General features: G+C 64.2%; 50 protein-coding genes and 1 tRNA gene (2 of these 51 only partly in view). 21 read left to right on the top strand and 30 right to left on the bottom strand.

Annotated features, from left to right (window positions below; genetic code table 11):
* Positions 1-380 carry the 3' portion of a phasin family protein gene (locus tag AC0KWY_RS05760; protein ID WP_474028686.1) on the top strand. 172 nt of this gene lie to the left of the window's left edge, so 380 of the gene's 552 nt are visible here — the last part of the coding sequence; its start codon lies off the left edge, out of view; its stop codon occupies positions 378-380.
* Positions 381-600: 220 nt separating this feature from the next.
* Positions 601-1,977: a GGDEF domain-containing protein gene (locus tag AC0KWY_RS05755; protein WP_474028685.1), complete on the top strand. Its 1,377-nt coding sequence runs from the start codon at positions 601-603 to the stop codon at positions 1,975-1,977.
* Between the two features lie 8 nt (positions 1,978-1,985).
* On the opposite strand, the gene AC0KWY_RS05750 is transcribed toward AC0KWY_RS05755, so the two are convergent.
* Complete coding sequence (locus AC0KWY_RS05750; RefSeq protein ID WP_474028684.1) at positions 1,986-2,918, bottom strand: LysR family transcriptional regulator; 933 nt, start codon at positions 2,916-2,918, stop codon at positions 1,986-1,988.
* Positions 2,919-3,005: 87 nt separating this feature from the next.
* Between AC0KWY_RS05750 and AC0KWY_RS05745 the strand changes: the two genes are divergently transcribed.
* From AC0KWY_RS05745 to AC0KWY_RS05720, 6 genes are all read left to right on the top strand, one after another.
* Complete coding sequence (locus AC0KWY_RS05745; RefSeq protein WP_474028683.1) at positions 3,006-3,896, top strand: DMT family transporter; 891 nt, start codon at positions 3,006-3,008, stop codon at positions 3,894-3,896.
* A 152-nt stretch (positions 3,897-4,048) separates the two neighbouring features.
* The gene (locus tag AC0KWY_RS05740; RefSeq protein WP_474028682.1) at positions 4,049-5,236 is read left to right on the top strand and encodes an AAA family ATPase; all 1,188 of its coding nucleotides are present in this window, start codon (positions 4,049-4,051) and stop codon (positions 5,234-5,236) included.
* Positions 5,233-5,820, top strand: a complete 588-nt coding sequence (locus tag AC0KWY_RS05735) for a DUF4276 family protein (protein WP_474028681.1) — start codon at positions 5,233-5,235, stop codon at positions 5,818-5,820. Before AC0KWY_RS05740 ends, AC0KWY_RS05735 begins: the two co-directional genes overlap by 4 nt.
* Before the next feature lie 219 nt (positions 5,821-6,039).
* Positions 6,040-6,594, top strand: coding sequence for a DUF2975 domain-containing protein (locus AC0KWY_RS05730; RefSeq protein ID WP_474028680.1), 555 nt, complete (start codon positions 6,040-6,042; stop codon positions 6,592-6,594).
* Positions 6,595-6,610: 16 nt separating this feature from the next.
* On the top strand, positions 6,611-6,853 hold the full coding sequence (locus tag AC0KWY_RS05725; protein WP_474028679.1) for a helix-turn-helix domain-containing protein: 243 nt from the start codon (positions 6,611-6,613) through the stop codon (positions 6,851-6,853).
* Between the two features lie 11 nt (positions 6,854-6,864).
* Positions 6,865-7,422, top strand: a complete 558-nt coding sequence (locus tag AC0KWY_RS05720) for a hypothetical protein (RefSeq protein ID WP_474028678.1) — start codon at positions 6,865-6,867, stop codon at positions 7,420-7,422.
* A 181-nt stretch (positions 7,423-7,603) separates the two neighbouring features.
* On the opposite strand, the gene AC0KWY_RS05715 is transcribed toward AC0KWY_RS05720, so the two are convergent.
* The 3 genes from AC0KWY_RS05715 to AC0KWY_RS05705 are packed head-to-tail and all read right to left on the bottom strand — an operon-like array spanning position 7,604 to position 11,770.
* Positions 7,604-9,151, bottom strand: coding sequence for a DHA2 family efflux MFS transporter permease subunit (locus AC0KWY_RS05715; RefSeq protein ID WP_474028677.1), 1,548 nt, complete (start codon positions 9,149-9,151; stop codon positions 7,604-7,606).
* Between the two features lie 9 nt (positions 9,152-9,160).
* The gene (locus AC0KWY_RS05710) at positions 9,161-10,297 is read right to left on the bottom strand and encodes an EmrA/EmrK family multidrug efflux transporter periplasmic adaptor subunit (RefSeq protein ID WP_474028676.1); all 1,137 of its coding nucleotides are present in this window, start codon (positions 10,295-10,297) and stop codon (positions 9,161-9,163) included.
* A 21-nt stretch (positions 10,298-10,318) separates the two neighbouring features.
* Positions 10,319-11,770: an efflux transporter outer membrane subunit gene (locus AC0KWY_RS05705; protein ID WP_474028675.1), complete on the bottom strand. Its 1,452-nt coding sequence runs from the start codon at positions 11,768-11,770 to the stop codon at positions 10,319-10,321.
* Positions 11,771-11,866: 96 nt separating this feature from the next.
* Between AC0KWY_RS05705 and AC0KWY_RS05700 the strand changes: the two genes are divergently transcribed.
* The gene (locus tag AC0KWY_RS05700; RefSeq protein ID WP_474028674.1) at positions 11,867-12,475 is read left to right on the top strand and encodes a TetR/AcrR family transcriptional regulator C-terminal domain-containing protein; all 609 of its coding nucleotides are present in this window, start codon (positions 11,867-11,869) and stop codon (positions 12,473-12,475) included.
* Here AC0KWY_RS05700 and AC0KWY_RS05695 read toward each other — a convergent pair.
* The 3 genes from AC0KWY_RS05695 to AC0KWY_RS05685 all read right to left on the bottom strand — a co-directional run bounded on the left by AC0KWY_RS05695 (position 12,472) and on the right by AC0KWY_RS05685 (position 17,330).
* Complete coding sequence (locus AC0KWY_RS05695) at positions 12,472-15,972, bottom strand: AAA family ATPase (RefSeq protein WP_474028673.1); 3,501 nt, start codon at positions 15,970-15,972, stop codon at positions 12,472-12,474. The genes AC0KWY_RS05700 and AC0KWY_RS05695 overlap by 4 nt on opposite strands.
* A gap of 97 nt (positions 15,973-16,069) precedes the next feature.
* Positions 16,070-16,924, bottom strand: coding sequence for a DMT family transporter (locus AC0KWY_RS05690; RefSeq protein WP_474028672.1), 855 nt, complete (start codon positions 16,922-16,924; stop codon positions 16,070-16,072).
* 10 nt (positions 16,925-16,934) lie between these two features.
* Positions 16,935-17,330, bottom strand: a complete 396-nt coding sequence (locus AC0KWY_RS05685; RefSeq protein WP_474028671.1) for a tautomerase family protein — start codon at positions 17,328-17,330, stop codon at positions 16,935-16,937.
* A 104-nt stretch (positions 17,331-17,434) separates the two neighbouring features.
* Between AC0KWY_RS05685 and AC0KWY_RS05680 the strand changes: the two genes are divergently transcribed.
* Positions 17,435-18,325 (top strand): LysR substrate-binding domain-containing protein, encoded by an 891-nt coding sequence (locus tag AC0KWY_RS05680; RefSeq protein WP_474028670.1) that lies wholly within the window; start codon positions 17,435-17,437, stop codon positions 18,323-18,325.
* A 4-nt stretch (positions 18,326-18,329) separates the two neighbouring features.
* On the opposite strand, the gene sbcD is transcribed toward AC0KWY_RS05680, so the two are convergent.
* The 5 genes from sbcD to AC0KWY_RS05655 form a co-directional block, all read right to left on the bottom strand.
* Positions 18,330-19,547, bottom strand: a complete 1,218-nt coding sequence (sbcD, locus tag AC0KWY_RS05675; protein ID WP_474028669.1) for an exonuclease subunit SbcD — start codon at positions 19,545-19,547, stop codon at positions 18,330-18,332.
* 73 nt (positions 19,548-19,620) lie between these two features.
* On the bottom strand, positions 19,621-21,645 hold the full coding sequence (locus AC0KWY_RS05670; RefSeq protein ID WP_474028668.1) for a response regulator: 2,025 nt from the start codon (positions 21,643-21,645) through the stop codon (positions 19,621-19,623).
* Between the two features lies 1 nt (position 21,646).
* A complete protein-coding gene (gene ercA, locus AC0KWY_RS05665; RefSeq protein WP_474028667.1) occupies positions 21,647-22,804 on the bottom strand; it encodes an alcohol dehydrogenase-like regulatory protein ErcA in 1,158 nt (385 codons plus the stop codon).
* Complete coding sequence (locus tag AC0KWY_RS05660) at positions 22,791-23,144, bottom strand: hypothetical protein (RefSeq protein ID WP_474028666.1); 354 nt, start codon at positions 23,142-23,144, stop codon at positions 22,791-22,793. The genes ercA and AC0KWY_RS05660 overlap by 14 nt, the downstream gene beginning before the upstream one ends.
* Before the next feature lie 48 nt (positions 23,145-23,192).
* Entirely contained in the window at positions 23,193-24,803 is a 1,611-nt protein-coding gene (locus AC0KWY_RS05655; protein WP_474028665.1) for a methyl-accepting chemotaxis protein, read from the bottom strand.
* A 224-nt stretch (positions 24,804-25,027) separates the two neighbouring features.
* On the opposite strand from AC0KWY_RS05655, the gene AC0KWY_RS05650 reads away from it, so the two are divergent.
* The 5 genes from AC0KWY_RS05650 to AC0KWY_RS05630 all read left to right on the top strand — a co-directional run bounded on the left by AC0KWY_RS05650 (position 25,028) and on the right by AC0KWY_RS05630 (position 31,444).
* Complete coding sequence (locus tag AC0KWY_RS05650; protein WP_474028664.1) at positions 25,028-25,375, top strand: hypothetical protein; 348 nt, start codon at positions 25,028-25,030, stop codon at positions 25,373-25,375.
* Positions 25,376-25,438: 63 nt separating this feature from the next.
* Entirely contained in the window at positions 25,439-25,621 is a 183-nt protein-coding gene (locus tag AC0KWY_RS05645) for a hypothetical protein (protein ID WP_416692276.1), read from the top strand.
* A 166-nt stretch (positions 25,622-25,787) separates the two neighbouring features.
* On the top strand, positions 25,788-27,236 hold the full coding sequence (locus tag AC0KWY_RS05640) for a TPM domain-containing protein (protein ID WP_474028663.1): 1,449 nt from the start codon (positions 25,788-25,790) through the stop codon (positions 27,234-27,236).
* A gap of 91 nt (positions 27,237-27,327) precedes the next feature.
* On the top strand, positions 27,328-31,290 hold the full coding sequence (gene purL / locus AC0KWY_RS05635) for a phosphoribosylformylglycinamidine synthase (RefSeq protein WP_474028662.1): 3,963 nt from the start codon (positions 27,328-27,330) through the stop codon (positions 31,288-31,290).
* A gap of 63 nt (positions 31,291-31,353) precedes the next feature.
* Positions 31,354-31,444, top strand: a tRNA-Ser gene (locus tag AC0KWY_RS05630).
* Positions 31,445-31,627: 183 nt separating this feature from the next.
* Here AC0KWY_RS05630 and AC0KWY_RS05625 read toward each other — a convergent pair.
* From AC0KWY_RS05625 to AC0KWY_RS05570, 12 genes are all read right to left on the bottom strand, one after another.
* Positions 31,628-31,960, bottom strand: coding sequence for a terminase small subunit (locus tag AC0KWY_RS05625; protein ID WP_474028661.1), 333 nt, complete (start codon positions 31,958-31,960; stop codon positions 31,628-31,630).
* Between the two features lie 138 nt (positions 31,961-32,098).
* Positions 32,099-32,287, bottom strand: coding sequence for a hypothetical protein (locus tag AC0KWY_RS05620; protein WP_474028660.1), 189 nt, complete (start codon positions 32,285-32,287; stop codon positions 32,099-32,101).
* Positions 32,287-32,610, bottom strand: coding sequence for a hypothetical protein (locus tag AC0KWY_RS05615; RefSeq protein ID WP_474028659.1), 324 nt, complete (start codon positions 32,608-32,610; stop codon positions 32,287-32,289). Before AC0KWY_RS05615 ends, AC0KWY_RS05620 begins: the two co-directional genes overlap by 1 nt.
* 108 nt (positions 32,611-32,718) lie before the next feature.
* The gene (locus AC0KWY_RS05610; RefSeq protein ID WP_474028658.1) at positions 32,719-33,093 is read right to left on the bottom strand and encodes a hypothetical protein; all 375 of its coding nucleotides are present in this window, start codon (positions 33,091-33,093) and stop codon (positions 32,719-32,721) included.
* Positions 33,080-33,292: a hypothetical protein gene (locus AC0KWY_RS05605; RefSeq protein WP_474028657.1), complete on the bottom strand. Its 213-nt coding sequence runs from the start codon at positions 33,290-33,292 to the stop codon at positions 33,080-33,082. Before AC0KWY_RS05605 ends, AC0KWY_RS05610 begins: the two co-directional genes overlap by 14 nt.
* Complete coding sequence (locus tag AC0KWY_RS05600; protein WP_474028656.1) at positions 33,292-34,311, bottom strand: hypothetical protein; 1,020 nt, start codon at positions 34,309-34,311, stop codon at positions 33,292-33,294. Before AC0KWY_RS05600 ends, AC0KWY_RS05605 begins: the two co-directional genes overlap by 1 nt.
* 53 nt (positions 34,312-34,364) lie before the next feature.
* Complete coding sequence (locus AC0KWY_RS05595) at positions 34,365-34,871, bottom strand: hypothetical protein (RefSeq protein WP_474028655.1); 507 nt, start codon at positions 34,869-34,871, stop codon at positions 34,365-34,367.
* A 233-nt stretch (positions 34,872-35,104) separates the two neighbouring features.
* Complete coding sequence (locus tag AC0KWY_RS05590) at positions 35,105-37,528, bottom strand: phage NrS-1 polymerase family protein (protein WP_474028654.1); 2,424 nt, start codon at positions 37,526-37,528, stop codon at positions 35,105-35,107.
* 116 nt (positions 37,529-37,644) lie between these two features.
* Positions 37,645-37,833 (bottom strand): helix-turn-helix transcriptional regulator, encoded by a 189-nt coding sequence (locus AC0KWY_RS05585; RefSeq protein ID WP_474028653.1) that lies wholly within the window; start codon positions 37,831-37,833, stop codon positions 37,645-37,647.
* 95 nt (positions 37,834-37,928) lie between these two features.
* Complete coding sequence (locus AC0KWY_RS05580; protein ID WP_474028652.1) at positions 37,929-38,564, bottom strand: hypothetical protein; 636 nt, start codon at positions 38,562-38,564, stop codon at positions 37,929-37,931.
* Positions 38,565-39,180: 616 nt separating this feature from the next.
* The gene (locus AC0KWY_RS05575; protein ID WP_474028651.1) at positions 39,181-40,395 is read right to left on the bottom strand and encodes a tyrosine-type recombinase/integrase; all 1,215 of its coding nucleotides are present in this window, start codon (positions 40,393-40,395) and stop codon (positions 39,181-39,183) included.
* 492 nt (positions 40,396-40,887) lie between these two features.
* On the bottom strand, positions 40,888-41,796 hold the full coding sequence (locus AC0KWY_RS05570) for a ParB/RepB/Spo0J family partition protein (RefSeq protein ID WP_474028650.1): 909 nt from the start codon (positions 41,794-41,796) through the stop codon (positions 40,888-40,890).
* A gap of 169 nt (positions 41,797-41,965) precedes the next feature.
* Here AC0KWY_RS05570 and AC0KWY_RS05565 point away from each other — a divergent pair, with 169 nt between their 5' ends.
* Complete coding sequence (locus AC0KWY_RS05565) at positions 41,966-42,442, top strand: VF530 family protein (protein ID WP_474028649.1); 477 nt, start codon at positions 41,966-41,968, stop codon at positions 42,440-42,442.
* 50 nt (positions 42,443-42,492) lie between these two features.
* The gene (locus AC0KWY_RS05560) at positions 42,493-43,086 is read left to right on the top strand and encodes an HD domain-containing protein (protein ID WP_474028648.1); all 594 of its coding nucleotides are present in this window, start codon (positions 42,493-42,495) and stop codon (positions 43,084-43,086) included.
* 183 nt (positions 43,087-43,269) lie between these two features.
* Here the strand turns inward: AC0KWY_RS05560 and AC0KWY_RS05555 are convergent, their stop codons facing one another.
* The gene (locus AC0KWY_RS05555; protein WP_474028647.1) at positions 43,270-44,166 is read right to left on the bottom strand and encodes a LysR family transcriptional regulator; all 897 of its coding nucleotides are present in this window, start codon (positions 44,164-44,166) and stop codon (positions 43,270-43,272) included.
* Between the two features lie 683 nt (positions 44,167-44,849).
* On the opposite strand from AC0KWY_RS05555, the gene AC0KWY_RS05550 reads away from it, so the two are divergent.
* Complete coding sequence (locus AC0KWY_RS05550) at positions 44,850-46,283, top strand: MFS transporter (RefSeq protein ID WP_474028646.1); 1,434 nt, start codon at positions 44,850-44,852, stop codon at positions 46,281-46,283.
* A gap of 128 nt (positions 46,284-46,411) precedes the next feature.
* Here the strand turns inward: AC0KWY_RS05550 and AC0KWY_RS05545 are convergent, their stop codons facing one another.
* From AC0KWY_RS05545 to AC0KWY_RS05525, 5 genes are all read right to left on the bottom strand, one after another.
* On the bottom strand, positions 46,412-50,254 hold the full coding sequence (locus AC0KWY_RS05545; protein ID WP_474028645.1) for a PAS domain S-box protein: 3,843 nt from the start codon (positions 50,252-50,254) through the stop codon (positions 46,412-46,414).
* Positions 50,251-51,438, bottom strand: a complete 1,188-nt coding sequence (locus AC0KWY_RS05540; protein ID WP_474028644.1) for a PAS domain-containing protein — start codon at positions 51,436-51,438, stop codon at positions 50,251-50,253. The genes AC0KWY_RS05545 and AC0KWY_RS05540 overlap by 4 nt, the downstream gene beginning before the upstream one ends.
* Positions 51,439-51,615: 177 nt before the next feature.
* The gene (locus AC0KWY_RS05535) at positions 51,616-53,145 is read right to left on the bottom strand and encodes a cryptochrome/photolyase family protein (protein WP_474028643.1); all 1,530 of its coding nucleotides are present in this window, start codon (positions 53,143-53,145) and stop codon (positions 51,616-51,618) included.
* Entirely contained in the window at positions 53,142-53,291 is a 150-nt protein-coding gene (locus tag AC0KWY_RS05530) for a DUF2256 domain-containing protein (protein WP_474028642.1), read from the bottom strand. The genes AC0KWY_RS05535 and AC0KWY_RS05530 overlap by 4 nt, the downstream gene beginning before the upstream one ends.
* A gap of 6 nt (positions 53,292-53,297) precedes the next feature.
* The gene (locus tag AC0KWY_RS05525; RefSeq protein ID WP_474028641.1) at positions 53,298-53,843 is read right to left on the bottom strand and encodes a lipocalin family protein; all 546 of its coding nucleotides are present in this window, start codon (positions 53,841-53,843) and stop codon (positions 53,298-53,300) included.
* A gap of 164 nt (positions 53,844-54,007) precedes the next feature.
* Here AC0KWY_RS05525 and AC0KWY_RS05520 point away from each other — a divergent pair, with 164 nt between their 5' ends.
* The 3 genes from AC0KWY_RS05520 to AC0KWY_RS05510 form a co-directional block, all read left to right on the top strand.
* The gene (locus tag AC0KWY_RS05520; protein WP_474028640.1) at positions 54,008-54,466 is read left to right on the top strand and encodes a DUF3429 domain-containing protein; all 459 of its coding nucleotides are present in this window, start codon (positions 54,008-54,010) and stop codon (positions 54,464-54,466) included.
* 27 nt (positions 54,467-54,493) lie between these two features.
* On the top strand, positions 54,494-54,841 hold the full coding sequence (locus AC0KWY_RS05515; protein WP_474028639.1) for a hypothetical protein: 348 nt from the start codon (positions 54,494-54,496) through the stop codon (positions 54,839-54,841).
* A 152-nt stretch (positions 54,842-54,993) separates the two neighbouring features.
* Positions 54,994-56,141, top strand: partial view of a methyl-accepting chemotaxis protein gene (locus AC0KWY_RS05510; protein WP_474028638.1) — the 5' portion only. It continues 481 nt past the right edge of the window; 1,148 of the gene's 1,629 nt are visible here — the first part of the coding sequence; its start codon is at positions 54,994-54,996; its stop codon lies off the right edge, out of view.

Below are 56,141 nucleotides of genomic sequence, written 5' to 3'. Positions count from 1 at the left end.
AGTCCTTCGTCGAAGTCCAGAAGGATCTGGCCGCGCCGACGCTGGAAAAGGGTATCGAGTACTCGCGTAACGTGATCGCCATCGCCACCGATGCCAAGGAAAAGATCGCCAAGCAGGTCGAAACCCACGTCGCCGATACCAGCGCCAAGGTCTCCGGCATCGTCGAAAAGGCCCTGGAATCCGCTCCGGCCGGTTCCGAAGTTGCCGTCGCCGCGGTCAAGACCGCGATGAAGTCGGCCAACGAAGCGATGGACGGCCTGAACAAGGTTGCCAAGCAGGCTGCCGAAGTCGCCGAAGCCTCCGTCGCCGCCGCCACCGAAGCGACCATCAAGGCCGCCAACGTCGCCGCCCCGAAGGCCGCCGCCAAGAAGGTTGCCTGATCGGTAACCCCCAGCGGCGCGCCGGACATCGTCCGGCAGCGTTCGGCAAACCCCTGCGGGAAACCGCGGGGGTTTTTTTTATCTCACGAATACCCCTTCGCGCAGTGTGGTTTGATGTAGGTCAAATCAAGGGCATGTTTTTCGCTTATGGCATAGTCGGACTATTACCTTGGTGATAACCTCTGCCGCGCCATTCTTCCTGCATTTTTCCGGGGTATCGATGCGTTTTCCGCAAATCATCCGGGCGCTCAGTCTGGTGCGGCCCCTGGGGCTTGCCGGCGCGCTTTTTTCGCTGCTCATCCTGGCCGGTTACCTGCTCGGCCTCGAGGTGTTTTTCCGCCCCATGCACGGCGGCCCGGCGACCCATCCGCTGAGCGCCGTCGCGCTGCTCGCGCTCGGTCTCGGGGCTTTCTCCTGGCATCCGCGACAGGACAACCGGGCCGTGATGCTCGCCGGGGCGTTCGTCGTGGCGCTGATGTCCCTGCGCCTGCTCGAACTGGCGAGCGGCGCGACGCTGCTCGACTGGCTGACGCCGTTCGGCCGCCAACTGGCCGAACAGGCCGCCGCCGGCCATCCGATATCGACCGGCTTCAACACGGCACTGATGTGCCTGTGTTTCGGTCTTGCGCTGATCGCCATTGGCTGCAAGCGCTATGCCCTGGCCCAGCAGATGGCTTTTGTCGGTCTCGGTCTGCCGATGATTTCCTTCACCGGCTACGCTTACGGGATCGACAGATTCTATGGCCAGATGGCGATGACGACGGCGCTGGGCGGCAGCATGGTCGGTACCGCCATCCTCCTGTGCGGCGCCCATCGCAGTTTCCTGCGCTCGATCCTGAGTCCGTGGATCGGCGGCAAGGTGGCCCGCGTGCAGATCGTCCTCGGCTACATCGTTCCCTTCCTGATCGGCTACTGCCTGGCGTTGACCATCGCCAACAATCCGCTGCAGCAGTTCGGCCTGTTCTGCGTCCTGATCAGCGCTTTCATCTCCATCCTGGTCGCATTCACGGCGGTGATCCAGGAATCGATCGACCGCTCACGGCGCAGCGCCGAACGTCGGCTGGTCCTCGTCGCCACCCTGGATTCGCTGACCGGTCTGCCCAACCGCCGGCGTTTCTACGACCACGGCCAATGGCTGCTCGAACGCGTGCGCCGTACCGGCGAGAGCCTGTCGGCCCTGATCTTCGACATCGATTTCTTCAAGCAGATCAACGACACCTATGGCCATCCGACCGGCGATGCCGTGCTCGAGCGATTGGCCGTGGAAGCGCGCAGCATCCTCCGGCGACAGGATTTTCTGGCGCGCTACGGCGGCGAGGAGTTCGTCATCCTGCTGCCGGGAACCCAGCTCGCCGGCGCCGTCCAGTTGGGCGAGAAGCTGCGTGCCCACATCGCGGCGACCGAATTTCCCGGTGCCGACCGGGTCACGATTTCGCTCGGCTGCGCCGAATACCTCGCCGACGAATCCCTGCATGAGTTGGTGGCACGGGTCGATGTGGCGCTTTACCAGGCCAAGCGCAGCGGACGCAACCGGGTGGTGGCGGTCAGCGAAGCGCCGCCGGCGATGAATCCCGTCGAAAGCTGCCAGGCCGCCTGAGCGCGGCGTCAGTTGACCGGCTGGCCGCGGCCGAGCCGGTCGGCGATGTGCAGCAGGAAATCGACCACCACGCGCACCCGCGGCGCCCGGTAGCGGTCGGCGGTGTACACCAGCCAACTGCTGCCCTGGTAGCGGCCGAGCAATTGCCACTCGGGCAGCACGCGCAGCAGCGTGCCGTCGGCGACCTGGCGGCGGACGCTGAAGTCGGGCAGGCAGGCGATGCCCAGCCCGGCCTCGGCGGCTTCGCGGCGCATCTCGCTGTGGTTGCTGGCGTAGCGGCCGCGCACGTTGACCACCTGACGCTCGTTGCCGCTGACCAGGCACCATTCGTCGTCGCCCGGCAATTCGGCCAGGTGCAGGCAACTGTGCTGCGCCAGGTCGGCCGGCTGCTGCGGCGTGCCGGCGGCGGCCAGGTAGGCCGGCGTCGCGTAGAGCAGGGTGCGCACTTCCATGAACGGTCGCGCGACGTAGCCCGGCGGCGGATCGCCCAGGCGTAGGGCGATATCCACGCCTTCGGCAATCAGGTCGACGACCTGGTCGGTGACCTGCAGTTCGAGCGCCAGTTGCGGATGCGCCGCCAGCAGTTCCGGCAGGCGCGGATGGATCAGCTGGCGTAGCGCCGCCTTCGGCGCCGCCAGGCGGACCCGCCCCTCGACCCGGCTGGCGTGACCGGCCGCTCCGTCGCAGGCGGCGCGGGCGGCGTCGAGCATGACCCGGGCGTGGCGCACGACCTCCTGGCCGCCGGCGCTCAGGCGCAGCCGGCGCGTGCTGCGCTCCAATAGCGTCAGGCCGAGCGCCGCCTCGAGCCGGGCAATCTGCCGGCTGACCGCCGACGGTGTCGCGCCCTGCAGGCGGGCGGCGGCACTGAACGAACCGGTTTCGACGACATTGACCAGCACGGCGAGGTCGGGCAACAGCGGCAGGAGTTCATTTGTTCTCATGGAGCACAGATCATTTGCTTTGGCGATGGATTATCGCCGAAATCACCCCCTTTCATACTGGCGGCCAGACCTGATGAGGAGCGCACCATGTTTTTCCGCCGCCTGCCCCCCGAACCGCTCCTGCTGCTCATCGCCGCCATCTGGGGCAGCAGCTACAGCGTCGTCAAGACGGCGCTGCTGCACTACCCGGTGGCCGGCGTGATCGCCATCCGCTTCCTGCTCACCGCGCTGCTGCTCGGCCGTTACTGGCTGGCGCTGCCGGCGGCGCAACGGCGCGACACTTTCCTCGTCGCGCTGCCGACCAGCCTCGGCCTGCTCGCCATCTTCCTCGCCGAAACCGCCGGCGTCGCGCAGACCAGCGCCGGCAACGCGGCCTTCCTGGTCAGCCTTTGCCTGCTGCTGACGCCGCCGGTCGAGTGGGCGTGGTTCGGCAAGCGCCCCGGCGCCCGCCTGTGGCTGGCCGGCGCGCTGTCGCTGCTCGGCACCGCGCTGCTCACCGGCATCGGCCGCGGCAGCCTCAACCCGGGCGACCTGCTGATGCTGCTGGCGGCGCTGATCCGCGCTTTCCAGACCTGCCTGACGACGCGCCTGACCGCCGGCCGCGCCATCGACAGCATGGGCCTGACCGCGGCCCAGGGCCTGCTTGTCGGCGGCGGCGCGCTGGCCGTCGCCCCGTGCTTCGCCGGCGGCCTGCCGGCGCTGCCGACGAACCTGGAATTCTGGGGCGCCATCGCCTGGCTGACGCTGGCCTGCACGCTGTTCGCCTTCTGGGCGATGAACCGCGCCCTCGCCGCCGGCAGCCCGAGCAAGGTCGCCCTGCTGCTCGGCAGCGAACCGCTGTGGGGCGCGCTCTTCGCCGTCCTCTGGCTGGGCGAATCGCTGGCCGGCGAAGCCTGGCTCGGCGGCCTGATGATCGCCGGCGCGGCGCTGTGGCTGGTGTGGCCGACAGCGCAGCGGACGGCAGCGGCGGCGGGGTGAGCGGGACGGCTACCGCGGAGGTTCCGGGTGATCTGGCATAGGCGTTGTTAGGGAAATGCCTGACAAATTGGATTGCTCTCTTGGTTTGCTTGTTCTTGCCGGGAAAACGAATACAGTACGGGCTTTGGATTGACGCAGTACAGGACAAAGCCATGAGAATCGAATCCATACGCCTGAAGAACTACAAGGTGTTTCGCGATGTTCACCTTAAGGACATTCCGCCTTTCTTCGTGGTAGTCGGTGCCAATGGCTCGGGTAAGACAACGCTATTCGATGTGTTTGGCTTCCTGCACGATTGCCTGAAAGGTACCGTGCGCCAGGCCTTGGACAAGCGCGGCCGGTTCCGCGAGGTGCTGAGCCGTGACGCCGATGGCGACACCATCCTGATCGAAATCCAGTACCGCATGATGATTACCGGGGTGGAGCGCCTGGTTACGTATTCCATCGAGATTGGCGAGCAGGCGGGTTCGCCGGTCGTCAAGCGTGAGCTGTTGCGTTACAAGCGGGGGCGGTATGGGAGTCCATTCCATTTTCTCGATTTCTCGAACGGTGAGGGCTACGCCATCACCAACGAAGAGGATTTCAACCGGGCGGACGAAGAGCTTGAGCGGGAGATGCAGAAGGTTGCTGGCGATACGCTGGCTATCAAGGGCTTGGGTCAGTTCGAACGTTTCAAGGCGGCCAACGCTTTCCGTCAGTTGATTGAATCGTGGCATGTTTCGGACTTCCACATCAGCGCGGCGCGCGGCCGCAAGGAGGCGGCCGGGGATTCGGAGCACCTGTCGGAGACCGGCGACAACCTGCCGCGGGTGGCGCAGTACCTGTTTGAACAGCATCCGGAAACCTTTCAACGCATTCTGGATACGATGGCCCGCCGGGTGCCCGGCGTGGCCTCGGTGGAACCGCGCTTGATGGATGACGGCTACCTGACCCTGCGTTTCCAGGATGGCTCGTTCAAGACCCCTTTCCTGGATCGTTACGTGTCGGATGGCACGATCAAGATGTTTGCCTATCTGGTGCTGTTGCACGATCCCAGGCCGCATCCCTTGCTCTGTGTTGAGGAGCCGGAGAATCAACTTTACCCGCGCCTGATGGGCGAGCTGGCGGAAGAGTTCCGGCTCTACGCCAATCGGGGCGGGCAGGTGCTGGTGTCCACCCATTCGCCCGATTTCCTGAATGCGACGCGGCTTGACGAGGTGTGCTGGCTGGTTAAGCGCGGCGGTTGCACCGAAATCCGCCGGGCGCGTGACGATGCGCAGATTGCGGCCTACATGGCCGAGGGTGACCAGATGGGATTCCTCTGGAAGCAGGGCTTTTTTGAAGGGGCCGATCCGGAATGAAGGAGCTGGTCTTTCTCCTCGAAGAGGCGTCGGCCAAAGCCATGCTGGAGAGCCTGCTGCCGCGCATTTTGCACCCCGACATCCGGTATCGCTGTATCCCGTTTGAAGGCAAACAGGACCTTGAACGGCAAATGGGCAAGCGTTTGCGGGCTTATATCAATCCGCTATCGCGTTTCATCGTATTGCGCGATCAGGATAGTGCGCCGGATTGCAAGGATGTCAAAGCAAGGCTTGTCGAGCGCTGTCAACAGGCCGGGCAGGCCGGGAAAACCTTGGTGCGTATCGCTTGCAGGGAACTGGAATCCTTTTATCTGGCGGATTTGAACGCGGTGGAGCAGGCCTTGGACGTCAAGAATCTGTCCCGGCAGCAGGGCTCAGCCAAGTTTCGCTGCCCTGATCGGCTCGGCAGTCCGAGCAAGGTACTGGATGAGCTGACCGGTGGGCGATACCAGAAAGTCAGTGGTTCCGAGTCGATCGGGAAATTCCTGGCACCGGACAATGAGCGGTCTTCCAGCTTCAAGAACCTGATCAAGGGCATTCGGCGCATGGAGCGCGAACTGCTTGCTTTACCGGATATCGAGTAAAGCGATTTCGGCCGTGAGGCGTGGAAATGTTGGCGTGGGCAAGGTCGTCCTTGTTGCTCGGGATGTGAGCGGCATCGAATCCCTTTTGTCGCATTCGGCAAGCACAAAGAACAGTAACCGTCATTGATGCGACATGATTTGTGTCTTTAAAAATTATTGTTTTACAGAAAAATATTATTGCATTACGATGCTTCCAGAAGCTACCTTCAGGAGCATTCGATGACACAAGCGACCCTTTCCCCGGCCCCGTCCAATCTCCCTAAACTCGCTCGCCGTCTGGCTTCGGGATGTCTGCTGGCGATTGTCCTGTTGCCCTTGTCGGTCGTCTTCTACTGGATGTTGAGCGACGCCGGGACGCTGGCGGTGCGGGCCAATCTGGCGCCCGGTGCCGTGCAGGGAGAACTGCAGAGCTGGCAGCGCCTGCTCGGTTGCCTGTTGATGGAGGTGCCGCTGTGCTTGTTGCTGGTTGGCGTCTGGCAGGCGCGCAAGTGTTTCCTGCTGCTCGGCAGCGGCCGGGTATTCACCGCTGAGTCGATCGGCTATCTGCGCAGTTTTGCCGCCTGGTCGGTGGCTTCGGCGATTGCCAGGATTTTCTGCGATGCGGCGGCCTCGGTGGTGGTGACGCTGGCGAACCTGCCCGGGCAGCGCATGCTGGCGCTCGGGCTGGGCTCGGATCAGTTCTTCCTGTTGTTCTTCGCTGCGCTGGTATGGCTGATGGCCGGCGTCATCGGCGAGGGCCTGGCGCTGGCCGACGAAAACGCGTCATTCGTCTGACTGGCCGGGAACGCTCATGCCCATCGTTGTCCGCATCGACGTCATGCTCGCCAAACGCAAGGCAAGATCGAAGGATCTTGCCGAGTACGTGGGCATCACCGAAGCCAACATTTCCTTGCTCAAGCAGGGAAAGGTCAAGGGGGTGCGTTTCGAGACCCTGGAAAGGATTTGCGAATTCCTCGCCTGCCAGCCCGGCGACTTGCTCGTCCATGTTCCGGCGGGAACGGGGATTGACGAAGCGATGGAGTCTGGCGGCTGACGGGATTCGTCGTGAGGTCCCGGCTGTTTCCGGCCCTGGCGCTTTCGCTGTTGCTGCATCTGGCGCTGGCGATCGCTGTTCGTCCCCCACCAGCGCCCCGGGCGGCGCCGGTCGTGGTGTTGGCGGCGCGCTTGTCGCCGGCAGCACCGGTCGTCCGGGCCGATCCGCCGCCGGCGCCGGGCGAGTCGAAACGCGCAAGTCGGCAGCCTGCCGCCAGGCGCGCCCCGAGCGAAGCTGCGGCCGAACCCGAGAACCGCGTCGCGGTGACTCCGCCCAGCCCGGTTTCCCGCGATGCCATTCTCGCCGCAGCGCGGGAAATCGCCCGGAGCGAAGCGCAGGTCGATGGCCACGGCACGCCGCGACAGGCGGCGGCAATCGCCGATCGCGCCTTGTTGCCCGGCTTGGCAAAGGCGCTTGAGAACAAGGGCGCGGGAACGCGCGTTTCCCGCTACAGCAATGGCATGATCAAGGTCGAGAGCGCGGCCGGAAGCACCTACTGCCTGCAGCCTCCGCCGGCGATCCCGCAGGTCGGCGTGCCGCAGGCCAGCGTCGCGGTCACCTGTCCGTGAAGGTTGCGGCGGGGGGGACGAATGTCCCGGTGCCGGATTGTCGCATCGGCGATGCGACAATCTTCACCAGGCAGGATCAAGCGGCCAGGCAGAGCCGCGAATAGCCGACCCCGCCGCCCTTCTCGACGCGGATCTGCGCCGGAATCCTTTCCTTCATGCGCGGCCCGGCTGCAATGGCCAGTCAGTGCCCTCCGGACGCGGCAGGATCGATAACGCGCTGCGGCTTGGGCGCCAGCCAGATGGCGAAGGCGGCGACGATGAAGCTGAAGGCAACGATGGTCATCACCTGATTGGTGGCCAGCATCACCGCTTGCGCGTTGATCAGCCGGTCGATGTTCTGCAGCGTGGTTTCGCCAGCATTGCCCATGCCTGCGAAAAACCTTTGCAGCATCTGGTCGGAATCGCTGACGGCGACCAGCTCGGCGTGGTTGATCGTCGTCTGGTCGTCCCACAGGGTGGTGATCAACGAGGTGGCGAAAGCGCCCGCGAGGGTGCGCAGGAAGTTCATCAGTCCGGCGGCCGAAGCCATTTCCGGTTCGTCCACGCTGGCCATGGCCAACCCGGTCAGTGGAACGAAGAAGAAGGGTAGGCCCAGACCCATTGCCATCAGTGGCAGCGCGACTTCCCAGTAACCCATGTCCGTCGTTGCGACGGTCCGCCAGAGACAGACGATGCCCAGCCAGAGAACGCCCCAGAATACCAGTTTGCGTGGATCGACCCTGGCCGAGAGTCCCGCTGCGAGCGGCGCGACGAAGACCGCAAAAATCCCGGTCCAGGCTGTCGCCATCCCCGCCGTGGTCGAGGTGTAGCCCATGTAGGTCTGCAACCACTGCGGCGTCAGTACGTTGGCGCCAAAAAAGGCGGCGAAAGCCAGACTGATCGTCAGCACGCTCGCCGAGAAGCCGCGGTGACGGAAGACTCGCAGATCGACCACCGGGTGTTCTTCATGCAGCTCCCAGATCAGGAAAGTGACGAAGCCGATGGCGGCGACGATGCCGAGGACGACGATTTCCGTGGAGGCGAACCAGTCCAGGTTTTTTCCTTCGTCGAGCAGCAATTGCAGCGAACCGACCCAGACGATCAACAGGGCAAGCCCGATCCGGTCGATCGGATTGCGGACCAGGGGTTCTTCATGGCGCTTGAGCAACTTCCAGGCAATGAAGGCGCAGGCAAAGGCGATCGGTAGATTGATGTAGAAAATCCACGGCCAGGAATACTCGTCGCAGATGTAACCGCCAAGCATCGGGCCGAGTACGGGCGCGATCAGGGTCGTCATCGACCAGATGCCGACGGCTGCCGTGGCTTTTTCCTTCGGGAAAATCCGCAACAGCAGCGTCTGCGAGAGTGGCATCAGCGGGCCGCCGGCAAAGCCCTGGCAAATCCGGGCAAAGACCAGCATGCCGAGCGAGTTGGCCAGGCCGCAGAGGGCGGAAAAACCGCCGAACAAGGCCATGGCGATGGTAAAGACGCGAACCGCGCCGAAGCGGGCAGCAAGCCAGCCGGTCAGCGGTACGGTAATCGCCTCGGCGACGGCGTAGGAAGTAATCACCCAGGTACCCTGGCTGGTCGTGGCGCCCAGACCGCCGGCTATGGTCGGCACGGAAACGTTGGCGATGGTCATGTCGAGCACGGCAACAAAATTGGCCGCCGCCAGGATGATGGCCGCAAACCAGAGCATGCCGCCGCTCAGCGGCTGCTCGGTCGAAGGCGATGTGGTCGTCCGACTCATTTTGTTTCCTCAGTTGGCCAACTTGCTGGTGTCGATCCTGACCGCCATCGACAGACCTGCCTTCAAGGGATTATTTTGCAATTCGTCGGCGTTCAAGCGAATGCGGACGGGCAGGCGCTGCACCACCTTGATCCAGTTGCCGGTGGCGTTCTGCGCCGGAATCGCGGCAAAGGCGGCGCCGGATCCGGCAGAAAACCCTTCGACCACGCCGTGATAAGTCATCGCGCTGCCATAAATATCGGCTGTAACCGTGGCGATCTGTCCGATGCGGACATTTTCCAGTTGCCCTTCCTTGAAATTCGCATCGACGTGCATTTCCTGGATCGGTACCACCGAAAGCAGCGTCGTACCTGCCTGGACGCGTTGGCCCAGTTGCACCTGGCGCTTGGCGACGATGCCGTCGACCGGTGAGCGAATGACCGTGCGCTCCAGATCAATGGCGGCCTGATCGCGTTTGGCGCGGGCCAGGGCGATTTCCGGATTGGTTTCTTCATCGGCGCCGGCAATCAGAACGGCATTGGCCTCCTTCGAGCCGAGCGTCGCCGAACGATTGGCCTGGGCCTGGCTGGCACTCGCCTTGGCGGCGGCAAGATTGGCCTTGGCCGTGGCATAGGTGCTTTGCGCACGGGTCAGTTCGTCACCGGAAACCGAACCGGAGGCGATCAAGGCTTCGCGTCGCTTGAGGTCGATACTGGCGCGTTCAAAATCGGCTGCGGCAGACTCAAGCTGCGCGGCAGCGCGCTTTTCCTCGGCGTCGCGGGCGGCAACCTGGGCGCCCAGACCGAGGTCGTTGGCGACATAGCCTTTGACCCGGCGGATGGCGCGTCCCAGTTCGGCTTCGGCCTGGGCGAGGCTCAGCTTGGCGTCGGTCGGGTCAATGACCACGAGGATGTCGCCTTTCTTGACCGCCTGCGTATCCTTGACCCGCACTTCGGCGATGGTTCCGGAAACCGAAGGCGTGACCTGGGCGATTTCGACGGCGGCATAGGCGTTGTCCGTGGAGACAAAACGCGATCCATAGAAAATCCAGTACGCGGCGATCAGGGCGGCAATGATGGCGAGCGCGCCGCCGAAGCCGATCAGCAACTTGTTCCGGCGTTGGGTGATGGCGCTTCGGTCTTGAGTTTGTGCAGTGAGTTCTGACATGTCGGTAATCTCCGGGAGAAATCAGTTGTTCGTCTGGTAGCCGCCGCCGAGCGCGCGCGTCAGCGCGATATCGAGGCTGGCCGAGCGCGCTCTCAGGTCGGTCAGGGCGCGCAGATTGGTTAACAGGCTGTCTTCGGCGGAAAGCACTTCCAGGTAGCTGGAAAGTCCGCCTTCGTAACGATTGCGCGCCACCTGGTAGGCTTCGCCGGCGGCAGCGACGGCTAGCTCGCTCTTGTTCAGGCGGGCGCCCAGTGCTTTCTGGCTGACCGCTGAATCGGCGACGTTCTGCAGCGCTTGCGTCACCGTCTTGTTGTAGCTGGCGACTGCTTCTTCATAGCGTGCCCGCGCACCGCGCAGCTCGCCTTGCAGACGGCCGGCGTTGAAAATGGGCAGGGAAATCGCCGGGCCAACGCTGCCGATATTCGAACCGCCCTTGCTGAGCAGGTCGAGCCCCAGGGATTGCACGCCGATGAAGGCCGCCAGGTTGATGTTCGGATAGAAGCCGGCCTTCTTTTCGTCGATGCGCTTGGCACTGGCTTCGACCTGCAGGCGCGCGGCGACGATGTCCGGCCGCCGGCCGAGCAGATTGACCGCGAGTTCGGCCGGCAGGGCGAAGTGGTGAGCGAATTCGAATTGCGGCCGCGCGATCTCGAGACCGCGGTCGGGTCCGGCACCGAGCAAGGCAGCGAGACGATTCCGCTGCAAACCGATCTGCTCGTCAACCTGCAGCAAATCGCCCTCGGCGGCGGCCTGTCTGGCCTCGGCTTCGCGCAGGCTGCCGCGTGTTTCGAGACCGTTGGCGAAACGCTGGGCGAACAGTTCCGCCGTTCTGGTGCGAACTTTGAGCGCCTCGGCCAGCGTATCGCGCGTCGCGAAAAGATGGGCCAGTTCGGCATAGTCGCTGGCGATGCTGCTTGCCAGCGTCAGCCGAGCCTGGGCCAATTCCGCCTGGCTGGCCTGCAGTTCCGATGTCGCTGCGGCAAGCGCAGCGCGATTCTTGCCCCAGAAGTCGATTTCCCAGCTGAAATCGATCGTTGCCCGGCCGTAATCCTGCCAGCCATCCGGCGTCATGCTGCGCGGCGTCAGGTAGTTGTAGCTCTGCTTCTGTTCGGTAACCGAGCCGTTGGCCGAAACCTGCGGGTAGAGGGCTGCGTTGGAAACCTGCCGGCTGGACTCGGCGGCATGCAGGCGGGCAGCGGCCACCGCCATGTCCGGCGAGTTGGCGAGCCCCTCCTGGATCAACCTGTCCAGTTGCGAATCACCATAGCGTTGCCACCATTGCTCATCGGGCCAGGCGACCACGGGCGCCGACAAGGAAGACGCACTCTGGTACTGATCGACCGCTTTGATTGACTGGAGCGTCTGCCCCGAAGGGAGGGCGGCACAACCGGACAACGCTGCCGAAATGGCCACGGCGATCCATGTGCTTGATGAAAAGGCGCGGCGCGGCGGCGTAATTGCTTGAGAAGACATAAAGCACCTCGTAACTAAACTGTACGGTGCAGTCTAGTTATGGCTTGTCGCCAAGTCAAGCTATACTAGACAAACGAGTCTAGTTAAAGGATGGTCATGAGAACGAAAAGCGAAGCGAAGCGCCAAGGCATCCTTGATGCCGCTTCCGAGGTGTTTCGGGTGACCGGCTTCGAAGGCGCATCGATGTCGGATATTTGCGCCAAGGCCGGTTATTCCCGGGCGACGCTGTACAGCTATTTCCCTTCGAAGGAAGCCTTGTTTCTCGAAGTCATGCTTGCCGGAAGTCATGCCCAGGTCGAAGCGATTACCCGGGCGTTGGACCCGGGAACATCCAGTATCGAGGAAGCGCTTGTCCATTTTGGCAAGGACTTGCTGGCTTTCATCTACTCACCGGAAATTCTGGCTTTGCGTCGCCTGGCGATTGCGGAGGCGACGCGCTCGGATTTCGGGGAAATGTTCTATGCGCGTAGCCGCAAACAAGGTGAAGTCATCATTTCCGCTTTTCTGAAACAGGCGATGGACGCTGGAAAATTACGCCAGGCCGATCCTTCGATTGCCATGGCCCACCTGAGTGGCTTGCTGGAATCGGAACTGGAGGAAATGTTCTACCGCACCGAGATGAAACCCCTGGATCCACTGCGTCTCGACCGAATCGCCAGAAGCGCAGTCAGTGTCTTTATGGCGGCTTACGGCCCAATACCCTAGATCCGCAAGCGCGAATAGCCGACCCCGCCGCCCTTCTCGACGCGGATCTGCGCCGGAATCCGCTCTTTCATCCCGTCGACGTGGCTGATCACGCCGATCATTTTGCCGCTGGCGTTGAGTGTGTCGAGGGCGTTGAGGGCGATTTCCAGGGTGTCGGCATCTAGCGTGCCGAAGCCTTCGTCGAGGAACAGCGAGTCGATGCTGGTCTTGTGGCTGACCAGGTCGGAGAGGGCGAGCGCCAGCGCCAGGCTGACCAGGAAGCTTTCACCGCCGGACAGGGTGCGGGTGTCGCGGGCGACTTCGCCCTGCCAGCTGTCGACGATGTCGAGTTCGAGTTCGCCGCTGCTCTTGCGGCGCAGCAGGTAGCGGCCGTGCAGGCGGGCCAGGTGGCCGTTGGCGAGATGCAGCAGGTGGTCGAGGGTAAGGCCCTGGGCGAACTTGCGGAACTTGTCGCCCCTGGCCGAGCCGATCAGGCCGTCGAGGCGCTGCCAGAGGTCGGCGTCGGCGGTCTGCGCGGCGATTTCCTGGAACAGCGCCTGCTGGCTCTGCCGCGCCTCCTGGTCGCGGGCGAGCAGGGCGCGCCGGGCGCCGAGCTGTTCGCTGAGTTCGCGGCGCTGCAGGTCGAGTTGGGCGAGAGCGGTGTCGAGGTCGGCGAGCGGCGGTACTTCGGTTTGGCCGCTGGCGTTAGGCGTGTCGTCGCTGGCCGTCGCGACGGCGGGCGCGGCGTGCAGGCGGGCGAGCTTTTCGCGGGCGGCCTGGAGTAGCGCGTCAGCCTGCTGCTTGGTGGCTTGCCGGGTTTCCCGGGCTTGCTGCAGGCGCTGGCGCTCTTCCGGCTGCAACAGCGCAGCGGCGTAGGCGTCGAGGTCTTTGAACGGGCTGGCGGCGAGCGCCGTTTGCCAGGCGCGGGCGGCGTCGGCGAGGGTTTGCTGCTGCCGGGCGAGGTTGGCGTCGAGTTGTGCCTGCCGGCCCTGCAGCGCGGCGAGTTGCTGGCCGAGTTCGGCCAGGCGGGCGGCGCAGCGGGCGAGGGCGGCGGCGGGGTCGGCTTCGGTGGCAATGAATTCGGCGGCTGTTGCCGCAGGCGATGCCGTTTCAGCGGTCTTTTCCCCAAACTCGGCGCGCCGCTGTGCCGCTTGTTCGGCCCAGGTCGTGGCCTGGGTTTGCGCCGCGTCGGCGCGCTCCTGCTGCTGGACAAGCTGGGTGGCGAGTTCCTGGCGGTGGCGCTGGGTCTGTTGCCAGTGCTGCCATTCGGTCTCACGCTCGGCGAGCCAGGCGGCGGGGTCGGCGGGAATGTCGGCCAGGGTTTCCTTGAGCCGGGCGTCGAGTTCGGCCTGTTCGGCGACGATGCCCTGGCCGGCTTTGGCGATTTCCGCCTGGCGCAGCGCTGCGGTTTGCCCAGCCTGGATCAGCAGTTGCAGTTGGTTGCCGGCGGCGAGCAGGGCCTGGGCGGCGTCGGCGGCGGTTTTGGCGGCGGCGTTGACCGCCTGTTCGCCGCGTTCGGCGGCTTGCAGGCGGGCGGCGAGGGCGTTGAGCGACTGCTCGGCCTGGCTGCGGGCGGCGGCGAGGCTTGGTTCGTCCTGCCAGGCGTCGACCGGCAGCGTGCCGGCCGGTAGCGCGGCGAGCTGGGTCTGCCAGTCGTCGGCGAGGCGGGCGAGGTCGCGGGCGGTCTTCGTCTGTTGTTCCTGCAGCGCGGCGTGCGCGGTCTTCGCCTTGGTCTGCTCGTCGCGCAGTTGCTGGCCTTTTTCGACCAGCTCGGCGAGCGACTTCTGCGCCGCCAGCAACGCGGCCTCGGTGGCCGAGACGTCGAGCGCGGCGTAGTCGGCGATCGCCGGGTGCTCGTGCGCGCCGCACAGCGGGCAGGGCTGGCCCGGCTGCAACTGGCGGCGGTGGTCGGCGAGGCTGCGGATCAGGCGTTCCTGTTCGAGCAGCTTCTGCTTGTCGGCGACCTGGGCGCTCAGCACCTTGTGCTGCTCGCGCAGCGCGACCAGCCTGCTTTCCCGGGCGGCGATCTGCTGTTCGCCCTGCTGCAGTTGTTGCGCCTGCGCGCCTTGCTGGGCGGCGAGTTCGCGGCGCTGGCGGGCGAGCGCGTCGAGCTGCTGCCAGCGGTTGCCGGCGGCCTGCTCGCGCTGCCAGTGGGCGCGCAGCTCGGCCAGTGTCTGGCCAGCGAGGCGCTGGTTCTGTTCGGCGCGGCTGGTGTCGAGCGCGGCGTCGGCGGCGGTTTTTGCCTTCTGCGCGGCGTCGACCGTCAACTGCTGGGCGGCGCGTTGCCGTTCGTTGGTGCTCTGTTCCGCGGCGAGTTTCTGTTGCGCCTGCTGCTGGGCGGCGAGTTCGCGGGCCAGTCGGGCGCGCTGCTCGAACTGCTGGCGCCAGGCGCCGAGGCGTTCGCCAAGCTGGGCGCGCTGTGGGTGGGCGGCGCAGAAGTCGTCGATCTCCTTGGCGTCGCGCCGGCTTTGTTGCAGAGCCTGTTGCGCCTGCGCGGCGACGGCGGTGGCGTGGCTCGCGGCGGCGTCGTGGCCGGCCAGTTGTTCGGCCAGCAGGCGGCTACGTTCGCCGTGCAGCGCCTGACGTTCGGCGGCGGTCTGGCGGACGGTGGCCTCGGCCTGCTGCCATTGCTGATGCAGCGGGTGCAGCGCTGCGGCCGGTTCGCTGTCGGCCAGGCGCTTGAGTTCGGGCGCGGCGTCGGCCAGTGCGGCGTCGGCAGCCTGCTGGCGGGCGAGCGCGGCGGCGATTTCCTGTTCGGCCTGGGCCAGGTCGAGGCGCCACTGGCGCTGCGCCTGCGTGTGCGCGTGCTGGCGCTGGAGGTCGGCGAGTTGCGTTTCCAGCCCGGTGCTTTCCTGCTGCATCGCCGCGCGCTGCTCGTCGCTCATCAGTTCCATGCCGTCGGCGCGGGCCTTGAGCTGGGCCAGTTTGTCCCTGGCCTCGCGCGCCTGCTCGAAGACCTTGCGCGAAATCTCGCCGTAGATTTCGCTGCCGGTCAGTTCTTCGAGCAGTTCGGCGCGTTCGTTGGCGCTGGCGTTCAAAAAGGCCGCGAAGCCGCCCTGGGCGAGCAGCATCGACTTGGTGAAGCGCGGGAAATCGAGGCCGGTGATTTCGGCGATGCGCTTCAGCTTGTCGTTGGTCTGGGTGCTGAGGATGGTGCCGTCGCCGGCCGCGAGTTCGACTTTCGGCGCCTGCAGTGCGCCGTCGGCCTTGTCGCGGGCGCGGCGCTGGCTCCAGAAGGCGCGGTACACGGCGCCCTTGACCTCGAATTCGACCTCGGCCAGGCAGTCGGCGGTATGCCGCGTCATGATGTCGTTGTCGGCGGCCGAGATCGTCTTCAGGCGCGGCGTCTGGTGATAGAGGGCGAGGCAGATGGCGTCGAGCAGCGTCAACTTGCCGGCGCCGGTCGGCCCGGTGATCGCGAATAGCGCGTTGTCGGCGAACGGCGGCCGGGTGAAGTCGATGGTCCATTCGCCTTTCAGCGAATTGAGGTTCTTCAGGCGCAGGGAGAGGATCTTCATGGGGATTGGCTTCGCGCCTGGCTACGGGCTCCATCAAAGCGCCGATTTTACTGTTGGCGCCAGGGCGCCGGGGGGATTCGGCGAAAATTGAAGGGATTCAACGGCGGTTGACCAGTGCCACACCGCAAGCGGCAATTCCTATTCCCAGCCATTGGGCTGGACCGATTGCCTGGTCGAACAGCAACCAGGCACAAATGGCGGCCGAGACTGGAACGAGGTAGAAGAGGCCGGCGACGCGGCTGACTTCGCCATCACGGATCAAGATGACCAGCAGGCTCACTGCGCCAACCGAGACGACAACAGCCATCCAAAGCAGGGCAACAACGAATTCGCCAGTCCAGGCAATCGGCATGTCTTCGAGCGACAGCGAAGCGATCAGGCAGGCCGCGGCACAAACCGCGCACTGAATGGCGCCGCCCGAGAATGGATGCATCGTCTTGCAGCGGGATTTTTGATACAGGTTGCCTGCGCTTAACCCGAGTAGCCCCACGACCGACAGGATCACCGGCAGCATTGCTGTGGCTGGCTCGCCGATGCCTTCACGGAGCACCAGGAAGACGCCGCCCAGCCCCAACAAAAGGCCGGTCCAGCGGTGTTGGCCGATGCGTTCGCCGAGCAAGGCGGGCGCGGCGATGGCAATCAGGATGGGTTGCAGGGCAATGATCAGCGCCGAAGCTGCCGGCGCCAGCCCCAGTGCGATGCTGTAGAAGACGCCGGCCGAAAATACACCCACGGTCAGGAAACCGGCGCTGGCGATATCCCGGTATTCCCGAATCTGGCGCGGCCAAGGCGCAGCAAACATCTGGGCCAGGATTGCCAGCAGGCTTGCCGCGATGGCAAAGCGGAGTGCGAGAAAGGCGAAGGGTGGGGCGTGCGCCAGCCCGAGTCTGGCACCGACGAAGCCGGCGCCATACAGGGCAACAAAGGCCAGAGCGATTGGCTGGAAAGGCATGGCGGACCGATCAAGTGGATTGGCGTGCCGCCAGCCGGCAGGCCTGGGTTTTCCCGTCGTAGCCCCAGTTGCCGGCGGCGATTTCGCGGATGACCAGATAGCTGGCTTCGGGCAAAAGACCGCAGATTTCGCCCAGTAGCGCATGCAGGGCGGCAAGGAAGGCGGCCTTTTCTTCGGCGCTGTTGCTGCCGGCAGTGATGCAGACTTCGCCATGACAGGGCAGCAACGCCGCAGCGGGTTTGTCGCCGTTGATGAACCAGGCGTCCGCCGTACACTCGATGCGGACGGCGGTGACTTCGGCGCGTTTGTGCAGCAGTTGCTGCAGCAATGCGGTGCTGCGGCTGGCGAGTTGATGTTGGGTTTCGGCGGTGATCGTCCGGCCGAGGGTGAGGTGCAGGTAGGGCATTGCGTTCTCCTTGGGATGGGGTGCAGTGACTGTACGTTGGCTATCATTATTTTGAAAATTGATTAATATTGCTTATTAATGCGAATTCAAAATAGGATTGTGCGATGTCGCTTCGCCATCTCGACCTTGATGCCTTGCGCGCTTTTGTCGCGATTGTTGAACAGGGCGGTTTTTCCATCGCGGCGGAACAGCTTGGCCGGACACAATCCGCCGTCAGCCTGCAGATCAAGCGGCTCGAACAGACGCTGGGGCAGACCTTGTTGCAGCGAGTGCAAGGGCGCGTGGACGGTCCGACCGCCGAAGGCAACGCCTTGTTGGCTTATGCGCGGCAGATGCTGCGGCTCAATGACGAAGCCTGTGCGATCCTGGCCCGCAATGCCGCGACCGGCAGCCTGCGTATCGGTTTGCCCGAAGAATTGATGGAGCAGGTTTTTCCTGCCGCAATGCCGCTGTTCCGGGCGCGTTATCCAGGCTTGCGTTTATCCGTGCAGGCGGAAGCGTCGATAGTGCTCCGTGCCGCGCTGGCTGAAGGCAGGCTTGACGTGGCGATCTTCAAGGATTGCAGCAATGTCGCAGGCGGTGAGTTTGCGGTGCTGCGCGACGAGCCATTGTGCTGGGTGGCCGGCGAAGCCTACCGCGATACCTTGCACGCCGATGCCGGGGTTTTGCCTTTGGCGCTATTCGGTGAAAACTGCGTGTTTCGCATGGCGGCGACGGCTGCGCTGGCGCGCGCCGGCATCGCCTGGCAGGTGCATTATGCCGGCAGCAGCACGACCGGGTTGCGACATGCGTTACGCCACGGCCTGGGGCTGGGTGTCCTGCCCGAAAGCCTGCTGGGCGACGGGCTGCTGGCCGTTGATTCCTGTGCCGGTATCGCCTTGCCGGCTCTTCCGCGCTCCCGCTTGGTGGCGGCTTATGCTGGCGATAGCGTTGCGCCGGCCGCACATTGCCTGATTGGTGCGTTTGCCGAAAGTCTGCATCGACCGATGCGATGAGCTTTCATTCGCTGTCGCTCAGGGTGGCGACGATACTGCGGTAGCGCTCGCTCAGCGCCTGCCGCAGTTCGGCGTCGAGTTCCTCCTGCTGCAGGCGGCGGGCGAAGACTTCGTGCGGGTCGAGTTCGTCCAGCGTCTCGCTTGCTTCGGCGGCCAGCCGGGCGGCGGCGTTGCCGCGCTGGCGGCGGATGCGCAGGACTTCGACCGGCCAGCCTTCGGTCATCTGCTCGATGCGCGCCGGCAGGTCGGCGAGGTAGTCGTCCTCGGCGACGGTGACTTCCAGCCAGGTCGGCCGTTCCGGCGTGCCTTGCGCAGCGGCGGCGCCGATCTGCGCCGGCAGGTCGGCGAGCTTGCCGGCAATCGAAACCAGCCCCTGGAAGCGCGGCACCGGCAGCGGGGTCACCGCCTGCAGGCCGTCGGCGTTGAGGTCGACGAGCAGCATTTCCTTCTGCTGCTTCGCCTCGTCGAAGCCGAGCGCCAGCGGCGAGCCGCAGTAGCGGATGTGCTCCAGCCCGCCGACTTTCTGCGGTCGGTGGATGTGGCCGAGCGCGATGTAGTCGGCGGGCGGGAAGGCGGCGGTGGGGAAGGCTTCGAGCGCGCCGACGTAGATCTCGCGCACCGATTCGCTGGCGCTGGCGCCGACCGTGGTCAGGTGGCCGGTGGCGACGATGGGCAGGGTGACGCCGAGTTCGGCCATTGTTGCCCGGGCGGCGGCGTCGACCGCGCCGTAGTGCTGCTGGATCGCCTGCTGCAGCGACAACTGCTTGTCCTCGGCGCTCTGCCCGGCCTGGCTGTGCAGCACGTCGCGCGGGCGGACGAAGGGGACGGCGCTGACGATGCAGCCGGGCGCGCCGTCGCGCTGCGCCAGGACGATCACCTGGCTGCGCACGTCGTCGTGGGTGGCGGCGATCACCGTCGTCCCCAGGCGCGCCAGCAGCTCGCGGCTCTCGCCCAGCATTGCCGGCGAATCGTGGTTGCCGCCGAGCAGCAGCAGCGCGACGCCCGCCTCGTGCAAACGCACGACCAACTGGCTGTACAGCTCGCGGGCGTAGCTCGGCGGCGTGCCGGTGTCGAAGATGTCGCCGGCGATCAGCACCGCGTCGACGCCGTGTTCCGCCACCTGTTCGAGCAGCCAGCCGATCAGCGCCAGGTGCTCGGCCTGCCGGCTCTTGCCCATGAAATGCTGGCCGAGGTGCCAGTCGGAGGTGTGGAGGAGGCGCATGCGGGCTGGCGGGAGAAAAAGGAAGGCATTTTAAGCCCTGCCGCCCGCCGGGCGGACGCCAATGCCGCGGGCGCTAGCCGCGCCTGGTGCCACGCGGCAGCCAGGTGAGCAGTTTGTAATAGAGCTCGTCGGGATCGACCGGCTTGGCCAGGAAATCGTCCATGCCGGCGTCGAGGCAGTGCTGCCGGTCCTCGGCAAAGACATTGGCGGTCATGGCGATGATCGGCACGCCCTGCAGACGCGGATCCTGGCGGAGTTGGCGCGTTGCCGTCAGGCCGTCCACGTTGGGCATCTGCATGTCCATCAGGATCAGCGCGTAGTCGTTCTTTGCCGCCAGCAGCAGGGCTTCGGCGCCATCCTCGGCAGGGTCGATCTGCAGGCCGACATCGTCCAGCATGATCTGGGCGACTTCCCGGTTGATCGGATCGTCCTCGACGAGAAGGATGCGGCAGCCGGCGTAAGTTGCGCGCAGGAGGGCTTCGCTGTCGATGCCGGCGTGCTGTTCGGTGGCTGGCGTCTGGCGCTTGTCCTTGTGCAGGCAGGCGGTGAACCAGAAAGTGCTGCCCTTCTCCGGTTCGCTGCTGACGCCGACCTCGCCGCCCATCAGTGCGGCGATGCTTTTGGTGATCGAGAGGCCGAGCCCGGTGCCGCCATATTTGCGGGTGATGCTGTTGTCCACCTGTTCGAAGCTGGAAAACAGGCGGGGCAGGGCGGACGGCGGGATGCCGTGGCCGGTGTCGCTGACTTCGAAGCGCACCAGGACGTGGTCGTCGGTATTTTCGAGGAGGATGGCGCGCAGGGTGACACTGCCGTGGTCGGTGAATTTGACCGCGTTGTTGGCGTAGTTGAGCAGGGCCTGGCGCAAACGGGTCGGATCGCCAAGCAGGTTGTCGGGCACGGGATGGATCTCGGTGATCAGGCTCAGCCCCTTGAGATGGGCGCGATCGGCCATCATGGTGGCGACGCTGCTGAAGATTTCGTTGAGCTTGATCGGTGCCGTTTCCAGCGTGAACTTGCCGGCTTCGATCTTCGACAGATCGAGGATGGCGTTGATGATTTCCAGCAGGTGTTTGCTGGCGGCATCGATTTTTTCCAGGCGTTCCTTCTGCTCCGGCGTGACGCCCGAGCGCATCACCAGATGCACCATGCCGGTGATGGCGTTGAGCGGCGTGCGGATTTCATGGCTCATGCTGGCCAGGAAGGCGCTTTTCGCCTGGTTGGCGGCTTCGGCGGCTTCCTTGGCAACGCTCAGTTCGTGCGCCCGTTTCTTCTCGGTGATGTCGTTGACGATCCAGATGCTGCTTTCCTGCGGCGCGGCCGGATTCAGCGAATGGCCGGTGATTTCGGCCCAGAAACTGCTGCCGTCGGCCTTGACCAGGTTCAGCGTGTGGCTGAAATTCTCTCCGCACGCCAGTTGCCGGTAGGCCTCTTCGCCCAGCGCCAGGAAGGCGGCTTCCGCGGGGTAGAGTTGGCGGGTGCACAGGCCGAGCATGCTCCCCGGCGGATAGCCGAATATATCTTCGAAGCGCCGGTTGCAACTGACGATCCGGCGGTTCTGCAGGAGCACGATGCCGACCATCGCGTTATCGAGCAGCGCGGCCTTTTCTGCCAGCACTTCGGTCAGCATCTGCTCGTTGCGTCGGCGTTCGGTGATGTCGCGGCCGACCAGGACGCCGTAGTTGCGTTCGCCGACCAGCGCCAGCCGATACGAGATTTCCAGCCAGACGGCGCCCTGGGTCGAGGTGAAGGCGACGATTTGGGAATAGGCCGGCGATTCGCCGCCGCCAGCGCGTTCCATTTCGCGGTGCAGCACGGCCAGGACGTTTTCGGCATCGGTCAGGCCCAGCGACAGGAAGGGCTGGCCGACCAGGGTGTCGACCGGCCGGCCGAGCAACAGGCCGAGCGCGGCATTGGCATCGGTGACGCTGTCCTCGGGCAGGGCAATCAGGATGACGAAATCCGAGGTGTGGTCGAGCAGCGTCCGGAAGCGCTCCAGATGCTCGAGATTCTGCCGCAGTTGCGGATAGTAGCTCTTGCGGAACGAACGCCCGCTCAAGCCGACGATCATGTCCTTGAGCCTGGCTTCGTCATCGTTCATGTCAGAGAGCTTCGCCATAAATCGCCTTGATGTCGTCGACCGTCGCCCGCCGCGGGTTGGTCACCAGGCAGGCGTCCCTGACGGCATGGCTGGCCAGTTCGGGAATGTCGGCAGCGCGCACGCCGCGCCCCCCGAGACTGCCGAGAACGCCCAGCCGGGTACGCCTGGCGAGGATGGCGTCGGTGATGCGGCCGACCACCTCGCGCGGGCTCAGGCCACGGGAGTCGATGTCCATCGCGTCGGCGATCTGCCGGTAGCGTTCCGGCGCCGCTGCCGCATTGAAACGGATCACGTGTTCCAGCAGCAGCGCGTTGCATTCGCCGTGCGGCAGATCGAGATAACCACCGAGCGGATGGGCGAGGGCATGTACGGCGCCGAGGCTGGCATTGGAAAAGGCGATGCCGGCCTGCAGGCTGCCCAGCACCATGTTTTCCCGCGCCAGCATCAGCGTTGGCTGGCTGACGGCGGTTTCGATGTTGTGCCAGAGGAGCTTGATGGCGGCCAGCGCGTGCAGGTCGACAATCGGCGAACTGGCCGTCGATACATAGGCCTCGATGGCATGGGTCAGGGCGTCCAGACCGGTGCAGGCGGTCAGGTAGGGGTCCATGGTCAGCGTGGTCTCGGGATCGACCAGCGAAACGTCGGGCACCATGCTCTTGCTGATGATGGCCATCTTGTAGCGGCCCGGCGTGTTGACGATGATGCAGAACTGCGAGACGTCGGCAGCGGCACCGGCCGTGGTCGGAATGCAGATCAGCGGCGGGCCGGGGATGTTCACCCGGTTGACGCCTTCGAAGGCGGTGACGTTGCACAGGTTCGAATGGACGATGCCGATTCCCTTGGCGCAATCGATGACGCTGCCACCGCCGACGGCGACGATGACGTCGCAATGTTCCCGGCCATAGACGAGGGCGCCGGCCATGACTTCATGATCCTTGGGGTTGGGCGTCAGCGCCTGGAAGACCACCCAGGGAATGCCGGCCTTTTCCAGGTCGTCCTGTACCTCCTTCAGCCAGCCGGCGGCGATCACGCCGGGGTCGCTGACGATCAGTACCCGACGCGCACTGAAGTGCCGGGCATAGTCGCCGACCCGATGGCGGGCGCCGGCGCCGAAGATGAATTCGGGGACGACGAACTTGCGCATTTCATAATTTGCCATGGCCTTCGCATCTCCTCTCTACGGGATTGCCCGGCTTGAATCGCTGCGCTTGGGAGCGAATCGTTCGTTTCATTATGGCGCAGGTGGGCGCCGCCGGCGTTGCTTCTTTGCCCGATTGCAGCGCTCGCGCGCGGGGTGTTGCTTTCCTGAGCCCCTGGCGAGTGCGATGGATAAAAACACTCGCCGCGATCGGGCTGGCGGTCAGGTGGTCGGCGGCGAAGATTGGCAGGGTGACGCCAATCTCAAGCATTTTTGCCGTGGCGGCGGTGTCGACCTCATGTTCGTCTTCGGACCCCGATCCGGTCAGCGCCCGGTGCTCGGCCTGCCGGCGCTTGCCCATGAAAAAAGGCCGGCGCAGGGCCGGCCCGGTCTGGCGCGGGAGAATCGTTCAGACCTTGTACTGGGCGACGATCTGGCGCATCTGGTCGGCCAGTTGCAGCATCTCGTCGGAAGTGCTCGCCGTCGAGTGCGCGGCGGCGCTGTTTTCCTCGGTCATCTGGGCAATCTTTTCGACCTGCTGGGCGATGTCGGTGCTCGCCTGACCCTGTTCGCGGATCGCGCTGGTGATGTCGCTGATCATGCCGATCGTTTCTTGCGAACCGTCGCCGATCTTCTGCATGGCACCGTTCGCCTGCTGGGCGTAGCTGACGCCGGTCGCCACGGCGCCCTCGACGCTGTGGATGCTGGCCACCGCGGCCTGGGCGCCGGAGACCATCTGTTCGATCGTCGCGGCGATTTCCTGGGTGGATTGGCCGGTACGTTCGGCCAGCTTGCGCACTTCGTCGGCAACCACGGCAAAGCCGCGTCCCTGTTCGCCGGCACGCGCCGCCTCGATCGCCGCGTTGAGCGCGAGCAGGTTGGTCTGGTCGGCAATTTCCTTGATCACCGAGACGATGTTGCTGATCTTGCTGCTCTGCCGCTCAAGATCGGTAAGCTGCACGGAGGCACCTTGCACCGTGCTGGCGATGCCGTTGATCGAGGCCACCGTCTGGTCGATGATGCCTTCGCCTTCGCGGGCAAACTTGCCGGCGTTGCTGGCGAGCTGGCGGGTGTCTTCGGCGCGGTCGGCAACGTGGTTGACGCTGACCGTCATTTCCTCGACCGCGGCGGCCATGCCGGAAGCGGCCTCGCTCTGGTACTGGGAGGCCGAGGACATCTGGCGAGCGGCGGCCGATACCCGCTGGGCGGCACCGTTGACGCTGTCGGCCTGGCTCGAAATCTGGCGGAAGCTGTCGCGCAGCTTGCCGAGCAAAGCGTTGAACGCATGGCCGACCCGGGCCAGTTCGTCCTTGCCATCGACGTCGAGCTGGCGGGTGAAATCGCGTTCCTTCTCGATCTGGTCGAAGACCGCCACCAAGCGGCCGAGGCCGCCGGCAACGTGGCGATAGATCAGGTAGCCGATGCCGGCAACCAGCAGGCTGATGCCGACGATGGCGACGATCAGGTTGCGCAGCGCCGCGGCGTGGATGTCGTAGGCCTCCTTGGCGTTGGCGCTGGCCAGTTCCTGGCTGTACCTGGCGTGCTCGGTGAGCGCGTTCGACAGGCCGTTGACGGTTTCCGCCGCGTTGCGGGAAATCTCCGCCGCTTCCTCGCGCTTGCCCTGCAGTGCGGCGTTCATGTAGTTGCGGGCGAAGATTGCATAGGCCTCGGCAGTCTTCACGTCACGCGCCAGCAGTTCGCGGTCGCGGTCGGTCGAGGCCAGCTTTTCGTAATCGGCGAAGGCGGTATTCATCTCGCCAATCAGCGCGTTGAATTTCTGCACCGAGTTTTCCCGGCGGGCCGGGTCGACTTCGAGCAGGACATTGAGCAGGTAGGGACGCGCGCGCAGGAAGGCCACCTGCGCTTCTTCGAGTTTGAGGATGCTGGGCAGCAGAACCTCGTTGGTGTGCCGGATGCCGCCGTTGATGCTAGACATCTGGTACAGGCTGAATCCACCGAGGCCGATCAGGCCGGTAATGGACAGGGCGATCAGCAATACGATGCGAATGGCGATACTCATGTGTTCTCCGTTGCTAAGTTCAAGTGCTTGTTTTTGTCTATTGGGGATTTTACTTATTTTTACTTTCTTGATTAAATTTTCCACAATTACGATATGTGATATTTGTTTACTGCAATTGTCGATTTCTCCAGCGCCGCCGGCCGTCGTGTTCGCAGGCGGATTTCCCGGCATCGGCAAGCTGGTCTATGCTCTGCCTGGTGACTATCCCGATCCTGGAGAATGCGATGGGTAACAAGCTTGCGGCCGGGCTGCTGGTGCTCGCCGCCATGGGGGCAGTGCCGGCGCTGGCGGCCGATCTGAAGATTCTTGCTTTCGACGACAATTCCTGCCGTGCCTGGAAGCAGGCGGCCGACGATCCCGACCGGCGCGCCGCGCAGGTCGCCTGGGCACGCGGTTTCCTCAGCGGCCACAACTACGCCAACCAGAAGCAGCAGGTTACCGACGTCTCGGCCGGCACCGTCGAGCGCAACATCGAGCAGCATTGCCGCAAGAACCCGGAAGGTCTGTTCATCGACGCCGCTTACCGGATGAGCGACAGCATGTCCGGGCGCAACGCGCCGATCCGCAAGTAGTCAGTATCCCGATGTCTGCGGTTAGAATATGCCATTCGACATATACCTATCTTGGGGATGGCAATGGAATATCAGGTGCAGGACGAATCGGAACATTACGCGATGGTCACCTTGCGGGCGAAGGCGATGAGCCTGTTCTTCGCCGAGAAGCTGGAAGCGGTCGGTCTCGAATACCGGGACAGCCAGCGCAACAACGACGGCACGGTTTCCGTGCTGTGCCGGAAGACCGAAAAATACAAGGATTGAACGTTTGCCGGCGATGCCCGCCGGCGCGTTTTTTCACCCTTCTGGCGCTGGCGTGAGCTTGGCCGCTGTCTTCTTCGCCCTGCCGTTCCGTTCGCGCGGGCGCTTTCCAGCTACCGGGGCGGGCGCGCCGCCATGTCCGCGTCAGCGGTTTTCCCGGTGTCTTGCGATGCGCGTTCTGCTCTTCCTGTTCTGGTTGATCGCGCTGCCCGGCTGGGCCGCGTCCTACACGCCGCAGACCGTGCCCAATCCGCGGCTGGTCAACGGCAGCCACGTTGCCGATCCCGACCAGATCATTGGCGCCGAAAACCTGGCGCGAATCGATGCCCTGTTGCGGCAAGTGGAACAACGCAGCGGGGCGCAGGTGGCGGTGGTGGCGCTCGATTCGATCGGCAGCGCCGAGGTTTTCGATTTTGCCCAGCAATTGTTCGAGACCTGGGGCATCGGCCACGCCGGGCGTGAAGACGGGCTGCTCGTGCTGCTCGTGCGCGACCTGCGGGCGATCCGCCTGCATACCGGTTACGGACTCGAAGGCGTGTTGCCGGACGTGGTCTGCAAGCGCATCCAGCGCGAATTCATGGTGCCCGCCTTCCAGCGCGGCGATTTCGGCGGCGGTCTGCTCGCCGGTATCGTCGAGGTCGAGCGCATCCTGGCCGATCCGGCGCAGGTCCAGGCCCTGGCGGCGCTCCCGCAACCGGCCGAAGCGACGCCCTGGGAGGTGTTCCGCGTCGCCGCCTCGGCATTGGGCGGCGTCGCCCTGGTGCTGGCTTTCGGTTTCAAGTCGGCCAACGGCTACTTTTCCGGCGACGGCGCAGCGCAGGACAGCCCGCCCGCCGCCCTGCGCTGGTCGCGGCAAGCCTGGCTGGGCGGCTTCGCGCTCGGCCCGGCGCTGATCATCGTCGTCTGCAACCTGTTGCCGCTGGCCTCGCCGCTGCTCGTCTGCGGCGCCGCGCTGTACGGGTATTTCGCGTTGCTGGCGGCGTTCCAGGCCTGGCGGCAGCAGGTGGCGCTGCGCCAGCTGGCGGCCCGTGGCGAGTTTTTCGCCGCCGGCAGCCTGGTTTCCCGCGAGCAAGCCTTCTGGGGCTGGATGGCCGTCCTCTTTCCGCTGCCTTTCCTGTTCCACTATCTCTTTCAGCGGCAGCGCCGGACGCATTACCGCAATCATCCGCGTGCCTGTCCGAAATGCCGGGCGGCGATGCAGAAGCTCGACGAGGCGGCGGAGGACGAATTTCTCTCGCGCGCCCAGCAGATGGAGGAGACGCTGCAGTCGGCCGACCACGACGTCTGGCTGTGCCCGGCCTGCGGGGCGACGGCGACCTGGGCCTATCCGGGGACCGAGTCGAAGTACGAGAAATGTCCGTCGTGCAAATGCCTGGCCTACACGCTCGAATCCGACACCGTGCTGGAGAAGGCGAGCTACGAAAGCCAGGGGCGGGGCGAGACGGTCCATGTCTGCAAGTTCTGCGGCAAGCGCAAGACGACTTCCTATCGCATCCCCAAGCTGGTGCGGGAGAGTGCGGCGGCGGCGGGCAGCGCTTTGTCGTCGTCCTCGTCGTCCGGCGGCAGCAGTTGGGGCGGCGGCAGTTCCGGGGGTGGCGGCGCCGGCAGCAACTGGTGAGTCCGGCGGGCGGCCGATGGCAAGCGGCGGCGCGGGGCGGCGACGGCGTCGGGTATAATGCCCGCCTTTCCGCCACCGCCGAATTCTCCTCATGGCCGACATTCTTTGCCTCAAGGGCGACGCCGCCTTTTCCGCCTTCCGTCTGCAACGCCTGCTCGCCCGCCTGAATACGGCGGTGAGTGACATCGAGGCGGTTTCCGCCGACTACTGGCATGTGATTGCACAAAAGCGCGCGCTGTCCGCCGACGAGCGCGCCAAGCTGGCGAAGCTGCTGGAAGAAGTCCCCGCCGGCGAAGAGAAAGGCGAGCTGTTCCTGGTGGCGCCGCGCATCGGCACCATTTCGCCGTGGTCTTCGAAAGCTACCGACATCGCCTTCAACTGCGATCTGGAACCGGCGATCGAGCGCATCGAGCGCGTCGTCGCCTTCCACGTGGTTTTGAAGAAGAACCGCGCCCTGACTGCCGACGAGAAGAAGATCGTTTCCGGCCTGCTGCACGACCGCATGACGGAATCGGTGCTGCCCGGCTTCGACGCCGCCGGCGAACTGTTCCGCCATTTCGAGCCGAAGCCGCTGGCGACCGTCAACGTGCTGGCCGGCGGCAAGGCCGCGCTGGTCGAAGCCAACGGCACGCTGGGCCTGGCGCTCTCCGACGACGAAGTCGACTATCTGCTCGACATCTTCAGCAAGGCCGGCCGCAACCCGACCGACGTCGAACTGATGATGTTCGCGCAAGCCAACTCCGAACACTGCCGCCACAAGATCTTCAACGCCTCGTGGGTGATCGACGGGCAGAAGAAGGACAAGACGCTGTTCGGCATGATCCGCGAAACGCACCAGGCCAACCCGCAAGGCACGGTCATGGCCTACGCCGACAACGCCTCGATCATCGAAGGCGCGACCATCCAGCGTTTCTACCCGGATGCCGACCGCGGCTATTCGTACAAGGAAGAGCTGACGCACATCCTGACCAAGGTCGAGACGCACAACCACCCGACCGCGATTTCCCCGTTCCCCGGTGCCTCCACCGGCTCCGGCGGCGAAATCCGCGACGAAGGCGCCACCGGCAAGGGTTCCAAGCCGAAGGCCGGCCTCTGTGGTTTCTCGGTCTCCAACCTGAACCTGCCGGATGCGCCGCAGCCCTGGGAAAAGGCCTACGGCCGCCCGTCGCGCATCGCCTCCGCCCTCGACATCATGCTCGAAGGCCCGATCGGCGCCGCCGCCTTCAATAACGAATTCGGCCGTCCGAACCTGACCGGCTACTTCCGCACCTACGAGCAGGACGTCGCTGGCACCGTGCGCGGCTACCACAAGCCGATCATGATCGCCGGCGGCCTCGGTTCCATCCAGGCAGAGCAGTCGTTCAAGGAGGAAACCTTCCCGGTCGGCACGCTGTTCGTGCAACTGGGCGGCCCCGGCATGCTGATCGGCCTCGGTGGCGGTGCCGCCTCGTCGATGACCGCCGGCGTCAATGCCGAAGACCTCGACTTCGCCTCCGTCCAGCGCGGCAACCCGGAAATCCAGCGCCGCGCCCAGGAAGTCATCGACCGCTGCTGGCAACTGGGAAGCCCGAAAGGCGACGGGCAAACCCCGGGCGACGGCAACCCGATTCTCTCCGTGCATGACGTCGGTGCCGGCGGCGTGTCCAACGCCCTGCCGGAACTCGCCCATTCGGGCGGCGTCGGCGCCAAGTTCGACCTGCGCAAGGTGCCGACCCTGGAGCCGGGCATGTCGCCGGCCGAAATCTGGTCCAACGAATCGCAGGAACGTTACGTGCTGGCCATTCCGCCGAACCGCATCGGCGAATTCCAGGCCATGTGCGAGCGCGAGCGCTGCCCGTTTGCCGTGGTCGGCGAAGCCACCGGCGACGGCCACCTGACCGTCACCGACGCCCACTTCGGCGTCAATCCGGTCGACATGGAAATGGAAGCGCTGCTCGGCAAGCCGCCGCGCATGACGCGTGACGTGACGACCCAGCCGTCCACGTTCGTGCCCTTCGACGCCGTTTCGGTCGAACTGAAGGACGCCGCCTATCGCCTGATGCGTCTGCCGACCATCGCCGACAAGACTTTCCTGATCTCCATTGGCGACCGCTCGGTCGGCGGCATGACCGCGCGCGACCAGATGGTCGGCCCGTGGCAGGTGCCGGTGGCCGATGTCGCCGTGACGACGATGGGTTATCAAGGCTATCTCGGCGAAGCCTTCGCCATGGGCGAGCGCACGCCGCTTGCCGTGCTCGACGCGCCGGCTTCCGGCCGCATGGCCATCGGCGAGGCGCTGACCAACCTGGCCGCGGCAGACGTCGGCAGCCTGGACAAGGTCAAGCTGTCCGCCAACTGGATGGCGCCGTGCGGCGTGCCGGGCGAGGACGCCCGCCTGTACGCCACGGTCGAAGGCATTGCCGAGCTGTGCAAGCAGATCGGCGTGTCGATCCCGGTCGGCAAGGATTCGCTGTCGATGCGCACTGCCTGGGAAGAGGGCGGCGACAAGAAGCAGGTGGTTTCCCCGCTCTCCTTGATCGTTACCTCGTTCGCTGCGGTCGACGACGTGCGCAAGACGAAAACCCCGCTGCTCGCCAGCGAACAGGGCGAAACCGAACTGCTGCTGCTCGACCTTGGCAAGAACCGTCTCGGCGGCTCGGCGCTGGCGCAGGTCTACAACGCCACTGGCGACGATGCGCCGGATGTCGATGAACCGGCCAAGCTCAAGGGCCTGTTCGACGCCGTGCAGAAGCTCAACCGCGACGGCCTGCTGCTTGCCTACCACGACCGTTCCGACGGCGGCCTGTTCGTCGCTGCCTGCGAAATGGCCTTCGCCAGCCGCCGCGGCGTGTCGCTCGACCTCGACGGCCTGTGTTTCGACGGCGCCGCGCTCGACGTCGATGGCGCCGAGAAGCGCCCGGACCTGATGGCCGGCCGCGATTTCGAGAACATCGTCCGCGCCCTGTTCAACGAGGAACTCGGCGCGCTGATCCAGATCCGCCGTGCCGATCGTGCTGCGGTCACGCCGATCCTGCGTGCCTGTGGCGTGCCTTACCACTTCGTCGGCACGATGAACGAGTGGGACGAAATCCGCGTCACCCGCAACGCCAAGCGCGTGCTGCGCGAGAAGCGTGTTGACCTGCAGCGTGCCTGGTCGGAAACCAGTTTCCGCATGCAGGCGATGCGCGACAACCCGGACTGCGCGCAGCAGGAATTTGATCGCATCCTCGACGTCGCTGACCCCGGCCTGACGCCGAAGGTCACCTTCGATCCGCAGGAAGATTTCACCAAGGTCTATCTGGACATCAGCGGCCGCCCGCGCGTCGCCATCCTGCGCGAGCAGGGCGTCAACAGCCATTACGAAATGGCTGCCGCCTTCGACCGTGCCGGCTTCCAGTCGGTCGACGTGCATATGAGCGACATCCTCGCCGGTCGCGTCAGCCTCAAGGACTTCAAGGGCCTCGTTGCCTGCGGCGGCTTTTCCTACGGCGACGTGCTCGGCGCCGGCCAGGGCTGGGCCAAGACCATCCTGATGCACGACGGTTGCCGCGACGAATTCGCCGCCTTCTTCAACCGCAAGGACACCTTCGCACTGGGCGTCTGCAACGGCTGCCAGATGATGAGCGCGCTCAAGTCCATCATCCCCGGTGCCGAACACTGGCCTGCCTTCCGCCGCAACCAGGTCGAGCAGTTCGAGGCACGCTTCGTGATGACCGAGGTGCTCGATTCGCCGTCGATCTTCTTCGCCGGCATGGAAGGCTCGCAGATCCCTATCGTCGTTTCGCACGGCGAAGGCCGCGCCGTTTTCGACAAGGCGGACGACCAGGGCAAGTGCCTGTCCGCCGTGCGCTACGTCGACAACAAGGGCGAACCGACCGAGGTCTACCCGTACAACCCGAACGGTTCGCCGGGCGGCCTGACTGCGGTGACCACCGCCGACGGCCGGTTCACGATCATGATGCCGCACCCGGAGCGCGTTTTCCGTACCGTGCAGATGTCCTGGCATCCGGAAAACTGGGGAGAGGACAGCCCGTGGATGCGGATGTTCCGCAACGCCCGGCGCTGGGTAGGGTAATCCCGGAATTTTCGGCAAATCGGTTTGACCAGCGCCGCGCTTCTGCTACAATGCGCGGCTTCCGGAGAGGTGGATGAGCGGTTTAAGTCGCACGCCTGGAAAGCGTGTGTAGGTTAATAGCCTACCGCGGGTTCGAATCCCGCCCTCTCCGCCAGTCAAATAGCGTAAAGCCGCATCCTGCAAGGGTTTGCGGCTTTTTCGTTTCTGTCGTGTCACCATTTGTGTTACCGGGTGGATCGTCAGCAGCCAGACAACAAAAAGCCCGACACGCTGGCCGGGCTTCTGGGTGGTCAGGGTCGAGGACCAGAACGTCCTCAGCAGGTGGTCACGCTGGGGTTCAGCGGGCCGGGCGCTTCGGCGGCAGACGCGGGTGTTGATACGGCAGCAGGGCGGCGGCGGCCTCGAACCGAAGGCGGGAAGGCTCGCGGGGGTCGCTCATCAGGGCTTGCATGAATTCCAACGGGTCGTCGGTCGTCGGTCGGGGCGGCAGGTGCGCGAACCGATCCAGCCGGTTGACGTGGGCCTGCACATGCTTATCACGCGTCAGCCTGCTGGCCGTCACCTTCAGGCCCCTGCCATCTCGATAGCCGGCGGCCAGCGCGGCCTCGCGGGCGGGTAAGCCGGCCATCAGGCCTTCTGCGAACTTGCGTTTCTTGAATGTCAGCGGCATATCGGGGTCTGGTTAGCAAAAAGGCTCAGGGGGAACATAATAAATACGTGGGAGGCCGAGCGGCTTCCAGTATTTTATTCATAGGAAATGTACGTACCGCCCCCCGTGCCTTGTGGCACAAGGGTTCTGGCGGTCGGGTCACTTCTCGATCAATCGCTCTCGAAGGAAGCGGACAAGCTCAACGACGTGCAGCGTCTGGAAGCATGGCGGCTGGCCTCGGCGCTCATGGACGCTGAAGGGCAGGCCGGGGCGTTGCGGCTTCTGGACGAACACGCGGGCCTGCTGCGCCAAGTGCAGCGCGTGCCCGACATCATGCTGGCGGGGCATCACTGGCGGGCCTCCTTCCGGCGGATCAAACTGCGGGCGACAAGCTGGGCGGCAGCACGCTCGGGGCAGGCAATCGCGTATTGCGCTTCGAGAATAAAGTCGATTGCGTCGACGTTGGCGTCAAACATCCGGTCGATACTGGACTCAGGCACCATGCCGACAACTTTTCGTGCAACTTCGGCGAAGGCGTCCAGGTTGTCGGGGTTGCGTGCGGCGAGCATCGCAACCTCGGTGCCATAATCGGCGGCAAGTGTGGCAGCGAAGCGGTCGGCAAGTTCTTCAGCCAGCGCGGCGTAAAGCAGTTCGGTTCTGTAAAAGTTCATGGCGTTGTTCCTTTCAATTCGGCCATTGCTGCCGCGACCGCTTGCCGTATGGCAGCGCGGCAGGCTTCGAGTAGTTCGATACGTTCGGCATCGGTCAGGGTCATGGCGTCAGGCCTCCATCGGAAGTTTTGCCCAGCCCGTGAAGCGGGAGGGCGGCTGGTCGAGTTCGCGGGGCTGAACACAGACAAACACTGCCGCCTCGAACTCGACCACGTTGCCGGGGTCGTACGCGAACCCCGGCACCCACTCGCCGCTGTACCGCATCGCGCCCGCCGTCGCGTCGATACGCTTTTCCAGCGTGCCGATACGCTCGTTGATCTTGGCGAGTTCATCCTTGATCAGGTCGAGGCTCGCCAGAAAAACATCGCGGGTGACGGGCGCATTGGGGTCCACGCCTTCGGACTTCAACTGCTGCCCGACCATGCGAACCCGAAGGCCGGCACCGTTCAGAGCGTCGCGCTCGGTGCGGTCATTCGGTCGCATGGCCGGCCTCCAGGTCAAGGACGCGATGATGCAAGCGGGATATTTCCATATTGACGATTTCGAATCGAACCAGCATATCGACCAGCTTGGCGTGCGCGTTGAGCGGGATGCCCCGCTGGCCTAGGTCTTCAGAAACCTGAGCGCGGATCATCTCGGCGGCCGCGTCGGGATCGTCGGTGTATTTTTCAAGCGTGACCATTACGAACCCTCCACGATAACGGCCACCGCATCGCCGCCGATATGCCACGAACGTTCAGCCAACAAGCCCACGGAGCCGGTCTGAAACAGGGAAACCATTTCGGCGGGGCTGGTCGGGGAATCGCTCATCTGCACCGAAGCGTGACCGGCCGGGCGAACCTCCAAGCCGGCGTCGTACACAGCGCAGCGGCTGGCCGGGATGATCAGCAGCGGCTGGCTGTCGTCGTCGATCGCACAAACCCAGACGCCCGGCTTGAACTCGCCGCCTCGAATTCCGAAGTTCGGGCCGGCCTCAGCGCGGCAAGCCAGATCGGCGACAACACCTGCCGCAGCGATAGCCACATATCCCATGCTCGGGCCAGCGGCTTGCATGCCGGCGCGAAGGTCTATCAGCGGATCGCCGGAAGCCGGGACGGTGATCGCGTTGCTGTCGGTGAAATGCGCAGCCACACCGCGATTCACCGAGCGGACGGTTGACGCGCCCATCTCGCGGTCGATCAACGCCAGAACAGCGTCGGCGCCCGTCATCGCGAATTCTTTGGTCAAAACGAACATCGCGGTTGATTTGATCGGCACAACGTCGCCGAGATTCAAACCGGGCCGGCGTACCGCAATCGGGAAGCCTTCGGCGGTCTGGTCGGCAACATCGCCGGCGGCCAGCGTCACCCGGCGGGTGCCCGGCGGCAGCGTTACGCCGTAACGGGCGATTGCGTCCAGTGCGCTCTGCTCGGGGATGCTGGCAATCCAAGCGTCAGCCATTGCGCGCAGCGGGCCGTCGGCACCGTTCAGTTCTTCGGCGTAATTGTGCGCGACGGTTGCGGCCTTGGCGACCAGTTCGTTCCGGCTACCGGCCAGCGACTCAACTGCAGATCGCTGACGTTGTGCGTCAGGTTCGTTAAGCATTGCATGTGCGACTTCGAGAAAGCCGGCGGCGGCCTTGCGCTTGGTGGGCAGATCGCCGGTCAGGGCTTGCAAGGCGCCAGCGGCACGCAGGGCCATAGCTTGTTCAAGTGCATCCATTTGTCATTACTCCGTCAGGTTAAGGTGTGACCAGCATACCGACACTGATTGAATCAGACTATCAACTTCAATTTATTGATAGCGTCAGGCACGGTGGTCACATGCGGGATGTCCGGGTGCCGGTCGCGCAGGCGGTCGAGTTCTTGACTGGTCGCCTGATACCAAGCGACGGCGACCGATGCGGCAAGCTGGCGTTTGGCCGGGCCGTCGGTCTCGCGCCAGGCGTTGTACATCGCATCGGCCAGCAGATCGGGCAGCCGTCGGGCGTAGGCCAGCGCCAGGTCGTGCTCGGTCGCCGCCGTCGTTGTTGCGGGTTGATCGCGGCCCGCCCTCCAGGCGCGGACGGCAGCGACGTCGACCAGCGTTGCGCGGCCTCGCCCCCGGCCGCCCTTGCGGGCCACCGGGCAGCCCCGGCGGTCGATCCAGTAGCGGACGGTCGATTCCGGCAGGTCGAGGGCGACGGCAGCATCGGCCAGCTTGAGCACGTCGCCGCCCCCGGCAACCGTGTCGGGCTGGCTGTAATTTCCGGCAACCGGCTGTAAATTATGGGCGGTGGTCATAATTTATGGCCTCCCGCCGGTAAATTTATAAATCGCCTCAACCGTAGCAGGTGTAGCAACTGTAGCCGTAGCAAAGTCGCCAGTACTATGTTCACAGGGGGGTACTGCATACCCTGTGAACATATTTATGTTTAGAAATTGGACTTTCAAAAGAATTCCGCGCGTACACATGGCCCTCCTTTGACGGGTTTTGCTACGGCTACACTTGCTACTGTTGCTACGCTTCGCCCGGCTCATGATTTCACCCCCACCAGTGCGGGGTTAATTTTGATCATATGGCGCTTGCCGTCCCTCACCAGTTGAACGCGGTCGAGTTCGGCAAGCTCCCGGATTGCAGCGTCAATCCTTCCACCGTCACGCACCGGGCCGCGTTGCTGTGCATACCGCTTGTTGACTTCCGGCGTTCGCTGCTCGATCAGCCAGCCATCCAGCCGGGCCGCATCGGCCTGTTCCGGCGGTAGGGCAAGCTCCCCAAAGAATCGGCGGGCTTCATGCAGGTGCCACTCGGCAAGCCGGCTTGCGCCCTTGAAGGTTTCCAGCCCGATAGCTCCCCCGGTTCCGTGCTCGAACACATGGAACAGGCCAGCCAGCCGGGCCGCGTTGTCGGCGGTCTTGCTTGCCACGTCGCGCACGTCGTGAAGCTCGCCGCCAGCGGCAAGGCTTGATTCGATGCCGTTATAGAACTCGATCCACGCACGGCGGGCTTCAGGTGTTAAGGTCAGCACGGTGGGCTTCAGGCCGCCCGCCTCGTCGATTGGGGCCGGCTGGTTCAGCAGGTCGGCAATCCGTCGATTGAAGGCAGACAGCGCGGGCCATGCTGCCGGGGCCGCTGTGTAGCTCCGGCTCCCCTGTGTCGATTCCGGCCATGCAATCAGGAAGCGGGCCATAAAGCCGCTGCCACGCGCCAGAGCGCCCGCCCGGTCGTAGAACTCGCGCAAGGTCTGCTCCTGCACCTGTAGGGCCACCGTTAGCCGCGCACCGCGCACGGTGAAGCTGTCGGACGTTCGGCGGTCAATGGTCAGGCTGTTGCCGTCCCACAGCGTGTTAAGCGTCGCAAGGTTCCGCATAACGCTGTCGCGGTTCATGGAATGACCGCCGAACACGATGCCGGCCTCAGCAGACACCACACTGCCGGACGGCCAATTAGTCGCCAGCCCATAGCCCAAGGCTTCCGGCGTCACGTCAGCGTAGATCAGCCGTGGAACACTCGGGGGTTTCGGCTTGTTCTGCTCCAAAAAGAACAGGTCAAGCTCTGTCGCCACGGCGGGCTTGCCGCCCTTCGCCGCTTGCTTGATGCTCTCCCGGACGCCCGCCCGCTTGGCTTCCCATGCATCAAGGTCTGCCGTGTACTTTTGCTTGGCCGGCTTGGCGAGTTCGGCCTGCTCGGCCTCGAAGTCGCGGATTGCTCGGGTAAAGAAGCCGTCACAGGTCGATTTCCGTTCGCCGCTGTCAGCGATGGTCAGCAGGAACAGGCCGGTGGGGCCGTCCAGCTTGTCGTCGCGTCGTACGTTGACGTGCGCTTGCCCGGCAAGGGACACAGCGCCCAGCGCCGAACCAGCAACAAGCGCCACCGGTGCCCGCACGAATGCCTGCACCTCGGTCACAGCTTCGCAGATTCGGGCCGGCAAGGCGTCCAGCGGGTAGGGCTTCCGGTCGATTTTCGCCGTCAGCGGCAGGGGGGCGGGCCAGTCGGTAGGGGTGGTGGTCTGGGCAGGCCTTCCGCCCTTGCTCCCCAGCACATCCCGCTGAAGCAGGACGGCGTTTCGGATCGTCTGGCGCAGGTATTCCGGGCGGTCGTCCCACTTCTGGCGGTGCAGGGCACCCCGCAGCATCAGGCGTTCCATCCGGGCCATGTCACACCCTGTCCAGAAAGCCATCATCTGAGCCTGCCCAGCGTCGGCGCTGCTGGCGTTGTACTCCCCTGAACCGTTGGCGTCTGCCGGATAAGCCGCTGCCAGAACGGCCACGTTTTTGTTCCACAGGTCAGCGAAAGTCGCCGTCGTATTGGGGAACAGCGCGGCCTTGGTGCTTTGCGACCGCATCGCCAGGCGCAGCAGTTCGTCGTCGTCCTTTGGGCCGTTCCAGTCACGACGCGGGCCGTCCGTCCACTCGGCATCGTTATCCGTGCCAGAGCCAGCACGCGGCGGGAAGTAGGTCGGCACCAGCCACTGCCACACGTCCGCCGGCGGCGTATGTCCGGCGCTGCCAAGGGCGTTCATGCCTAGGCAGATGAAGCGGTCCTTGTGGTAAAGCTCAATTCCCAGCGATGCGTTGCGGCATCCATGCTCAGGCAGCGGGCCAGAACCCCAAATGTGCAAACCCTTACCGCTGGCCGATACTTCGACCGCACAGCCGGCCAGCCGTTGCACCAGCGTCAGGGCGAGCGGCGACCACTGGCCGTCGTCTTGCAGGCATCCGTCAATGTCGAGACACCAAAACGGGCCGTTGTTGGTCAGGACGAATCCGACCGCGCCCCCGCGTGCAGCGGCCTCGGCATAGGTTCCCCATGTTGCCGGGTCGGCCACAGAGGCAGGCGCCCCGGTTCTCGGGTTGATTGGGCGCTTGATCGTTTTGCCGGGGCGGGCCGGGTCAGGCGTCAGGCTGACAGAAACCCACTGGTGATAGGCCATCATCGGCGCGAAGGGCGCGGCGGTCACATTGTGGTTGCCTGCCTCGGCAGCGGTGGTACAATTTTCGGCGGGTACTGCGTCTCGAAGTAACACCTCCGCGCCCCCGCCCTGCCCGGCTGGGGCGCTCTCGTTTCGGTGGTCGCTCATCGCGCTGCCCCCATCTGCGCATCGCGCCATGCGGTCAGTTCGGCGGCATCAAAAACGATGCAGCGCGTCGATAGGCGGCGGGGTTTCGGGAAGTCGTGGCGCTCTTTAGCCCAGCGCCAGAGAGTGCAGCGGGCTACACCAAGATGTTGTGCGGCCTGTTTCGGGCGAAGTGATTGTGTTTGCATGATGCCTCCAAGGTTTTGCGACAACACCGCGTTGTCGCGTTGGAAGGCATTTGAGCGGGCAACTAAGACACAACCGGGTTGTGTCCTACCTGCCGTTATTTGGGGTTCACAATCCGGCTGACTGTTCTCGTCGTAAGGGGATGGAATTCCCGTGCGGTCTGTTTGACCGCGTCATAGTGGCCCGCTTTGACTAGTCGGGCGTGGAAGGCCCGTATCCGGGTATTTCTGATCGGGTCGTGGTCGTCAGCGTTGCCGGGTTTGTCTTTTCGGCGGTTGCTTTTCTCCACGCTTACTTCGCCCAATACGTCGAACAGCAGGGCCAGTCGCCCGAATCGGTAGGCCAATCCCGGATCGGCAGACTTCCCGTATGCCTCAAGGTGCAGGGCCATCTCCAGCAGTCGGGCGGCCGGTTCCAGTTGCAAAGGGTCGGTCGGCTCCAGGTACTGCTTACGCAGTTTTCCCTCGGTGGGGGTTTTCACGCGGTTGATCGGCAGGAGGTTCAGAACGTAATCGCGCACCATTGAACCGCCCGGCGCTTGTGCCAGCAGGTCATCCACGGGGACGCGGTGGGCTTTCAGAACGGCAATTGCCCGGTCTTTGTATCGGGTCAGCGTGCCGGCGGTAAGGTAGTCGTCAGCGTTGATTCGTTCGAGCCAGACGGTCATTCCGTCCGCGTCGATTTCCTCAACCTGTCGCCGGGCATGGCTTCGACCTACTTGATGCGTGGTCATCTTCGTGCGCTCCTTCGTTGCGCTCCTTCAATTTGGAGCCGCCCCCAGCGGGTGAAGGTTTCCCGCGTTCGTCTGGCCGGACTAGGGGGCGGCGTGCTCGGTTCAGGCAGGCAATACGGGCGGTTCGGCCTTGGAAGTGATCCGGTGAGAGATATGAAGGGTGCGAGGTTTCGTATCTGGGGTGACGTTGTATTCGAAATGGAACACCTTAGCCACCGAGCAGGAATCAGCCGGATACGCCATTTGCGTGCTTCGCGGTGCCGGGTCGGGTTCTATGATTTGGGAGTAATGAGTGTCCCGTGGGTCGGGGTCGCTAAGCACCGTTACTTCTCGGGGTTGAAATTCAGGCCCCGGATTTATAGTGTGAACGATGTAGGTGACCTGACTCTCAGAGGTGAGGTGGACGATGTGCTTCACGTGAATAACCTGAGGCGCTGGATCGGGTTTTATGACGTGCTTGATTCCCTTCCCCCGTGTCTCTGGGTCTGGATTAACGACAATCGTGGTCTGTTTCGGTGGCTGCATGGCGATGTCTCCAAAGGTCTGCGACAAACCCATGTTGTCGCATGAAGTCGCATGTTCTACGCAACCATGCCGTGTGTATATAGCCATAAACTCAGGTCGCCAGCCCGTCGCAGTAGTCCGCCCAGTCCTGCATCATCGCCCGGCGTTTCTCGAACAGATCGCCCCGACGATATGCGGCTTCCACCTTGTCGCCGATGGTGTGGGCCAGTGCCATTTCGGCCACGTCTCGCGGGTAGGGCGTCATCTCTGAGCACCAATCACGAAACGTTGACCGGAAACCGTGCTGTGTGATTGCGTCGCCTCGATCATCTGCCCACACCGTCGCCTTCTCATTCTGGCGACGGATGAAGGCCGTTAAGGTCATGTCGGATAGGGGCTTGCCGGGCCTCATGCCCGGGAACACGTAGGCGGCCGGCTCCGCGTCTGCCGGCTTCATCCGGGCCAGCAGCGCCAGTGCCTGCCGTGATAGCGGGATGCGGTGTTCGATACGAGCCTTCATGCGCTCGCCGGGAATCGCCCACGTGCTGGCCTCGAAGTCGATTTCCTGCCAGCGCGCCTCCCGGACTTCCCCCGACCGCGATGCGCACAATACGGCGAGTTCCAGCGCCCGGCTGCCCGTGGCATCACTCAGGCGTAGCGCCTTCATGAACTCGGCAATCTGCGTGTAAGGCAGGGCCGGGTGGTGCCGGACGCGGATAGCCTTCTTCGGCAGCATCGGCAGGCGGCGACGCAGGCGGGGTGCCCAGCTATCCGCGTCGTCGTCCTTGCGCCATCCCTTATCGTGGGCGAAGGCCAGCACGGCGACGATGCGGGTCAACACGCGGGTGGCTGTCTCGGACTTCTCCAGCCAGACCGGACGCAGGGCGGCTTCGGCGTGGTCGATGGTCACATCGCCTACCGGCAGGGTGGCGAACTTGGCGCAGTAGGTCGTCAGGGTGCTGCGCCACTGCTCAACGTGCTTGGGGTTGCTCCAGCCGTCGGCACGCCCGTCGACGTAAGCCGTCGCGGCATCGGCGAATGTGGTTACGCGGGCCGGCGCTTCGGCCTCCTTGACAGACAGCGGGTCGATGCCCTGTTTGACCAGTTTCCGGGCCTCGGTGGCCTTCTCGCGGGCCTGCGCAAGTGTGACCACAGAGCACGCCCCCAAGCCCATCATGCGGCGCTTTCCGCCCCCAATCTGATAGCGGTATTGCCAAGACGCACTGCCGGCCGGGGTGATCTTCAGGTATAGCCCATCGGCATCGGCGGTGGCACCGGGGGCGGCCTTGCGAATGAGGGATTCAACCTGCTTAACGGTCAGTGACATGATGGTTACTCCGGTTCTTGTGTCACCATCAGTGTAACCATTCGGCAGCGAGATTGATAGATACAACGTGAGACTAACAGACCTCGATTTTTGGCCTGAATGGCGCTAATTCACTGATTCATGGCCATAAATTACCGGGTTTCTGTTGTCTCATGAAGTTCGATATTGTCACAGTTATACGGACGCCCTCTCCGCCATTTTGTTCTATCATGTTGATTCCATTGCGGCGCAAGCCTTTCGGAGACAACGTGGTACAAAACAGTGGAACAAAATGGCCTAGGGACGGGGTTCAGAAGAGCTCCGTGCCTGTACTCCCTTCCCCCCACCTAGAAGACGCGTCAGGGTTGTCGGTTCGGTGACGTCGTGCCGGAGCAACTGTGTCCGCTTCCTGGCAAGCGGAACCCGCCCGGCGTCGGGCGGGGCGCGCGAAGAATTCGAAGAATACAATCAGCTTCTTCTGTGCCGGGGTGAAGGATGCGGGCGTCTCCCGCTTTACGGATGCCTCAGGGACAGGAACTCATCGATCAGCCGTGCCAGAAGCGTTTCTTCATCGTCCTCGCTCAAGCCGAGGAGTTCCGCCACCAGCTTCACCTTGCCGGGATTGACCTTGGTGCGAGGGGCGGGCGATGGCGGGACTTCTTCCGGAAGAGCTTCCCAGGGAGGAGTCTCCTGCGGGGGTGAGGGGAGCACTGGGTCGGGGTGGCTGGCTTCCGCCGCCGGCGAAGCGAGGGATGCCGTCGCCGCGGTCGGTTCGGGCTTTGCGGAGGCTTCGGAAAGGACTTCATCCAGGTCCTTCTTCGACATCTTCTCGCCGTCCGGCAATTGCTCGATCTGCTCGATCAGCGATTCCGCCCTGGCTTCGTTCTTCCTGGCCAGCTTTTCGAGTTGCACCGCTGCACCGGTGCTGGCTATCTTCCCCGCGTCGAGCAGGGCGGTGACTTTTTCCGACAGCTTGGCGGCTGCCGTTGCTTGCGCCAGCCAGGTCGGAGCGCGTCCAAAGTACTGGGCGGCCTCTTCCGGCGACGCGAATCGCTGCGCAATCGCCTCGATGGCCGTGGCCATGTCACGCGGTTCGAGTGCCGAGCGAACGCCTAAGCCGATGTTTTCGAAAACCCGCACCTCCAGCGCTTCCTCGTCGGTACACGTGCGAACGATGACCGGTATCTGGGTTTCGCCCGCTTGAATCGCCGCTTGGCGCCGCCGCTCGCCGGCTATGACCAGAAAGCGGTTGTTGGGGCCTGGGCGGACGATGATGGGATGGATGATGCCCAGCTTCTGGACCGCATTCGTCAGGCCTCTGAGTGTCTCCTCGTTGATGTTTTGGCGGACATGTTTGGGGTCGGGATCGACCATTGACACATCGACCATCTGGAATTGAAACGTGCTGTTCTTGAAGGCCATGGCGGGGAGGAAATTCGAGTATAACGAGGGGGCGGCATGTTCGTCGTTTTCGTCCCTTTTTTCAACCACTACCGGCTTGAGCCGTTCTCCGCGTCAGACAGGCGACTTTACACGGCAGCGCTGACGGCAGAAACTTCTCGTAAAACGCCTTCCTCTGCAATCCTGATCCATGAATACCGATATCGATTACAAAAACAACCCGCTGCATGGCGTCAGCCTGAAGCAACTGCTGACAGAAATTGTCGATCATTACGGCTTCGAGATTCTGTACGCCTATTTGAATATCAACTGCTTCAATAGCAATCCAAGCATTGATTCCAGCGTGAAATTTCTCAAGAAGACAGATTGGGCGCGGGAGAAAGTCGAAGCGTTCTATCTCTATCAATTCAAGAATCTGCCGCGAGCGTCTGCCGAGCAGTTCGAGTTGCCACCGCGGGATCGCATCGTTCCGCAGGATCAAAAGCCGGGCCAGCCCGCCGAATTGAGCTTGGAGGATGCCGAGAGATTGCGGGAAAAACGCGCCAGGAAAGCCGCTGAGCACGACCGGGATGCAGGCCACCGTAACGCCCCGAAACAGCGGGCGTCGAATCATCCGGGCGCGCCGGGGCGCGACAATGCCGACCCATGGGCGAAGTGGAGAAAGTAGGCCGGGTTTGCCGGCTGACTCTTCCGTATCGATAGAGAGCTTGCTGTAACGTGACAACCTCCAATCTGCAACGGCAACTGGGCTTCCTCAAGGAAATCGACCGGCTCAAGAGCATCGTTCGCCTGTCGCCGCTGATCGACCGCTCGCGCCGTGAAAACAGCGCCGAGCATTCGTGGCATCTCGCCCTGTATGCGCTGGTGCTCGCCGAACACGCCGCCGGGTCCGTCAACGTGCTGCGCGTCGTCAAGATGCTGCTGATCCACGACATCGTCGAGATCGATGCCGGCGATGTGCCTTTCCACGTACCGGCGACGCATGCCGGGCAGGCCGAGCGCGAACGCCTTGCCGCCGAACGCATCTTCGGCCTGCTGCCGGCGGCACAGGCCGCCGAGTTCCACGCACTGTGGCGGGAGTTCGAGGCGGCAGAAAGCGACGACGCCAGATTCGCCAAGGCCCTGGACCGTTTCCAGCCGATGCTGCACAACGCGGCGACCGATGGCGGTACCTGGGTGGAGTGCGAGGTGACGCTCGAACAGATCACGGCGCGCTGCCGGCCGCCGATCGAAGGCGGGGCGCCCGCGCTGTGGGAAGTCGCCGCCGGAATGGCCGAAGAACACTATCGCACTCGTCCGTCCCTGGATTGATTCAGCCGCAGCGGCACGGCTGCGGGCAGAATGCATCGCCGTGCTGCAGATCCCGGGATAGAGAACGGCGATGGCGAGCGTTCTCTCGTACTACCGATGCAGGCCACAAACAGAACGTCGCAGCGCTTCGTGAGCCGCCGTCCGACGTGCCGGCGAACGGGTTTCGCCTATGTTCTGCCAGGGTTACCGAGGGCGATCGCAGACATCCAAGATCATTTCCCGAAGCCAGCGATGTACCGGGTCCCCGTGAAGCCTCGGGTGCCAGAACAGTGATACGGTAATTTCGGGAGCGGGGAAGGGCAGGACAAACGAGTACATGCCGTCGCGCAGGTTTCCTGTGTGGCGTTCGGGGACGCTGGCGATCAAATCCGAGGTCCGCGCCAGCGCTACGGCAGTCGAGAATCCGCCCACCGTAGTGACGACATTGCGTCGCAGGCCTAGGAGGGTCAGTGCTTCGTCGACCGGGCCGTGCGGCACGCCGCGTCGCGAAAGGCCGATATGGCGGCCTGCGGCGAATGATGAAGGGCTGATCTCCGCGCCGCAGAGCGGGTGTTCGGCGCGTACTACACCGATGAAACGGTCGCGGAACAGCGCCTGCACGCGAATCTCGGGGGCGATGCCGCTGCCGAGGACACCGGTTTCCAGGTTGACCGTGCCCTCGCGCAGCGCGCTGCTGTCGCGGTTGTACTTCGGCAGGAAGCTCAAGCGGATGCCCGGCGCCGCCTCGGCGACGCGGGTTAGCAGCGACGGCCCGAAATTTTCGACGAAGCCGTCGCCGGTGCGCAGGGTGAAACTGCGTTCCAGTGTCGCCAGTTCGGGTTTCTTCGCCGGACGTAGCGCGGCTTCCGCATCATGCACCAATTCGCTCACCTTCTCCCGCAGCTCCAGCGCGCGCGGCGTGGGCACGAGCCCGCGTCCCGCACGGACCAGCAGCGGATCGCCGGTCGTTTCCCGGAGGCGCGCCAGGGCGCGGCTCATTGCCGAGGGGCTGAGCCGCAGGCGCTCGGCCGCGCGTGCCACGTTGCCTTCGGCCAGCAGCACGTCCAGCGTGAGGAGCAGGTTGAAATCGGGCCTTGACATGTGCGCACCATAGCATGGCTTCCAAACATATGGCGTTTCATGCATTGATTAACTGCAAACGGTGCGTCTTCCGCAATGTTGGCCGACTTTCTACCATCCAGATATCGAGTTCGAGGAGTCGAAAATGGAGTCGAAAGTCGTGCCCGGTTGGGCAAATCAAGAGGATGTCGGCGGGGGCTCCGCGCCCGGCGATCTGGCCACAGGCGAAAGGTGCAATGTCGTCTGGCGCGCCGAGAAGGGCCGGGTCGTTTGCGCCGTGAATTTTGCCGAGCTGGGCTTGCCGAAGGGGGCGAGCTTGGCGGCCGTGCGCGGCGTCGCCGGGGGAGTGTGTTTCGAGGCCGTGGCCCTGCGCAGCTACCGAGCCGAGTCCGCTGTGGTTTCGATCTGCTTGCGCTGCTTTACCCGCAGATTCCGCTGTCGGAACGGCAACCGACCCTGCAGAAAGCGGTGCAGGCCGTCGTGCCGGGCGGCATCTTCCAGAGTATCGCTGACGCTTCGTCGGACCTCACCGATGACTTTTGTGGCCCGCGAAATTCCGCGGGCTTACATGCGGCGGAGCGGCTGGTGTCTGTTGTCGAGCATGAACTGCCCATCGAGAGGGCGCACACCGTTGAGCGCATCGTCGCTCCTGCCGGCGGCCTCCGGGGGGCCATGGATCGGCTTGTGCGCGGCCGGAGCTTGTCATGAGCAAGCTTGATCGTTCGGTTGGCGCAAACGGACCGGAAAACATCGCCGCCCGCTGGGCGATCGCCAGCCTGTCGCTCGCCATGTTGCTGTCCTCGCTGGGTACCAGCATCGCGAACGTGGCTCTGCCGACGCTGGCGCGCTCCTTCGATGCATCTTTCCAGGCGGTCCAGTGGGTAGTGCTGGCTTACCTGCTCGCTGTCACCAGCACGATCATCGCTGTCGGCCGCCTGGGTGATGTCATCGGCCGGCGCCGGCTGCTGCTCGTCGGTCTCGCGTTGTTCACCGCGGCTTCCGTGCTGTGCGGCGCGGCGCCCGGCTTGAAGTGGCTGATTGCAGCGCGCACGCTCCAGGGCATGGGGGCGGCCATCATGATGGCGCTCTCCATGGCGTTGGTGGGCGACGCCATTCCCAAGGAACGCACCGGCCGCGCCATGGGCCTGCTGGGCACCATGTCCGCGGTGGGCACGGCGCTGGGGCCGACGCTGGGCGGTGTGCTCATCGCCGTCGGCGGCTGGCAGGCGATCTTCCTGATCAAGCTCCCGCTCGGCGTGGCTGCGCTCCTCCTGACGCTGCGTGTTCTGCCGGCCGATGCCAGGTCGGCCGGGGCCGAGCGCCCGCCGTTCGACAAGGTTGGCGTGGTCGTCCTGGCCATCACGCTCGCGGCCTATGCGCTGGCGATGACACTCGGCAAGGGGCGTTTCGGCGTCGCCAATGGTGCGCTTCTGCTCGCCGCCATCGTCGGCGGCATGTTGTTCCTGTGGGTCGAAACTCGGACCCAGGCGCCGCTCGTCAGGCCGGGTCTGTTCCGCCAGGGCACGCTTGCTTCCGGCTTTGCGATGAGTGCCCTGGTTACCGCGGTGGTCATGGCCACGCTGGTCGTGGGGCCGTTCTACCTCGCCAGCAGCTTCGCTCTGGATGCCGCGCGAGTGGGACTGGTGATGTCGACCGGCCCGCTGATGGCAGCCCTCTCGGGTATGCCAGCCGGGCGGCTGGTGGACTACTTGGGCGCACAACGGATGACCATTGCCGGTCTGGGGGCGATGGCGCTGGGCGCTTTCACGCTGCCGGTGCTGTCGGCCAGCGTGGGCCTGCCGGGGTATGTCGGTGCGCTGGCCATTGTCACGTCCGGCTATGCGCTGTTCCAGGCGGCGAACAACACGGCGGTTATGACCAGCGTCGGCGCTGATCAGCGCGGGGTCGTTTCCGGCCTGCTGAACCTGTCGCGCAACCTCGGGCTGATCACCGGCGCGTCCTTCATGGGCGCGGTGTTTGCCCTGGGGGCGGGGGCTTCCGACTTCACTTCGCTCGCTCCGCCGGCGGCCACCTCCGGCCTTGCGGCTGCCTTCACGGTCGCCGGTGGATTCGTGCTGGCCGCGCTGTTGATTGCCTTGCGCTCCACCGTCGCAACACGGTCACGGTGCGCGGAGTGATTCACCCCGCGATCTATTACGGCTTGCAACGGTGTTCACTACTCATCTTGCTGCAGAGTCGTCGCCGCCCGGTTTCTGCTCGATCTGGCAGCAGGGAAGGCCGGTATTAACTCGCGGCAACATCCGGTTCAAGTTGGCTGAGTGTCGTTGATCAATGCGTTGAGTCGCTGCAGCTTCTCGTCTACCGTGGCGCAGAGCCTCTGCAGGTCGGTCGCATTGGTCTTTTCTCCAGTGTGCAGGCAGTTCTCCAGATTCCCGGCTGCATTTGCAAGCCCGGTGGCGCCGAGTTGGGCTGCCACGCCCTTGAGCGAGTGGGCGACGCGCAACGCCGTTGCGCCATCTCCGGCAAGCAGCGCCGCCTGCACGCGTTCTGTGTCGCTGCCGTGGCTGTCGACCATTTCCCGCAACAAGCTCAGGTAACGGTCGCGCTTGCCGAGCAGCATCCGGATGCCTTCGGCGACATCCATGCCCGGTTCCGTGCTGAGCCGCGCATACAGTGCTTCGTCATCCATGCCGGCAGCCAGGGCTTCGCCGGCGCCGCCTCGTTCGCCCGGCACGGCCCGTGGCGCGCCGGCCGGTAGCCACTTCAGCAGAGTTGCGTAGAGTGCATCCGGATCGACCGGCTTGGCGACGAAATCGTTCATGCCCGCTTCGTTGCAAGCCTGGCGGTCCTCGATGAAGGCATTCGCTGTCATCGCAAGGATCGGTAGTTCATCGCGTCCGCGGCCCGCCAGGGCGCGGATGGCTCGCGTTGCCTCCAGTCCGTCCATTTCCGGCATCTGCATGTCCATGAGGATCAAGGCGTAATCACTGATACGCGCCATGTCGAGCGCGTGAACGCCGTCGGGGGCAGTATCCACGACAAGTCCCGCACTGCGCAGCAGTTCCAGCGCTACCTCGCGGTTGATCGGATTGTCTTCCGCAAGCAGGAGTCGGGTACCTTTATGGCGGCGGCGCAATTCCTCCTCACAACTCGTGCCGAAGGCCGACTGGGGTGTCTGCGTCACCGGTTGGCCGGCATCGAGCCAGGCGGTGAACCAGAAAGTGCTGCCCCGTTCCGGCGTGCTTTCCACACCGGCATCGCCGCCCATCAGACGGGCAAAGCGCCGGGTGATGGCGAGGCCCAGACCGGTTCCGCCGAATTTGCGCGTGGTCGAGGCGTCGGCTTGTTCGAAAGCCTGGAACAAGCGTGGCAGGGCCTCCGGGGCAATGCCGATACCCGTATCCTGTACTTCGAAACGTACGAGGTAGCGGCCATCGCGTTGATCCAGCAGGCTGGCACGTAAGGCGATGTTGCCTGCGGTGGTGAACTTCAGCGCATTGCCGGCATAGTTGAGCATGCCCTGGCGCAGGCGGGTGGAATCACCGCGCAGCCAGGCGGGCACGCCGTCGAGATCCATCGTCACGGCCAGGGCCTTGGCCCGGGCTTGCTCACCGATCAGCGAGCTGACCTCGTCGAGCAGGCCGGCGACCGAAAAATCCCGCATTTCAAGAACAATCTTGCCCGCTTCGATCTTCGATAGGTCAAGTATGTCGTTGATGATCGCCAGCAAGTGCTTTGCCGCACCGTCAATCTTGCCCAGCCAGTCGATATGGTGAGTCGTCGTGGCCTCCTGTCGCAGCAGATGGGTCAGTCCGATGATCGCATTCATCGGCGTCCGTATCTCATGGCTCATGTTGGCGAGAAATTCCGATTTCGACTGGTTGGCTGCCACGGCCTGCGCACGTGCTTCTTCCAGCTCCTTGGTACGCTCTGCCACCAGTTGTTCGAGGTGATGGCGGTGGGCGTCGAGTTCCTGGCCGAGGCGTTTCCTCTCGGTGATGTCATCCTTGATCGCCACATAATGGCTGACCTGACCGTCGGGCTGCCGAATCGGCGTCATGATGGCGAATTCCGTGTATTCGCTGCCGTCCTTGCGCCGGTTCAAAAACTCGCCCTTCCAGGTCTGCCCTATTTGCAAGGTTGCCCACAAGGACTGGAAAGTCTCCATCGGCGTCTTGCCCGACTGCAGGATGCGCGGATTCTTGCCGATGACTTCCTCGCGGGTGTAGCCGGTCTGCCGCAGGAATGCTTCGTTGACATACTCGATACGCGCTCGCACATCGGTAATGACAATGCTCTCCGGACTCTGCTCGACGGCCATCGACAGTTTGCGTACTGCGTCGGCCGCTTGTTCGGCCCGGTGCTGCGCCGCCTGCGCATCGTTCATCAGGTTGAGCGCCGCCAGGCGCGCCGCTTTTTGCTCTTCCAGTGCTGTTCCCAATGCCTCCTGGGCAGAGCGTCGGGCGGTGATGTCCTCGGCAAAGATCACGATGCCCCCGATACCGCCGTCGGCAGCACGCCAGGGGCGAACTTCCCAGTGGGTCCAGACTGTCATGCCGTCGCCGCGCACGAAAGGATCGCCGTCAGACCCAACCACCTCGCCGGCCAAGCCGCGCCGATGAGCCTCTTTCCACTCTTCCTTCAGGTTCGGGAAAATTTCGTAATGCGACTGGCCGATCACGTCCTGGCCGGCTTTATCAAAAAATGTCAGCCAGGACTGGCTGACGGCCAGATAGTGCATTCCACGGTCGAACAATGCCATCGCAAGAGGCGCATGGTCGACGAGCAGGCGTAGCCGAGCCTCGCTCTCACGCAAGGCATCGACAGCCTTCTTTTGTTCGGTGATGTCGAAGAAGGTGGTGAGAAAGCCATCGGACAATGCAATGCCCGAAACCAGCATGTTGCGTGTGCTGCCGTCCTTGCAGTTGATGCGATAAGCGTGTGGTTCGATGTCACCACCGGTTATGGCAGCGCGGTCGACGGCAGCACACCAGTGGGACCGGGTGCTGGCGCGATAGTCCGGGTCGGGATAGGCCAGCTGCCACCAGGACTCGATGTTCGGAACTTCGCTCCGGGTGTAGCCGAAGACCTGCTCGAAGCGTTTGTTCTGGGCGAGAATCCGCCCGTCATGTGCCACGTAGCTCAGCGGTAGTGGCGCAAGATCGAACAGCAGGCGAAAACGCTCCTCGCTTTCGCGTCGTTCGTAATCAGCCTGATTCAGCTGGGTACGCGCGCTGACAATCTCGGTGATCTGCAGGGCAGGTACTGGACTCCCCGGCGGCGCGTTCAGCGCCGCAATTTGCTGCCCGATACGGCGGCCCGCCCAGGCTCCACCCAGGACGCCAAGCAAGGTGGCGATGAGGATGGCGACTGCGATCTCGAGGGCCGTCCTGGTGTAAGCAGCCCAATGGATGCTGCGCGGGATTTCCAATACCACGGTCCACGGGGGAGATTCCGATCGGACGATGAAACGATGGTCCTCCGCCACATCGCGCGTACTGTCGAAGCCGGCTGGGGAGCGCCGCGCGATATCGGCTCCGGTGCTGTCCTGCAAGGCGACCGACCAACCGGTCGGCAAGGCCAGTTGATCGATACGTTTTTGAAACTGCGTGGTATCGAGGGTGCTGAGCATGAGCTGCGTCGGCTTGCCATCGCGCAATACAGGGACGGCGATCGCCACCAGCGGTAGATTGGCCACCGGCCCCAGTACGATGTCGCCGACCTGGGGGTGGCCCGTTTCGAGCGCAAGTTGTGCTGCACTACGTCCGTTGGGAATGGGGAGTTTTGGCAGTTGTGAACCGTATGCCAAGCGTGTGTTGAACAACATTTGCCGTTCGTGATCGGCGAAAATCACGTGAGTGCCGAAACTTTCATTGAAGTTCTGTGCCTCGGCGTAGAGGTCCGGCCAACGCGGTGGCTCGTCAATCAGCGGAGAAATGGCCAGCATGTTGAGCGCCTTGATGCGTGCGTCAAGGAAGCGCTGGGTGGACCATGCAATATTGTGCGCGAGGTTGGCTCCTTCGCGCAGGTGCTTTGCTTCAAGATCCTTGAGGTGGTGCCAGGCCAACACGATGGATAGCAGTAGCAGTGGTGCCAGGCAGAGCCAGATCAATCTGGTGAGGAAGGTGGAAAACGGCCTCGTCTTCATGGCTCGGCCTTTCGTCCAAGCGCTTCTGCAAACGAGATGTCGTAGGGTGGCGCGCGGCCCAGCTCCTTGTTCAGTGCGTTGATCGTTTCCTTCATGCGGATCATGTCGAGTTCGCGGCCAATGGTGGCGCGGTTGAACTGCTCAAGTTCTGCGAGGCGAAGATTCAGCTCTCGTTCGACCCGCTTGCGGTCGGTGATGTCGAGAGAAATGCGGCAGACATACTCGGCCCGGCCAAAATCATCCAGGACCGGGAAGATGTGTGACATGTAGATGCGCGGAACGCCATCTACCGGTACGACTTCCTCAATGGATTGCCGGGTCATCGTCGCCAAGACCTGCCGGTCGTTGGCCTGGAATACCCGCGCGAATTCTTCGGGATAGAGATCGAAATCGGTCTTGCCGACGATCTCGGCCTCGCTCATGTGGTGGATACGCTGCAAATTGGGGTTGGCCAAGGCGTAGCGACCGTCGAGGTGCTTGAGGGAGAGCGCCGAGGGCGAATGGCCAATGATGGCCTCCAGCCGATGATCGCGCTCGTGCAGCGCAAGCTCCGCCATTTTGCGCGCGGTGATGTCACGCGAGATGCCGAATATGCCGAAGACCTTTCCGTTGGTGTCGCGGATCGGCCCTTTGGTGGCGAGGAAAACTTTCGTTCCGTCGGCGGTGTGCAGCGTTTCCTCGTTGGTTTCGGTCTTGCCGGTGGCGATCACCCGGCGGCCGATCGCCATCAGCATCTGCGCCTGATCTGGCGGGAAGAGAGCACGGTCGTCCTGGCCCAGGATGTCGTTGGCGGATTTGCCGACGAAGCGGGCAGCCGCGTTGTTGAACAGCAGGTAGTGTCCTTCGATATCCTTGATGAAAATCGCGTCATCGGTGTTGTCGGCGAGCGCGGAAAGCATCGCTGGAACGCGTTGCAACTCGTGCGCCAGTTCAAGTTCTCGCCTGTGGGCTGCGGCGATCTGGCCGATGAGTCGCCGTACCAGCACATAGAGCAACAGGGATGTGACCGCAACGAAGAACCAGCCCTTGGCCATGCTGGCTTGCACCAGGGTTTCGGGATTGTCGAGCAATAGGCCCATCGCCCGGTCGGAGAGCAGAATCCACAGGCCGGCGAAAACGGCATAGGCCAGCACGATGCGTAAGGTGCCATGCTGGGTATTGTTGCCAGCTTCAATTTCGGCCATGGTCGTGGTTAGCGGTAGTTGATCCGATCCTGGAACCGGATGGAAAAGTGGGGCGTGCGACTTCCTTTGGGGAAAGGAGCTGCTCTACTCCGGTTGATTTGCATAGTGCCATGTAGAACAGTTTTGTAGTGTTTTGTTGCAACGGAACGAGCCTTGGATGAGGCGGGAATCGATTCCTTACAAGGTTTCGATCCCCGCCCGGATTTCATCCGCCCGGGTCTGCGTCGCATCGAGGCTGGCCGGGCTCATGGCGGCCAACTGGCGATAGACCATGCCCAGCCGGGGATTGGCCGCCAGTTGCTGGCGATGACGGGCGAAGAAATCCCAGTACAGCGCGTTGAACGGGCAGGCCCGCGCGCCGAGGCGCGCCTTCCGGTCGTAGGGGCAGGCCTTGCAGTAGTCGCCCATGCGGTCGATGTAGGCGGCGCTCGACACGTAGGGCTTGGTCGCCAGCTTGCCGCCGTCGGCGAACTGGCTCATGCCGAGGGTGTTGGGCAACTCCACCCATTCGAAGGCGTCGATGTGGACGCCGAGATACCAGGCATGCACGGCGGCCGGGTCGAGCCCGGCGAGCAGCGCGAAGTTGCCGATCAGCATCAGGCGCTGGATGTGGTGGGCGTAGGCGTGTTCCAGCGACTGGCCGATGGCGTGCGCCAGGCAGCGCATCTTTGTTTCGCCGTTCCAGAACCAGGACGGCAGCGGCCGTCGGTGGGCGAAGTGGTTCTGCGCCGCGTAGCCGGGCATGTTGGCCCAATAGACGCCGCGCACGTATTCGCGCCAGCCGAGAATCTGCCGGATGAAGCCTTCCGCCGCCGCCAGCGGGACCCGGCCGGCGGCATGCGCGGCGACCGCCTGGTCCACCACTTCGCGCGGGTTGAGCATCTTGGTGTTGAGCGCGAACGAGAGCAGCGAGTGGAACAGGCGCCAGGCACGGGAATTCAGCGCGTCCTGGAAATCGCCGAAATGCGGCAGCGCCTGATCGACGAAGACGGCGAGCTGGCTCAGGGCTTCGGCGCGGTTGAGCGGCCAGCGGAAATGCGCGGCGGCGGGCTCGCCAAAACTGGCGACGCCAGCCGCCTGGATCACCTGCCAGAGCACCGAGTGATCGTGCGTGCCGCGCCAGTCGGCGGGTTCCCGCGGCAGGCCGGGCCAGGCCTTGCGATTGTCGCGGTCGAAATTCCACTGGCCGCCGAGCGGCTTGCCCGGGCCGGCCAGCAGCACGCCGTGGCGCGTCCGCATCTGGCGATAGAAGTGCTCCATCAGCCATTGCCGGCGTCCGGCGAACAGCTGTGCCGCTTCGTCGCGGCCGCTGTAGAAGTGTTCGCTGTCGACCATCCGGGCGGGGATGGCGAGCTGCGCGGCGTAATCGGCGAGCTGGCGGTCGAGCCGCCATTCGTCGGGCGCCTGGTATTCGAAGGCGCTTGCCGCGTACTGCGCGATCAGCGCGTCCAGATTGGCCGGCAGCGACTGGCGGTTGGCCGGATCGTCGATCGTCAGGTAATGCACGCGATGGCCGGCCGCCCGCAGATGGCGGGCGAAGTCGCGCATCGCGGCAAAGATGGCGATGATCTTCTGGGCGTGATGGCGGACGTAGTCGGTTTCCTGACGAACCTCCATCAACACGTAGATCCGCGTTTCGTCGGGGCACGCCAACCAGCTGTGTCCGGGGTTGAGCTGGTCGCCCAGGATCAGGCGGAGGGTGGTCATGGCTTCTGGCGGCGCTGCCGGCGGCAGCGCTCGGAACAGTATTTGACCTCGGCCCAGACAGCGGCCCATTTCCGGCGCCAGGCGAAGGGGCGGCCGCAGCTCGGGCAGCGCTTTTGCGGCAGTGCGGATTGACGCGGCGCACGCATCGGGTTTCAGGGCGTTTCGCTGCGCGACTGCTCGACCCAGATCAACTGGTCGGTGGCAAAGCCCAGAGCGCGCGCCTTGCCGACCAGTTGCTCGCGCACTTCGGCGGGCAGCGTGCGGTCGCGGGCGAGAATCCACAGATAGTCGCGGCTCGGGCCGGCAACCAGCGACCAGCGATACTCCCGCTCGTCGAGCGCAATCACGTGATAGCCGCCGTAGAACGGGCCGAAGAACGAGACCTTCAGCGAAGCGGTACTGCGCTCACCGATGAACAGGGCGTGGCCGACGGCTTCCCGCCAGCTTTGCCGCCGGGCGTCGTAGCCGCGGTTGATGACCGTGACGCTGCCGTCCTCCTGCAAGCGATAGGTGGCATTGACGTCGCTCAGGCCGCGCTCGAAGGAATGATCGAGGCGGGCGATTTCGTACCACTTGCCGAGGTAGCGATCGAGATCGAAGCCGCTGACCGGCTGCACGCCTTCGGGGGGCTTGGTCGCGCAGGCGGTCAGCGTCAGGGCGAAAAGCAGGGCGAGGAAGACGGGGCGAAGGAGCGGCATGGGTGGGCTTCCGAAGGCGATGGCGGGAACAGGTTGTGCATGGTGTTTGGCTTTTTGTCCTGGACAATTGTAGAACAAAACATCGATAATTCACCGAGAAAACAAATTTCTCGTTGTTGAGGATTTTGTGTTCAGGACAAATTTGTTTTTGCCGGGAGCCGAAGATGACAGATTCCAACTCCGTTGCGCTGCCCCGTTCGGTCGCCTGGCTGGGCTACGGCGGCCTCTTGCCGTTTCTGGTGCTGGCGCCCGCCAGCCTGCTCGACGACCACCATGGCGCGTTTTGGGGCGATGCCCTGGTTGCCTACGGGGCGATCATCCTGAGTTTCGTCGGCGCCCTGCATTGGGGGCTGGCGATGAGTCTGCCCGACCTGAGCGATGGCCAGCGTTCGGCGTGGTTTGCCTGGAGCGTCGTGCCGGCCTTGCTGGCCTGGCCGGCACTCCTGCTTGCACCGCCGTTCGCCATGCCGCTGCTGGTGCTCGGTTTCCTTGCCCACTGCCTGCAGGACCGGCGGCTGGCCGGGCAGGCGAAGCTGGCGGACTGGTATCTGCCGCTGCGCTTGCGACTGACCAATGTCGCCGTCCTCTGCCTGGTCGTCGCCGGTCTGGCGGGCTATTTTTGATCAACGAAACCTCCGGAAGGTCGCGCCATGAACCTCTTTCAGCGTTTGCCCGGTTTTCCCCGCACGCCGGCCGGCAAGGAGCGTGTCGTCCTTCGCCTGCTGCCCAGGGCGTTTCTTCTCGGTAGCGTCCTGCTTGCCTTGCCATCGTTGCTGGCCCGGCTGCTGCTCGGGCCGGAGCAGGCACCGGCGGTGATGACCACCGACATCTACGTGATCAGCCTGATCATCCTGCACTGGACGGTGTTGCTCACCGTGGCGATTGCCGCGTTCACCGTCATGCTGATGAAGGGGCCGGCCTATGTTGCCGATGCCTACCCGTTGCAGGAAAGGGATGCAACGGAAGATCCGCCGCGCGCAACGCCACCCGGTCGCTGAGCTGCTCGGCAAGCGATTCCGTTAGCCGGCGACGGCGTGGCGGCGCTATCATCGGATCATGCAGGCGCCTGGCCGCGAGGCATCGGGACGATGCGCCTCTTGCCGCCCGCCAACCCGCCATTAAAAAACTTCCGGAACAAGGAGTCAGTCCCATGCTGCAACTCAAGGTCGGGCAGAAAATCATGGCCATCGTCGCCGTAGTCGGGGTGACGCTGGGGGTGTTGCTGCTGGTTTCCTATCTGGCGTTCAACTCGCTCGACAGCAAGCTGGAAACGGTCAAGCGCGAGGGCATTCCCTTTGCGCTGGCGGCAAAGGACATGCAGATGCAGGTGGTGCAGATCCAGCAATGGCTGACCGACATCTCGGCGACGCGCGGCCAGGACGGCCTCGACGACGGTTTCCGCGAAGCGGAGGCCGCCCACGCCCGCTTCATGGAAGACCTGGCGACGCTCGAGCGCAGCTATCAGGCGCGCGGCGACAGCGAAAAGCTCGCCCAGGCGCAGCAGATCCGCGCCAGCATGGCGACCTGGTACGAGGCCGGCAAAGGCATGGCGAAGGGCTACATCGATCAGGGCACGGCGGGCGGCAATGCCCGCATGGGCGAGTTCGACAAGGCGTCCACGGCGCTGCAGGCGGCGATGGAGCCGATCATCCGCCTGCACATGGATGAATCGGTCAGCGACATCGACGCGGCGCTGGCCGACGCGCAGCGGGTCGAGCTGACGACCTTGACCGGCATCCTGATCGCCATGGCGGTGCTGGTGGTTGGCGGGCTGGCGCTGGCGCGCAGCATCGCCCATCCATTGTCGGACCTTAGCCAGACCATGCTGCGCCTGGTCGACGAGCGCGATTTCACGATCCGTGTCGCGGTTGCCGGCGAAGACGAGGTGGCCGTCCTGGCGCGCAGCTTCAACCGCCTGCTGACGGCACTGCGGGAGACTTTTGCCGCTCTTGCCGACGGCGTGCATGAGGTCGACCGCACGGCCCGCACGCTGGCCGGCGACGCGGCGCAATCGGCAGCCAGCGCCGACGGCACCAGCGGGGCGATCGCGGCGATGGCGGCGGCGGTCGAGCAGATGTCGGTCGGTCTCGACCAGATGCGCGACAACGCCGGAACGGCGCGCGCCATCATCGATCGCGCCGATCAGCAGGCGCAGCAAGGGGGCGGCATCATCCACGAAGCGGTCGAAGACCTCGAGCGGATTTCCGGCGAAGTGCGCGAAGTGGCCGAATGCATCCTCTCGCTTGGTCAGCAGACCCAGGAAATTTCCAGCATCGTCGCCCTGATCCGCGACGTCGC

The organism is Azonexus sp. MM2026_4 (assembly GCF_055901855.1).
This window is presented reverse-complemented; position numbering and strand designations above follow the sequence as displayed.

Bases quoted from the DNA above. Each gene is read 5' to 3' on its own strand.
- AC0KWY_RS05735 (WP_474028681.1), top strand. From the start codon at position 5,233: ATGAAGGAGCTGGTCTTTCTCCTCGAAGAGGCGTCGGCCAAAGCCATG.
- AC0KWY_RS05610 (WP_474028658.1), bottom strand. From the start codon at position 33,093: ATGCGACCGAATGACCGCACCGAGCGCGACGCTCTGAACGGTGCCGGC.
- AC0KWY_RS05690 (WP_474028672.1), bottom strand. From the start codon at position 16,924: ATGCCTTTCCAGCCAATCGCTCTGGCCTTTGTTGCCCTGTATGGCGCC.
- AC0KWY_RS05745 (WP_474028683.1), top strand. From the start codon at position 3,006: ATGTTTTTCCGCCGCCTGCCCCCCGAACCGCTCCTGCTGCTCATCGCC.
- AC0KWY_RS05715 (WP_474028677.1), bottom strand. From the start codon at position 9,151: ATGAGTCGGACGACCACATCGCCTTCGACCGAGCAGCCGCTGAGCGGC.
- ercA (WP_474028667.1), bottom strand. From the start codon at position 22,804: ATGGCAAATTATGAAATGCGCAAGTTCGTCGTCCCCGAATTCATCTTC.
- AC0KWY_RS05650 (WP_474028664.1), top strand. From the start codon at position 25,028: ATGGGTAACAAGCTTGCGGCCGGGCTGCTGGTGCTCGCCGCCATGGGG.
- AC0KWY_RS05625 (WP_474028661.1), bottom strand. From the start codon at position 31,960: ATGCCGCTGACATTCAAGAAACGCAAGTTCGCAGAAGGCCTGATGGCC.
- AC0KWY_RS05640 (WP_474028663.1), top strand. From the start codon at position 25,788: ATGCGCGTTCTGCTCTTCCTGTTCTGGTTGATCGCGCTGCCCGGCTGG.
- purL (WP_474028662.1), top strand. From the start codon at position 27,328: ATGGCCGACATTCTTTGCCTCAAGGGCGACGCCGCCTTTTCCGCCTTC.
- AC0KWY_RS05705 (WP_474028675.1), bottom strand. From the start codon at position 11,770: ATGTCTTCTCAAGCAATTACGCCGCCGCGCCGCGCCTTTTCATCAAGC.
- AC0KWY_RS05620 (WP_474028660.1), bottom strand. From the start codon at position 32,287: ATGCCCCGCCAGCATGATGTCGGGCACGCGCTGCACTTGGCGCAGCAG.
- AC0KWY_RS05605 (WP_474028657.1), bottom strand. From the start codon at position 33,292: ATGGTCACGCTTGAAAAATACACCGACGATCCCGACGCGGCCGCCGAG.
- AC0KWY_RS05685 (WP_474028671.1), bottom strand. From the start codon at position 17,330: ATGCCCTACCTGCACCTCACCCTCGGCCGGACGATCACCGCCGAAACC.
- AC0KWY_RS05595 (WP_474028655.1), bottom strand. From the start codon at position 34,871: ATGACCACCGCCCATAATTTACAGCCGGTTGCCGGAAATTACAGCCAG.
- AC0KWY_RS05555 (WP_474028647.1), bottom strand. From the start codon at position 44,166: ATGTCAAGGCCCGATTTCAACCTGCTCCTCACGCTGGACGTGCTGCTG.
- AC0KWY_RS05615 (WP_474028659.1), bottom strand. From the start codon at position 32,610: ATGAACTTTTACAGAACCGAACTGCTTTACGCCGCGCTGGCTGAAGAA.
- AC0KWY_RS05680 (WP_474028670.1), top strand. From the start codon at position 17,435: ATGTCGCTTCGCCATCTCGACCTTGATGCCTTGCGCGCTTTTGTCGCG.
- AC0KWY_RS05645 (WP_416692276.1), top strand. From the start codon at position 25,439: ATGGAATATCAGGTGCAGGACGAATCGGAACATTACGCGATGGTCACC.
- AC0KWY_RS05515 (WP_474028639.1), top strand. From the start codon at position 54,494: ATGAACCTCTTTCAGCGTTTGCCCGGTTTTCCCCGCACGCCGGCCGGC.
- AC0KWY_RS05565 (WP_474028649.1), top strand. From the start codon at position 41,966: ATGAATACCGATATCGATTACAAAAACAACCCGCTGCATGGCGTCAGC.
- AC0KWY_RS05695 (WP_474028673.1), bottom strand. From the start codon at position 15,972: ATGAAGATCCTCTCCCTGCGCCTGAAGAACCTCAATTCGCTGAAAGGC.
- AC0KWY_RS05730 (WP_474028680.1), top strand. From the start codon at position 6,040: ATGACACAAGCGACCCTTTCCCCGGCCCCGTCCAATCTCCCTAAACTC.
- AC0KWY_RS05750 (WP_474028684.1), bottom strand. From the start codon at position 2,918: ATGAGAACAAATGAACTCCTGCCGCTGTTGCCCGACCTCGCCGTGCTG.
- AC0KWY_RS05725 (WP_474028679.1), top strand. From the start codon at position 6,611: ATGCCCATCGTTGTCCGCATCGACGTCATGCTCGCCAAACGCAAGGCA.
- AC0KWY_RS05660 (WP_474028666.1), bottom strand. From the start codon at position 23,144: ATGGGCAAGCGCCGGCAGGCCGAGCACCGGGCGCTGACCGGATCGGGG.
- AC0KWY_RS05700 (WP_474028674.1), top strand. From the start codon at position 11,867: ATGAGAACGAAAAGCGAAGCGAAGCGCCAAGGCATCCTTGATGCCGCT.
- AC0KWY_RS05755 (WP_474028685.1), top strand. From the start codon at position 601: ATGCGTTTTCCGCAAATCATCCGGGCGCTCAGTCTGGTGCGGCCCCTG.
- sbcD (WP_474028669.1), bottom strand. From the start codon at position 19,547: ATGCGCCTCCTCCACACCTCCGACTGGCACCTCGGCCAGCATTTCATG.
- AC0KWY_RS05550 (WP_474028646.1), top strand. From the start codon at position 44,850: ATGAGCAAGCTTGATCGTTCGGTTGGCGCAAACGGACCGGAAAACATC.
- AC0KWY_RS05670 (WP_474028668.1), bottom strand. From the start codon at position 21,645: ATGAACGATGACGAAGCCAGGCTCAAGGACATGATCGTCGGCTTGAGC.
- AC0KWY_RS05585 (WP_474028653.1), bottom strand. From the start codon at position 37,833: ATGCAAACACAATCACTTCGCCCGAAACAGGCCGCACAACATCTTGGT.
- AC0KWY_RS05575 (WP_474028651.1), bottom strand. From the start codon at position 40,395: ATGTCACTGACCGTTAAGCAGGTTGAATCCCTCATTCGCAAGGCCGCC.
- AC0KWY_RS05540 (WP_474028644.1), bottom strand. From the start codon at position 51,438: ATGGCCGAAATTGAAGCTGGCAACAATACCCAGCATGGCACCTTACGC.
- AC0KWY_RS05655 (WP_474028665.1), bottom strand. From the start codon at position 24,803: ATGAGTATCGCCATTCGCATCGTATTGCTGATCGCCCTGTCCATTACC.
- AC0KWY_RS05580 (WP_474028652.1), bottom strand. From the start codon at position 38,564: ATGACCACGCATCAAGTAGGTCGAAGCCATGCCCGGCGACAGGTTGAG.
- AC0KWY_RS05740 (WP_474028682.1), top strand. From the start codon at position 4,049: ATGAGAATCGAATCCATACGCCTGAAGAACTACAAGGTGTTTCGCGAT.
- AC0KWY_RS05545 (WP_474028645.1), bottom strand. From the start codon at position 50,254: ATGAAGACGAGGCCGTTTTCCACCTTCCTCACCAGATTGATCTGGCTC.
- AC0KWY_RS05710 (WP_474028676.1), bottom strand. From the start codon at position 10,297: ATGTCAGAACTCACTGCACAAACTCAAGACCGAAGCGCCATCACCCAA.
- AC0KWY_RS05600 (WP_474028656.1), bottom strand. From the start codon at position 34,311: ATGGATGCACTTGAACAAGCTATGGCCCTGCGTGCCGCTGGCGCCTTG.
- AC0KWY_RS05520 (WP_474028640.1), top strand. From the start codon at position 54,008: ATGACAGATTCCAACTCCGTTGCGCTGCCCCGTTCGGTCGCCTGGCTG.
- AC0KWY_RS05570 (WP_474028650.1), bottom strand. From the start codon at position 41,796: ATGGCCTTCAAGAACAGCACGTTTCAATTCCAGATGGTCGATGTGTCA.
- AC0KWY_RS05530 (WP_474028642.1), bottom strand. From the start codon at position 53,291: ATGCGTGCGCCGCGTCAATCCGCACTGCCGCAAAAGCGCTGCCCGAGC.
- AC0KWY_RS05535 (WP_474028643.1), bottom strand. From the start codon at position 53,145: ATGACCACCCTCCGCCTGATCCTGGGCGACCAGCTCAACCCCGGACAC.
- AC0KWY_RS05525 (WP_474028641.1), bottom strand. From the start codon at position 53,843: ATGCCGCTCCTTCGCCCCGTCTTCCTCGCCCTGCTTTTCGCCCTGACG.